Origin of the sequence: Meiothermus hypogaeus (assembly GCF_003574035.1) — a bacterium.
Taxonomy (GTDB): domain Bacteria; phylum Deinococcota; class Deinococci; order Deinococcales; family Thermaceae; genus Meiothermus; species Meiothermus hypogaeus.
In genome coordinates, this window is record NZ_QWKY01000003.1 from 1 (window position 1) to 57,671 (window position 57,671).

Sequence of the window (57,671 nt, forward strand, 5' to 3'; positions counted from 1 at the left end):
CCAAGGGGCGGTATCGCCCTCCGCTACGCGGATAACTTCCAAGGGGCGGTATCGCCCTCCGCTACGCGGATAACTTCGGTCGGGTTAGTTCGTCACCCTTTGGTGACGAACTAACCGAATCTGGTATAACTTGCCCAAACAAAGATGGTATGAACATTTGGGAATCGCTTCCAAACCCGATACACTATCGCCAATGAGCGAGCAGCGGTTGTTCGAACAGCTAAAGCGAGAGGTGGATTTGTTGGGGCGGTCATTGGGAAAGGCCATCCGCACCCTTTCGGGAGAGCGTGTTTTTGAACTAGAGGAACGGGTACGCGAGCTCACCAAGGCTCTACGGCAAAGCCCGTCAGAAACTACCCGGCAACAGTTACTGGCGACCGTGCGGGGACTCTCGCTTGCAGAAGCCGAAAACATGATACGGGCTTTTGCCACCTATTTTCATCTGGTTAATTTGGCGGAAGAACGCCACCGGGTGCGGGTCAATCGGGAACGGGAGAAGAAAAGCACCCCCCAAGCCCCCAGGGGTGAATCGTTTCTGGCCCTAATCGGCCAGCTCAAGAACCAGGGTTTGTCTTATGAGCAGGTCGTGGATGTGCTATCCCGTTTGCGGCTACACCTGACCTTTACCGCACACCCCACCGAGACCCGCCGCCGTACCCAGCGGTATCACATCAGCGAGATTGAGAAGCTCCTGGACGCAGCCGAGCGGGGAAGTTCAGATGAAGAGGCGCTAGGGAAAAACAAAGAGGTTGCTGCTTCACCGCTCATTTCTGATTCCCACCCTCCGCTAAACGCTCGAGTAGCCCTCTTATGGGGCACCTCCGAACTCCGCAAAAGCCGTCCAAGCGTGGAGGACGAGGTCAAAGGTGGACTTTTCTACACCACCTATACCCTCTGGCAAGCCATTCCCCGGCTGGTCGATGGCCTGGAAAGTGCGCTCGAGGCCCACTACGGCCAGCGCCCCGACCTTTCGCCCCCGCTGGTGTTTCGGAGCTGGATTGGGGGCGACCGGGATGGCAACCCCAATGTGGTGCCGGAGGTTACGAGCTGGGCGCAGAACTACGCGCGCGAAACTGCCCTGCGCAAGTTTGTAGAAGATGTGGACGGCCTGATTCGGGACTTGTCGCTCAGCGAGGATCGCATCACGATTAGCCGTGAATTGCGGCTGGTTCTGGAAGAGCATGCCAGGCGTTTGGCACTGCCCGAACGTTTCCAGGGGGAACCCTACCGCCAGTTTGGCATGGGGCTGCGCTACAAGCTGCGGGCTTTGTTGGGCGAGCAAACCGGCCCTGGCTACAGCGGAACCCCGGAGTTTATAGGGGACTTACGCAAGGCCGAGACCAGTCTCAATCAGCTTGGCCTCGAGGAGATTGCCAGGGTCAGCGTACGCCCCCTGCGCCTGAATGCCGAGGCTTTTGGCCTCGAGCTGGTTAGCCTGGATTTGCGCGAGGAGTCCCGCGCCCTGACCGAAGCAGTAGCCGAACTGCTGAAAACCGCCGGGGTCCACGAGCATTACGGAGGGCTGGAACCCCAGCAAAGGGAGGCCCTCTTAACCCAGGAACTGGCCACAGCCCGGCCCCTGGCGCCGGTGGGCTACCGTCCCCAGACCAAAGCGCTGCAAACCGCACTGGAAGCCCTGCGCAACTGGCGGGCGCGGGGGGCCCACGTGGTCTCGATGACCCACTACCCCAGCGACCTGCTCGAGGTGCTGATGCTGGCGCGGGAAGTAGGGCTTTATCGCACTGGTCGGGCACTGCCCTTCGATGTGGTGCCGCTGTTCGAAACCCTGGGCGACCTGCAAAACGCGCCACAGGTGGTGGCCCGCCTCCTGGACAACCCAGTCTTCAAGGCCCACGTACAGGGGCGGGGGGGCCTCGAGGTCATGATTGGCTACTCCGATTCCAACAAAGACGCGGGCTTTCTAGCCGCCAACTGGGCGCTCTACCAGGCCCAGGAAGCCATTACCGCCACGGCCAAGAGCCGGGGTGTGCAGGTCTACTATTTCCACGGGCGCGGTACCTCCACCGCTCGTGGGGGTGGCACCGCCGGGCGGGCCATTGCCAGCCTGCCGCCCGGTACGGTGGGTAGCCGGATGCGCCTGACCGAGCAGGGCGAGGCCCTGGCCGACCGCTACGCCCACCCCGACCTGGCCTACCGGAACCTCGAGCAGATGCTTTATCACATGGCCCTGGCCTCGGCGCGCGACCTGTACGGACAGGCCGAGCCCCTGCGCCCCGAGTGGCGGGAGGCCATGAAACGGGCTGCCGAACGCTCCACCGAGGTCTACCGCGAGCTTTTGTTGCGCCCGGGCTTCTTCGAGTTTTACGAGCAGCTCACCCCCATCCGCGAGATCGGCGCCCTCAACATTGCCAGTCGGCCCGTGTATCGCTCGGGGCGGGTGCGCGAAATCAAGGACCTGAGGGCCATTCCCTGGGTGATGTCCTGGACGCAGGTGCGGCTGTTGATTCCCGGCTGGTACGGGCTGGCCGAAGGACTGGAGGAAATTCCACTCACCCTACGGCGGGAAATGTTTGCGCAGTGGCCCTTTTTTGCTACCACCCTGGATAGCGCGGCCATTGCCCTGGCCAAGGCCGATCTGGGGATTGCCCGGGAGTATCTGCGCCTGGTTGAGCCCTCCCTGGCCGAGTGTTTCTTCCCCAGCATTGCAGGGGCATTCGAAAAAACCAGGGCCATTCTGGAAGAAACTTTCCAGAACACCCTGCTTTTCAACCACCCCGTGCTGGCCCGCCAGACCGAGCTACGCAACCCCTATGTAGACCCCATCTCGCTGGTGCAGGTGGAGTTGCTCGAGCGCTACCGCCGCACCCCCCCCGAGGCTCCTGAACGCCCAGGTTTGGAGCGGGCCCTGATGCTCTCCTTGCTGGGCATCGCCGCGGGCTTGCGAAATGCGGGCTGAAACCTGGATGTTTCTATACACAATTCGCGGCTTTGCGCTTTAGCTTTTTTGCTTCTCGAAACTGCTTTTCGGCAAAGGGAAGCCAAAGAAAGCATGGTGTATTCATGCTGAGCGAATTGGCCGATTTGCACAAACCCTTAAATCCGATAAGATAAGCGGCAATCTGCGTTCAGCAAGGAGGTAGGAATGAACAAAGGTTGGATTGGCTTTTTGGCTGGCCTGGTCCTGGTGGGGAGTGCCTGGGCTCAACGCCCCGACACCATCGTGATTGCACAGGGGGTAGATGTAACGGTGCTCGACCCGAACAACCAGCTCGAGACCCCCACCGCCAATGTGCTTTCGAACATCTTCGACACCCTCTACATGCGGATGCCGGACGGCACCGCCCGGCCCTGGTTGGCCACGGGTGTGCGGGCCATCAACCCCACCACCTGGGAGATGACCATCCGTCAGGGGGTCAAGTTTCACAACGGCGAAGAACTGACCGCCGAAACCGTCAAGTGGAACTTTGATCGGGTGATTGATCCACAAAAGCCCTTGCGCATTTCCAATTCCTGGGCCAACCTGGCCAGCGTGCAGGTGATCAACCCCACCACCCTGCGCTTCACCACCCGTAACCCCTTCCCGGTGTTTGTCACCCGCCTTACGGGCTTTTATATCCTGCCGCAGAAGTACGTTACCGAGGGCGGCAACCGCTACCTGCAAGAGCCGGTGGGCACCGGCCCCTACAAGTTTGTGCGCTGGGTGCGCGACCAGCAGTTTGAACTCGAGGCCAACCCCAACTATTGGGGCGGCGCCCCCAAAATCCGCCGGGTGATCTTCCGGCCCATCCCCGAAGCCAGTAGCCGGGTAGCCGAGCTGGTCTCGGGTGGGGTGGACATCATCACCAACCTGGTACCGGAGGCGGTGAACGCCGTGCGGGCCTCAGGGGCTGCCGAGGTTCGTAGTGTGCCCAGCATTCGGAATATCTTCATCATGCTGAATACCAGCGGCAAAGCCGATAGCCCCCTGGCCAACCCCAAGGTGCGCCTGGCACTCAACTACGCGGTAGACAAGCGCACCATCGTCAAGAACGTACTGGGCGGCTTTGGGCAGCCCACCGGCTGTTCGCTCAACAGTTACATTTTTGGTTACGATGCCAGAAGTTGTCAGCCCTACGAGTACAACCCTGCGCGGGCTAAACAGCTGCTGGCCGAGGCAGGCTACCCCAATGGATTCACCATGACCATGGGTTCGCCCAACGGGCGTTACCTCAACGACCGCCAGGTAGCCGAAGCCCTGGTAGGCCAGCTGGCCCAGGTCGGGGTGCGGGTAGAGCTGCGGGTACAGGAGTGGAGCACCTACGTGGGTCAGATTCTCGAGCGCCGCATCCCCACCGACGCAGTGCTGCTGGGCTGGGGCAACAACGAGTTCGATGCCGATAACTCGCTTTATAGCCTGTTCTACGGCGGTACCGTGCGCGGTGGCCCCCGTCAGGTAGCCTTCAGCTACATCCGTTCGGTGCCGCTGGACAATGCTCTGTTACAAGCCCAGCGCACCACCGACCCCGACCAGCGCAAGAAGCTCTACCTAGATGCACTGCGGGTCTTGCGGGCCGAAGCCCCCTGGATTTTCCTGCACCAGCAAGAAGACCTGTATGGCGTGGCCAAGCGGGTGGACTGGAAACCCCGTCCCGACGAGCGGCTGTTTGTGGCCGACATGGCCTTGAAATAAGGCATGCAGCCATGGTTGGGTATGGTTGGGTATCAAAACGGAGTCACAAAGCAGGATATTGATACTCGACCCTGCTGTATTGCCTTTAGTCGCAGCTAAAGTAGAAATGACAGCGTCTGTTGTTTTGCCAACAGGGTCACATCGAAAAGGTGATTGTCTATCGTCCGTAACCCTTGGTAAAAGGCACAGGTTATATCGAGGTCTTGATCCTCAATACGCTAAACGCCAGGCAATTCTTTTGCCCTAGACCCTCGGCTCTAAACCACCTATGGCTGCCTATCTAATCCGTCGTCTCGCACTGGTTTTGGTAGTGGTCTGGGGAACCGCGACACTGGCCTTCTTTTTACTGTTTTTGTCGGGCGACCCGGTCAACCTGTTGCTGCCGCTGGACGCCACGCCGGAGGTGCGCGAGCAGTTCCGCAAGGCCAACGGCTTTGACCGCCCGGTCTGGCAGCAGTACCTGAGCTACATGGGCCGGGCCGTGCAGGGCGACCTGGGCATCTCGCTGCGTAACCAGACCCCGGCTTTGGGGCTGGTGTTGGAGCGGATGCCCGCCAGCATGGTGCTGGCCGGTGCAGCCTTGTTGTTCGCAGTGGTTTTTGGTGTGCTGGCAGGAGTGATTGCGGCGGTACGAAAGGGCACTACCCTCGAGTTTGTGGTGTTGTTTTTTGCGCTCTTGGGCCAGTCCTTGCCGGTGTTCTGGCTGGCCCTGATGCTCATTCTGGTGTTTGGGCTCGAGCTGCGCTGGCTACCCATCTCGGGCTACGGGGTCGGGCCCCTTCCCGGCCTCCCGGCCCTGGCCAACCTGGTTCTGCCGGCCATTGCGGTGGGCACTTTTTCGATGGCAGCCATCACCCGCCTGACTCGAGGGGGCGTGCTCCGCGAGCTGCGCAGCGACCACGTACGCACCGCACGCGCCAAAGGCTTGAGCGAGCGGGTGGTCATCTACAAACACGCCCTGCGCAACGCAGCCATTCCGGTTGTCACGGTCATTGGGCTGCAACTGGGCAACCTGCTCTCGGGGGCGGTCATCACCGAGACGATTTTTGCCTGGCCGGGCGTGGGGCGATTGGTACTGACCGCCGTAACCCAGCAAGATTTCCCGGTGGTGCAGGCTGCGGTCATTGTGTTTGCAGTGCTGCTGGCGGTTATCAATCTGGTGGTGGACTTGCTCTATGGGGTGCTTGACCCCAGGGTGCGCTATGCATAGGGGTCAGGGGTTAGAGGCCATGGGCTGGGGAAAGACAGCTCCTCTGGTGAATATGGCCGTCGGTCACTTCCAGGGTTCTGGGCAGCCCGCCGGGAAGAGATTTTCGTGGCAGTCACAAGGGGGGTCCCATGCGTAAAATCCTTCGCGCCCCCTCAGCTACCATTGGGATTGGCCTGATGATTCTCTTTGTGCTGATGGCCGTTTTTGCCCCACTGATCAGCCCCCACAACCCCACCCAGCAAGACCTCCAGGCCATCACCAAACCCCCCGGCACCGAGGGCCATCTGCTGGGCACCGACCGTCTGGGGCGCGATATGCTCTCGCGCATCTACCATGGCGCCAGGCTCTCTTTAGTTGTAGCCGTGGCCGGGGTACTGATCGGCGCAGCGATTGGGATTCCACTGGGCCTGCTGTCGGGCTACCTGGGGGGGCGGGTAGATGACTTTTTGATGCGCCTCGGCGACATCCAGCTTTCGCTGCCGTTTATCCTGCTGGTAATCGCCATTATCGCTGCGCTGGGGCCCAGCCTGACCAATACCATTGTGGTGCTGGGCGTTACCAGCTGGGTGTTGTATGCACGGGTGGTACGGGGCGAGATTTTATCGCTCAAGGAGCGGGAGTTTGTCCAGGCCGCCCATGCCCTGGGGGCCTCTGGGCGGCGCATCATGCTCAAGCACCTCCTGCCCAACGCAGCCGGGCCGCTGATTGTGGTGGCTACCCTGGAACTCGCACGCTTGATCGTGACCGAGGCTGCGCTTTCGTTCCTGGGGCTCTCCGGGGTGCCCCCCGAAATTCCCAGCTGGGGACAGATGCTGGCCGATGGACGCGAGGTGCTGTTCTTTGGGGGTTGGTGGGTGGCCACCTTTCCTGGCGTGGCTATTAGCCTGCTGGTGCTGGGCATTAACCTGTTTGGCGACGCACTGGCCGAGGTGCTCGACCCCCGAAGTCGGTAAACCAGGCACGCCTTCGCACCCTTCACAGACGTTGCCGCCCGCGAAAACGAGAATGCGTCTGCGCCCAAACGCATGTTATACCAGATTCGGTTGATTCGTTACCGAACGGTAACGAATCAACCCGACCGAAGGGAGACGCTTTCTTCGCCGACCGACAGGGAGGGGTGTGCTCTAGGATTCAAAAAGACAACCTATGGGTTTTTTGGTTTTGTGAACTGTCTTTTTGAATCCGGTATTACGCACCCAAGCGTGGGCCGGGCCCGGCCCACGGGTGCTTGGTTTCGAGTTTCCGGGCGGCAGCTGTTCTGTCTCGGATAGAGAATTCTTGATTCTCGGGAGGCTCATTCCATGTGAAGAGCGTTCTATTTGAAAGCCTGTCGTGCTATATTCAGCAAACCCATATCGCTACCCCAGGGCCCCACAAGCTGCACGCCAATGGGCTTTTCACCGGGTTGCTCGGCAGGCACCGAGACCACGGGTGCACCCAGCACACTGGCGTAACAGGTCAGGCTGAGCGTGCGCCAGCGGAAGGCCAGGGCTTTTTCGGGGTCGTGCAGGGTGCTTACCTGGGGGGCTGAACTGGGGGTCGCGGGCAACAGTACCAACGTACCGGGCGAAAGTAAAGCGCCCATCTCGGCTCTCAGGCGCACCTGCTCGCTCAGGGCCCGTCCGATCTCGCCTGCGGTGAGCCTCGAGGCCATTTCCAGGAGTTTCCGAACATCCTCGCCTAAGCGGGGTTGCCGCTCCTCGAGCCACCCCTGGTGAAAACCCCAGGCCTGGGCGCCCTGCAAAACCCGCTGGGCCTCTCGAGCTTCTTGCAGCAGACCGAGTGATTTCTCCTCAACGGCGATACCCAGTGCTTCAAGCCTTTGCGCTACCCGCTCCACAGCAGCGTGGGCTTCTGGGTCGCAAAGCTCCAGGGCATCGCGTAGCAGAACTGCGCGCTCAAAGCGCACCACCGGCAGGGCCTCACAGAGCAGCACCCTGGCACAGCGCTCCATAACCTCAGGGCCCGCTGCCAGCAGGCCCACCGTATCGTAGCCAGGGGCCAGGGGCACCACCCCCTGGGTAGGAATGGCCCCATGGGTCGGGCGATAGGCATATACGCCGCACAGCGAGGCCGGAATCCGCACCGAGCCTGCCGTATCGCTGCCCAGGGCCACCGGCACCAGGCCGGCCGCTACCGCTACCGCCGAACCCGAAGACGAACCCCCGGGAATTCCAGCCGGCACCCTGGGGTTTCGGGGTGTGCCAAAGTGGGGGTTGATGCCGGTCATGCCGTAGGCCAGTTCGTGGGTGTGGGTCTTGGCCACCAGCCGGGCGCCTGCTTTCTTGAGGGCCGCCACAGCCCAGGCATCCTGGATTGGCAAGCCCCACCACCCGGCAAAATCGGGGTTACCGGCTGCGGTGGGCAGTCCGGCCACATCGAACAAATCCTTGGCGGCAAAAGTCAGGCCGGCCAGGGCACCACACATCGGCGCTGCCGGGCTTGCGTTCAACCAGGCTACCACCGCACCATAGTTGTCTTGTAAGGGCTCCACCCGAAAATCTTATACCCGGCTAAGATAAAAGCCGGTATGGTCGAGGTACACGCACGCTCTGTTACTTTTCATCCGCCGGCCCAGGCCAAATTCCTGGTCGGCGACTTTACCGATTGGGACAAAAAACCCCTTCCCATCGAGAAGCCGCTGACCCTCGAGTTCCCCACCGGGGCTTATGTGGAGTATGCCTTCCTGGACGAAAACAAAGAGCCCTTCCCCGACCCCGACAACCCCCACAAAGCCCAAAACCCCTGGTGGAGCTACCCCCGGGCCATCGAGCTGCCGGGCTTTCAATACGCCGCACCGCACCAACCCTCTCGCCCGGTAAACGTGCACCGGCACCGGCTGGAGTCCAAGGCCTTTGGCAGTACCCGCCGCTACTACGTGTTCGACCCCCAGGCGGCAGCTCAGGCCACCCTCTACGTGCACGACGGTGTGGCCTACTACCGCACCGCCAGGCTGGCCGAGGTGGCTCAGGGGCTTTGTGAGCTGGAGGAAATCCGGCCAGTGCGAATTGTGTTTATTGAACCCGAAGACCGCCGCAAAGAATACTGGTTCGACCCCAGCTACGAGGAGCACGTTCTGAACGAGATTATCCCAGCGGTGGAGTCGCATTACGGCCCCACGCCGGAAAGGGGCCTGATGGGTGCTAGCCTGGGCGGGCTGGTTTCTGGCTGGCTGGCCCTACGCCACCCTGAGGTGTTTCAGAAGGTCGCCACCCAGTCGGCCTGTCTGACCGCCTCGCCTGAGGGGGGCGATTCCTACAAAGACCCCGAGTGGCTCACCGAACAGTATCTAGACAGCCAAGCCCTGCCGCTGCGATTTTATTGTGAGACCGGTCAGATTGAGTGGCTGCTGGCACCCAACCGACGCTTTGCTGCCATGCTGGCCGACAAGGGCTACCCGCACGCCTACCGTGAGCGCCCCTCCGGCCACAACTGGATGACCTGGCGGCAGGGGCTCACTCCGGCGCTGTTGTACCTGTTCGGAACCTAAAGCCAGATGATAGGCTTTAGGTTATGGAGTTTGGTTCGGCTTTTGTAGCTATTCTAATCATTGTGGCCCTCGAGGCCGTTCTTTCTGTGGACAACGCCATGGTGCTGGCCGTGATGGTGCGGCCTTTGCCGGAGCACTTGCGCTCGAGGGCTTTGCTTTACGGCATCATAGGGGCCTATGTGCTGCGCGGGCTAGCCTTGCTCTTTGCCACCATCATCATCCAGATCTGGTGGATTCAGCTCCTGGGTGGGCTCTACCTGGTGTATCTGGCAGTGAACCACATCTTGCGGCGCAACAGCCAAAGCCAGGCCGACCCAATCAGCGTGCAACAAGCCGCTGCCGCCAGCTTCTGGCGCATCGTGATCATGATCAACGTGGTAGACCTGGCCTTTGCCGTGGACTCGGTGCTGGTGGTGATTGCTTTCAGCCGGGAGTTCTGGGTAATCTTTACCGGCGTGGCCATCGGGATTCTGCTGATACGGCTGGCCGCCGGCGTTATGGTGGGCATCATCGAGCGGTATCCGCGGCTCGAGACCGTGGCCTATGCGGTGGTGGGCTGGGCCGGGCTCAAGCTAATGCTCGAGGGCTGGGGCCACGGCAGCGAGGTCTGGCTGCACCGGCCAGAGCTGGCCTTACACCTGCCGCAGGCCTTCTTCCTCAGCGTGACGCTGGCTATTCTGGTACTGGGAAGCCTATGGGCCTTTCGTCGCACTTCCGAATCCTGACCCATGCCCAAAGACTGGGACGCCCACTATCTGAACCAGCCTCCGCTAAGCCAACCCGCCTTTGTGGTGGCGGCTTATGCCCATGACCTTCCGGCAGGCCTGGTGCTGGACCTGGCCGGAGGCACCGGGCGTAACGCCTTTTTTCTGGCCGGGCGGGGGCATCCGGTGATTTTGCTCGAGAAAAGCCGGATAGCACTCGAGTTTGTGCGCTCCGAAGCAAACCGTCGGGGTCTTGATGTATGGGCGCTCGAGACCGACCTGGAATCCCCCCAACCCCACTTGCCGCCGGGCCCCTTTGCCGGCGTTATCAACTCGTACTTCCTGCACCGCCCCCTTCTGGCACACTTCCGCGAACGGCTCCTGCCAGGGGGACTGGTATTTTTGGAAGGCTTTACCACCCAGGAAGCAGCCCGCCGGGGCAGCCAGGCCGCGCACTACTGGCAACCGGGCGAACTCCTGCGCCCGCCCCCCGGTCTGCGCCTGCGGGCCTGGGCCGAGGGGTGGATGGAGGAGCACCACCGCACCTGGGCCGTCTGGGAAAAACCAGCCTGAGGCTCCGCCTCCCCCTTGCAAATGGTAGTCTTGTGCGCTTTTGATGGGACAAAGCCTGCTAATCTGCAGACTGGTTGGGGAGTAGCCACCCTATCTGGCCTGTTTAGGGTTGATTAATCGTCAGTACGAAGCAGTAGCTTCCGGTTAATCTGGGCGTATCGCCCTGGTGAGACCACCACGACACGAGCAAGCCGTGGTGGTTTTCTTTTGCCTATCCACGGCGCTGGGGGGCCCATGGAACAACTTGGACAAGCGCTGATCGTTATTGGAATCCTGATTATCTTGGAGGCGGTGCTTTCCGCCGACAACGCCATGGTGCTGGGGGTGATGGTCAAGCAACTACCCCCACCCTGGCGGCAAAAGGCTCTTTTTTACGGCATCGTCGGGGCCTACATTCTGCGCGGCCTGGCCCTGGTGTTTGCGGTGTACCTGATTCAGTTCTGGTGGATTCAGGCTTTGGGAGCTGTTTATTTGCTCTACATCGCCATCCGGCACTTCAGCAAACCTAAGCCCAAAGAGGAAGCCCACCCCGATGCCTTGCAAACGCTCAAAACCGTGACCCCGCGCCAGTTCTGGGCCATTGTGGCGCAGATCGAGCTGGCCGACCTGGCCTTTGCCGTGGACTCGGTGCTGGTGGCGGTGGCGCTTTCGGATACCCTCTGGATTATCTTTACCGGTGTATTTATTGGCATCCTGGCCCTGCGCTTTGTGGCGGTGCTGTTTGTGGGCCTCCTGGAAAAATACCCTCGCTTCGAGGCGGTGGCTTTTGCGGTGGTGGGCTTTGCCGGGGTCAAGCTGGCCGTTGGGGGTTGGGACAAGTTCGCCAAGGAAGTGCTGAGCCGCCCCGAGTGGGTCACGGGCATAGACAAGACCCAGTTCTCGCTCTTCATTCTGGTTGTGCTGGTGTTGGGTACCCTCTGGGCCATGAGCCAGAAACCCAAAACCGCCAACCTCGAGGCCAAGTAATCCAGCGGAACCTGAGCCTGGGCTTGTTCCAAAAAGTTCCGTGTATCTCGTCGCCGGGTTTTTCTGGTAAGGTTGTGCCGATGGTTTTTTTGCTGGCAATCCTGGCCTACCTGATCGGCTCGCTACCGCTGGGCTACTGGGTCATCCGCCGCCTGACCGGGCAAGACCCGCGTCTGGCCTCGGCCTATAACCTGGGCCTCGAGAACACCCTCAAGCTCCTGGGTGCAGGCCCGGCCCTGCTGGCCTGGGGCCTGGATTTCCTGAAGGGGCTCCTGGCGGTCTGGATGGGGGGGCAGTTTGGGTTGTCCTGGGCGGTGATTTTTGCGCTGCTGGTCTATTTGGGCCACCTCTACCCTGCCCGGTTTTTGGCCGAGGGAGCGCTTTTGCGCGGGCGGGGCGCCGGGGTGCTGGTGGGGATTGTTTTTGGCCTCTACCTGGGCGGCCTGCCTTACCTGTTAACCCTGGTGGTTTTGCTGGTGGCGACGGGAATTCTTTTGTGGAGTCGCTATGCCTCGCTGGCGGCCATGACCATTCCGGCCACCCTGGCTCTATTGCTTACCCTCGAGCCCATCTCCATCTGGGCTAAGCTGGCAGCCTGGTTTTTGCTGCTGACAACGCTCTGGCGCTACAAGGAAAACATTGGGCGAATGCTGGAAGGCACCGAGCCCCGCCTGGGCCAACCTTTGCCCCTGCCCTCGGACAAACAGGTGGTCTGCGCTTTCATGATTCATCCGCTTACAGTGGACGACCTCTTCCAAAGCCCTCGCTTTCGCTGGGCCAAGCCCCTGGTCGAGCGGGGCCTGATCCCACAAAGCCTGGTGGAAAACCTGGCCGAGGCCATCCGGCCCATGAAGGTGGGTGAGTTGCGCGGGGTAAAAACCGCCGACGGACGGGAGATTCGCTGCCACCTGCTCTCGGCCCCCTTGCTGCCCCACCAGATCACCGGCAAGCCCGAGCTGGCCACCCAGCGGGCCATCCAGGGGGCCCGGCTGGCCAAAGAGCTGGGCTGCACGGTGGTGGGGCTGGGGGCTTTCTGGAGCGTGGTGGGTGAGAAGGGAAAAATCGTGCAAGAAGCCGTGCCGGAAATACAGGTCACCAACGGCGGGGCCTACACCGCCGGCACGGTCAAGGCCGCCATTCCCGGCATCCTGGCCCACTTTGAGCAGAGCGGGCGCAAGCTAAAGGAAGCCACCGCCGCGGTGGTCGGGGCCAACGGGGTGGTGGCCTTTGGGATTGCCCGGCAGATAGCGCCGCTGGTGGGCAGGTTAATTCTGGTGGGGCGCAACCTCGAGCGCCTGGAAAAGAGCGCTGCCACACTCAAGCAAAATTTAGAGCGCAAAGGCCAGCCGGTACCGGAAGTAGTCACCACCCTGGAGATGGCCGCTCTGCGGGAGGCCGACCTGGTCTTTACCGCCACCTCCGACCCCCAGCCGGTCATCTTTCCCGAGCACGTGAAGCCAGGGGCCTGGATCTACGACGAAGGGGTGCCGCCCGACGTAGACGAGTCGGTCAAGCAGGTGCCGGGGGTACGGGTGATCCCGGGGGGGGTGGTGCGGCCTCCGGGGCCCATGCGCGGCAATCTCGACCTGCACTTTGGCGAGGGGGCCGTACCGGCCTGCCTGGCCGAGACTATGATTCTGGCTGCCGAAGGCGCCTACGAGCGCAAGAGCCTGGGCGGAGAGACCAAAAGCGAGAACATTCAGTTCTTCGTTGAAAGGGCTGAGGCGCTGGGGTTTAGGGTGGTGGATTGAATTTTCCAGGTGCACAAAGCGCAAGCAGGGGCCAAGGGTTAGAGTAAAACAAGGGGTGTGCGTATGCCGGTTCGCTATGAGACTGAAGGCCCTCTAGCCATCGTAACCATCGACCGACCCGAGGTGCGCAACGCCGTTGACCGGGCCACCGCTGCCGAACTGGCCGAGGCCTTTCGGCGTTTCGAGGCTGATGATGAGCTGGCTGTGGCCATCCTGACTGGCGCGGGAGGCAACTTTTGCGCCGGGGCCGACCTGAAAGCGGTGGCCCGAGGTGAGGGCAATGTGGTGCGGGAGGACGGAGACGGGCCGATGGGGCCCACTCGGATGCGGCTCTCCAAGCCGGTTATCGCAGCGGTGGAGGGCTATGCAGTGGCCGGTGGGCTCGAGCTGGCCCTTTGGTGCGACCTGCGGGTGGCCGCGCAAGACGCGGTTTTCGGAGTCTTCTGCCGCCGCTGGGGGGTGCCACTGGTGGACGGGGGTACCGTTCGGCTACCCCGGCTCATTGGCGAGAGCCATGCCATGGATTTAATCCTGACCGGGCGCGGGGTAAGTGGGGAGGAAGCGCGGATGATCGGACTGGTGAACCGGTTAGCGGAGCCAGGCCAAGCCCTGGAATCCGCCAAGTCATTAGCCCAGCAGTTCGCGGCTTTCCCCCAGCGCTGCTTGCGGAGCGACCGTCAATCGGTGCGCGAGCAATGGGACCTATCCCTCGAGGAGGCCTTGCTCAACGAAACGCGTCTAGGCCTAGCAGTAATCGCCTCAGGGGAAACCCACCGGGGAGCTACCCGGTTTGCCGAGGGAGCTGGACGGCACGGATCCTTTCAGGAAGGCTGTGAGGGCTAAGCCGTGCTCCTGCTCCTGAGCCCCACCCGGTTCGAAGCCGCCTTTCTGAAAGGCCGGAAGTTCAACTTCCACGGACGTGCCGGGCTGCGCGGGGAGGGCTGGGTCTGGCTGGAATCCGGCATCGGAAAGGTTAATACCGCCGCCACCCTGGCCGCTTTTGCCCAACGCCGTAAGTTAGAGCGGGTGCTGCTATTTGGCATTGCGGGCATGTACCCCGATGCAGGTTTGCAGATTGGGGACGCGGCCCTCGCCGAGAAGGAAATCCAGGCCGACCTGGGCCTCAAGGACGGGGGCATGAAGGGCATGGGCTTCCCTACGCTGGTACTGGCGTCGGGCCCGTATCACAACCGCTTTCCACTGGATCGGGCTTTGACGGCTGAACTGAGCCAAACCCTCAACCTGTCCTCCAAAACCTTCTTGACCCGCGACCTGGTCTCGGAAAACCCCAGCGAGGCCCGGCAGCTATCGCGCAGGTGGGAGGCCGACCTCGAGAACATGGAAGGGGCCGCCTTTGCCCAGACCTGCTTGTGGATGGGCCTGAAGGGAGCGGAGTTGCGCGCGGTTTCCAATATGGCGGGGGTGCGTGATAAGGCCCAGTGGCGCATCAAGCAGGCGGTGGAGAGCCTCGAGCGCCACATCCTGCGTATCATTGAGCCATGATTGGCCTGATTGACATTACTCGTCGTATCTATCCGGGCGTTCCGGTCTGGCCCGGCGACACAGCGTATCGCTACGAACTGACCGCCCAAATAGCCCAAGGGGATAGCGTAAACGTGGGCAAAATCACCACCACCACCCACCTGGGCACCCACCTGGATGCCCCCTGGCATTACGTGGAAGCGGGCGGGCGGCTGGAAAGCGTGCCGCTCTCGGCGCTGGTTGGCCCCTGCCGGGTGGTGGATGCGCGGGGGCAACAAGCGCTTTCGGTGGCCTTTTTGCAAACGGTCGAGCTGACCGAACGTACCCTCTTTTACACCGGGCAGCCCAACGACTGGGCCGCCTTTCCTCAGCAGTTCACCCACGTAGAACCCGAGGCGGCAACCTACCTGGCCTCGAGGGGCGTCCGGCTCTACGGCACCGACTGCCCCAGCGTAGACCCCCTCACCTCCAAAGACCTCCCCGCCCACAAAGCCTTTGCCAGGGCGGGGGTGTTCATCCTGGAAGGACTGGCTCTGGACGGTGTGGCTGTAGGAGCCTACGAGTTGATTGCCCTACCGCTAAGGCTCGAGGGCACCGATGCCGCACCGGTGCGGGCCATTTTGCGCTAAAGGCGACGCTCGAGGAAGTCTGCCAGCAGCTTGAAGGTGCGGATCTTGCCCTGGATATCGCCCCCAGGGCCATGCCCTTCGTCGGCAAACTCGTGGTACTCGAAGTCCTGACCCTCCTGTTTGCCAAGCTGCAAGAGCTTGTCGCGGAAGATGCGCGCTTGAGAAATGGGGCAGCGGGGGTCGTTGACGCCGTGCACAATGAGGATGGGGGCTTTAAGCTGATGGGCGAACTCGATGGCGCTGCGGTCGCGCCAGAGAGCATAATCCTGCACGGGGTCGCCCATCTGGGAGCGGAAATAATACTTGAAGTGTTCCATGTCCTCTTCGTAGAGCTTGTGCAGGTCGGTAATCCCCACCCAGGGCACCCCTACCTTGAAGACCTCCGGCTTCTTGGTGACGGCCATATAAGTCATGAAACCCCCAAACGAGCCGCCAAAAATGCCGATGCGATTAGGGTCCACAAAAGGCAAGGCTCCTAAGTAGCGAGCACCGGCCACCACATCTTCCAGGTCACCCCCGCCCCAGTCCTTGAGGTTGAGGTCGCGCCATTCCACCCCATAGCCGGTGGAGCCGCGAATGTTGGGCTGCAGAACCACATACCCCTGGTCGACCAGAAACTGCGCGAAGGGGTCGAAGGCCCGAAAGAACTGTGCGGTAGGGCCGCCGTGCACAATGATCACCGCCGGCAGCCGCGTACCCGGAGGAATTGTCCTGGGCTGATAGAGCAGGGCGGGCACCTTGCGCCCGTCGTAGCTCTCGTACCAGATATGCTGGTCTTCAACAAAAACCGTGGGGTCAATGGAGCCGTACTCAGCTTCCAGCAGCACCTCGTAGGTATCCTGCTCGAGGTCGTACAAAATAAGCTCGGGGCGCCGGGTGGCCGAGGTCAGCAACACCAGCAGCTTGCGATCCCCCAGCACGAAATCGCTACCCGCCGCCACCCCTTCCGGCAGTTTGAGTTCCCTCGACTGGCCCGATTCCACGTGGTAGAGCACCGGCAGAATGGCCGCGTGGCGGTTGCGGATGACCGCCAGCCACTCGCCATTTTTGGAAAAGCCAGCGGCATACTCCTCGGTATCGCTTCGCTCCGGACTGAGCCAGCGAACCTCGCCGCCGTCCAGGTTGAAAATCCCCACCCGGCTGTTGCCCGAAGCATCGGAAGTGAAGGCCAGCCGCTTGCCATCGGGGTGCCAGTCGGCCACGGCGTCTTTGGAGCCGTCCTGAATGGAGAGGATTTTGCGGATTTGAGAGCCGTCTGCGCGCACGAGGTAGCTATCCTGGTTCTTCAGATTGGGCGACTCGTTGGAAACCACAGCCAGCCACTCTCCATCAGGGCTCCAACCCACCGCATAGGCCGGGGCCTTGAAGTAGGTCAGTTGTTTCCATTCGTGGGTCTCGTGTTTGAGATCCAGGGTGAACACGTTCATCTGTCCGGCCCGATTCGACATCACCGCCATGCGGGTATTGTCGGGGTGCACTTGCGCGGCGTATTCCTGCGTGGTGGGGCTATCGTCCATCTGAACTACCTGGCCTGTGTCCAACACTATCTTGAACAGGTTATTCTGCTCGTCGCCGTCCTTATCCTTGGCGAAGATAACTTCGGCATCGTCCCGCGTCCAGACAAAACCGGCCCGCAGTTGGCGCGGGGCCTGGCCGTCGGTAAGTTTTTTGACCTCCCGGCTCAATAAATCCAGGGTGTAGAGCTCGTAACGCCCGGTTTTATCCCAATAGAAGGCAATTTTCTGACCGTCCCAACTGGGCGTGACCGCCGCAAAGCTGGGCAGTTGGGCAAGTTCCTCGAGGGGAACGCGGTTCTCTTTCATCAGGTCAAGTTTAGCTCAAAATCGCTCGAGGCCTGTGCGCTGGGCTTTGATGCGCTTGAGCTGGGCCACCAGAACAAAACTTACAATGAACAAAAGGGCCCAGGACGTTAGCTTGGAGACGGAAACCATCTGCCAGCCATCGGCCTGGCTGGGGTACTGCCAGGCCCCCAGGTAGGTCCCGATGTTCTCAGCAATCCAGATGAACGTAGCAACCAGCAAAAACGCCAGCTTGAGGGGCAGCCAAAACGCTTGCACGGGAGCCAGAGCGGGGTCGGGGCGCTTGAAGGGCTGGGTAGAGAGGCTGAAGTAAATGCGGGTACGCCAGTAAGCCACAAAAAGCCCCGCAATGATCAGCCAGCGAATATCGTAAAAAACGGCGTTGGTATAGAAATTGCCGTAGATGAGCACCACAAACAACCAGTTAACCCAGCTAGGCGGGAAGTTCTCTATTCGCAGTTGCAAGCGTCGCCAGGCCTGGGTGATGTAGCTGGCCACCGCCGCATACATGAAGCCCGCAAAGAGGGGCACCCCCAGAAGCTTGGTGTAGGCCTCACCCGGATAAGCCCAGGAACCCAGGTTGACCTTGTAGATTTCCATGGCCATAGCAATCGCATGGAAGAGGGTGATGGTTTTGAGTTCATCCACCGTCTCGACCTTGAGGCCCCAGACCATCCAGATCTGGATCAGAATGCAGCACAGCAGCAAAAAATCGTAACGGGGCAACCCCGGAATCTCCATGAAACTGGTGAGCAGCAACAAAAGCAAGATTAGGCCGGGGAAAAAACAACTGGCGGCCTCTTGATAAACGAAATTGAGCAGTAAATTCCAGGCTTTTGGGAACGAAAATGTGGGCTGCACTGGCTCCAGGGTAGCAGATCAGCCCGCTTCGATTGGGTCACGGCACCCCCGCCTCGATGGGTCGAAACCCCAAAACGTGGCTACCAAGGGGCATGGTCAGTGGTCCATCACACAGAAGCATTCAGAGCTAGCAGCGCTCAGGAGCTGATAACCAGGGCCTTGCCAATGTAGCTTGAATCCTCCAGTGCTTTCAGGATGAAGTCGGCCACATCGGCCCTCGAGATTCGCCCCCGCCCGCTACTCCCAATCTTGTAAGCGCCGGTTTTAGCGTCGTTGGTCAGGCCGGTGGGGCGGACAATGGTCCAGTCCAGGCCGCTTTCCATCAGGGTCTTCTCCTGGCGCTCGTGCTCTTCCAGGGCCGCCTTGAGAAAGAGCCAGGCCGCATGGGCGATCAGGCCTTTGCGGCTGTCGCCTACCCCAAACGAACTCACCGCGACCACCCGCCTTACCCCGTACTGCTGCATGGCCCGCACGATGTGGGCCGTTCCCTGGCTGCGGGTTTGGTCGCCGGCCTGGTTGCCCGCACCCAGGGCAATCACCACAGCATCCTGACCCTGAACTGCCCTGGACACGACCTCAGGGTCGAAGATATCGCCCCGCATAACGCTGAGATGGGCATGATTGGGGAACGAGGGGTTTCTTGCAAAAGCAGTCACGCTATGCCCTTGTTCCAGGGCTTGTTGCACCACCTGAAGCCCCACTCCCCTGGATGCACCAAAGACTACGATTTTCATGCCCACAAAATAACTGTAGGGGCGTATTGTGATACGCCCCTACGTCACCAAGTTGCTTACTGCACCTTCAGGGTGATGGTGGCGAGCGGTGGTTCGGTCTCGAGCCTGCCGGTCTCGCGCACCTCGTAGGTAATTTCGCCAGGGCCTGGGTCGGAGAAGTAGCTCCAGCCGCAGGCCGCACTGAGCGGAATATCTTTGCGCCCTATGATTCGATCCCCACGCCGCACCAGCACGGTGTAGCTGCTGGCCGAGCCCACCCCGCCAAAGCGGAAGGGCCTCGAGACCGTACCCCCTGCTTGCAGGTTCGAGAGCGCAAAGCTCTGGCTACAGATGGCCCCGGCCTGGGCCTCGGGCACCACCAGCGAGATTCGAGCCCCCGAGGCAGCGCCTTCGGGCCGCACCTCATACGCCCGCGTTCCGCCCGGAGGCGGCGGAACATTCAGGCTCCACTGCCCGCTGGCGTCGGCCGTGACCCGCCCCAGGCTGGCCCCATCTTCGAAGATTTCGACCACCTGGCCCGGTTGGGCCGTACCCTGCAGGGTAAAGCCGGTAGCGGCCACTGTAGCGCCCGCCAGCGGCGAGGTAAAGGCTGGCTCGGCGGGTAGGGCGACGTTCACATTCGTGCTGGCTCCTGTTGTCTGTCCAACCCGGCGCACCTCGTAGGTATGGGCGCCAGCAGCCAGGGCCGAAGGGAGGGCCGAGGTAGCCACCGGGAAACTCCACCGCCCATCGGGGCCTACCGTTACCACCCCCAGGGGGTTGCCGTTATCAAAGAGCTCGAGGATCTCCCCTGGCTTGCCGATGCCCTGCAAGGCATAGCTTCCAGCAATCAGGGTCGAACCACTGGGGGGTGCAGTAATGCTAACGGCAGCCGCTGCCGGTGACAGGCCCGCGCTGAAGGCCCGCAAACCCAGTCCCGGAAGAACCGAGAGCAGACCCAAGAGACCGATGGCCCCCAGCAGAAGGCCCAGGGCAGGCGCCCCCATGCGTGCCGCCGGCGCCATCAAGCCCTGGGTCAGGCCCATGGGGGCTGCCATGACTGGAATCCCCGGCGCTTCCGAGCTGCCATACTGCGTCAGGGCGGCCTCGGCCTCGCGGTCTTCAGCCTCCTGCACGGGGGTGGGCTTGCTGAAAATCAGGAAGAAGGTCTTGAGGTAATAGTACGCCCCAATGGCCGAGGTCACCAGAGCCAGCACCACCAGCCCGTAGAAGCCCGCCCGCGCCGCCTCCTGAAAGACCAGGTACTTGGCCCAAAACCCGGCCAGCGGCGGCAACCCCAGCACCGAAAGGATGCCCAGACCCATGGCCCCACCCAGCAGGGGCTTGCGATACCACAGGCCGCGCAGGCGCTCCAGGGGCACGTCCTGGTTGGAAAGCATTGCAAGCACCGCAAAGATAAGGCCTGTAGCCAGCCCATAGGTCAGCAAATAAAAAGGGACCGTAGCCTGCCCGGTAGGGCCAAAGAGTCCTAAACCAATGTAGCCCGCATTGGCGATGGAGGAGTAGGCAAAAAGCCGCTTGGCCTCGGTTTGGGAGAGCGCCCCCAGGTTCCCAAACAGGGTCGTCAGGGCAATCAGGGCCGCCATGCCCACCCCCCAGGCTTCCAGGCCCGCTGGGGTGAAGATCCGCAACATGGCCGCAAAAGCCGCCGCCTTCACCGCCGTGGCCATGAACAGCGTGACCACTGTGGGGCTGCCCTGATAGACGTCGGGCGACCACCACTGGAAGGGCACCATGGCGGTCTTGAAAGCAAAAGCCGCCATAATCAGGAATAAGCCCGCAATGTAGAGGGGCCCGGAACCACTCGCCCCCGCCATAAAGCTGCCCGTCGCACCAAAGTAGAGGGCGATGCCGTATAGAAAAATGGCCGCCCCCAAGGCCCCCAGCAAAAAGTACTTGAGGCCCGCCTCGAAGCCTTTCTCGTCACGCTGCCAAGTCGCCAGCACATACAGGGGCAGCGAGAAGACCTCGAGGGCAATCACCAGCACCACCAGGTTGGGGCTGCTGGCCATGATGTGCATGCCTGTAACGGCGTAAAGCACCAGAAGCGGAAACTCGAACTTCTTACCTGGCCCCAGCAATAGCGTCCACAAGCCCCCCAGGATTGCTACCAGGGTCAGACCACGGGCCAGGGTATCGAAGCGGTAGAGGCCCCCGAAGGCCTCCTGGGTTCCTCCCCAGCCCACTATGCAAAACAAACCCGCAAGCACCAGACCTGCCAGGGTCACGATGCGGTTGGCCTCCCGGGAGATTACAAAGGCCAAGAGCGACAGTACCGTGGCGAAGCCGGCCAGCACATATAGGGTTAGCATCGCGCACCTCCGGTAGGGGTCAGGGCCGAGAGCATGAACACAAAAGCCCTATTCACTGCACACTCCACGCCAGAAAGCACGGCGCTCATGAGGCACCTCCAAAAAGCGCAGCCAGGGCCTTGCCCAGAGGCTCGAGGTAAACGGTAAAGAACTTCGGGTACAGGCCCATCAACAGCAGCACGGCCACCGTAACAGCAGCAAAACCCCATTCGCGGGTGTCCAGGTCGGGCACCGCCTGGACCTGGGCGTTCTCCTGGAAGAGCTTCTGGAACGCGGTGAGCGCATAGGCCGCCGCGGCAATCACCGCCAGGAAGGCCACAAAGGTCAGCCAGGGCGAAACCTTGTAGGCCCCGAGCAGGACCATCAGTTCGCCCGGAAAGCCCGAGAGCCCCGGCAGCCCAATCATGGCCATGAGCAAAAACATGCCCAGCACGTAAAGGGCCGGCGCGTGTTTGGCCAGACCGCGCACCGGATTGATATCCAGACTACCGGTGCGTTTGTAGACCAGGCCCACGAACAAGAACATGGCCGAACCGTACACCATCGAAGCCCCCAACAGGTACAAGGCGCCTACCGTGCCCTCGCTGTTGCCACTAAAGAGGCCTAAAGCGGCCACGCCCATATGCGAAACCCCGGCATAGGCCAGCAGCGTTTTCCAGTCAGGGGCGCTAAAGGCCACCCAGGCCGCATATATGGCCCCAAAAGCCGCTAGGAACAGGAGCAAGCCCTGCCACTCGCGGAAGCCATCGGGCATGAGGGGAATGGCCCATTTAAAGAAGGCGAACACACCCACCTTGTACAGCGTGCCCATGGCATCAGCCAGACCCGAGGGGTGGTTTTGCTGGTGGAAGCTAGGCAGCCAGGCATGCAGGGGGAAAAGCGGGGTCTTGACTGCCAGCGCCACCAAGAAGCCCAGGAAGGCCAGCGCGGCGGTCTGCCCGGTTAGCGGGTTGGCCGCCAGGTCGGTATAGAGGAAGCTATTTGCTCCACCCAAAAAGCGCACCGCAAAGATAGCGGCCAGCATCGGCAGCGAGCCCACCAGGGTAAAGAGAGCAAAGGTATAGATGGCCCGCAGGCGGTCCGGCCCCCCATAGAACCACAGCATCAGCAAGGAAGGGATCAGGGTAGCTTCAAAGAAGAAGTAAAAGAAGATCAGGTCTTGCGCGGCAAAAATGCCCAGCAAGCCGGTCTGCATCATCAGGGCATACGCGAGAAAGCGCACCGGTACATCGGCAATCCAGACCCCCAGCAAAACCACCAGGCTCACCGCAATCCATAAGAGCAAGCCCGCCCCGTCCAGCCCCAGCGCATAGTAGACCCCTGCCTCGGGCAGGAAGGGGGTCTGAGTAGCATAGGCCACGCCCTGCCCACCGTAGCCCGCAAATAGCACCAGCGAGATACCCAGGCTAATGGCTGCGGAGGCAACGGCAAACGTACGACCCAGACCGGGCACAATAAGCAACATCAAACCCGCCAGGAGGGGCAACCACAGTCCCACATGAATCATCGCAACACCCCCCAGCCCACCAGCAGCACCAGCGCCAGGAGCAGCCCGGCCAGGTAAAAGCGCAAAGCGCCGGTCTCGAGCCTCGCCAGCAGAGCCCCAAGGCCGCCCATCAGGCTACCCAGGCTCGCAAAGCCGGAGAGCAGACCCCTGTCGCCGCCAAACAGCAGTTCGGCCAGCCCCTTGGCCGGGTTCACCAACAGAGCGTTATAGACGGCATCGGCATAGAAACCCTGCAAGGCCGCTGTCTGGAAGCGCTCGTACCAGGCGGGCATCTTTTGCTGGAAAAACCGGAAGCCCCACCACAGCGCGGCTATTGCCACCACCGCCGAGATGATGATAAGCACCCACTCCGTAACCACCGGCAGTTTCTCGTGGGGAAAGTCGCCGATGGCCTTGGTCAGGAAAGGCTCAATGAAGTTTTTGTAGTCGATCACGTAGGGCAGCCCGATAAAGCCCACCCCCAGGGCCCCCCCCATCAGGATGTGGTTGGGCCAGAGCATCACCGCCGGGCTCTCGTGAGGGTGCGCCTTACCCCGGTAATCGCCCCAAAAAACCAGCACATACCAGCGAATCGAGTAAAGCGCAGCCAGCACCGAGGCCAGCAGCATCAGGGCCCAGAGCCAGGGGCCAAACTCGAAGGAATAGGCCAGAATAGCATCCTTCGACCAGAAACCGGCCAGCGGCACCAGACCACCGGAGGCAAAGGCAGCCACCAGGCCGTGCAGGTGCGTGGCCGGCAGGTACTTTTGCATCCCGCCCATCTGCCGCACGTCCTGCTCCCCCCCCAGGGCATGAATCACCGAGCCGGAGGTCATGAACATCAGGGCCTTGAAGAAGGCATGGGTCACGATGTGGAAGATGGCCACCCAGTAAGCCCCTACCCCCACCGCCACAAACATGAAGCCGAGCTGGGAAAGGGTTGTGTAGGCCACAATGCGCTTGATGTCCCACTGGCCCAGCGAACACAAAGCCCCATAGAAAGCGGTCAGCAGACCAATCGCCACAATCAGGCCCGCCAGGAAGCCGTCGCCGTGCAGGATGAAAGCGTGCCGCACCAGCAAATAGACCCCCGCCGTCACCATGGTGGCAGCGTGAATCAGCGCCGAGACCGGCGTGGGGCCCGCCATGGCATCGGGCAACCAGACCATCAGAGGCACCTGGGCGCTCTTGCCGATGGCCCCGATGAGCAGGAAGAACCCGGCCAGGGTGAGGGTGGTGAAGCTGTAGCCCCCAGCCTCCACCTTCTCGACGAGTTCGGAGATGGAAAGGGTGCCGAACATGCTCCACAAAAGGCCCATAGCCAGCAAAAAGCCCAGGTCGCCAATGCGGTTGACAATGAAGGCCTTACGGGCCGAGTCGGCGTTAACCCGCTCCTGGTACCAAAAACCAATCAGCAGGTAAGAGGCCAGCCCCACCCCCTCCCAGCCGATAAACACCACCGGCAGGCTATCGCCCAGCACCAACACCAGCATGGCCGCGATAAACAGGTTGAAGTAGCTAAAGAAGCGGCTATAGCCTGGGTCGCCGTGCATATAGCCGATAGCCCAGACGTGGATCAGGAAGCCGACCCCGGCCACCACCATCAGCATCACGCCCGAGAGGTTGTCCAGGTTCAGGCTAAAGGGAATACCCGGCAGCCACTCGGCCAGCGTCCATTTGGCACCACCTTGTAGCAGCAAGAACAGACCCAGTAAAAAACTGCCCAGAACCAGCAGCGAGGCCAGCCAACCCGCAGCAGGCTCACCGAAGCGCTTACCAAACAGCCCAAGCAGCACAAACCCCAGCAAGGGCAGTGCAATAATCAGGGGCAGAAGAAAGTTCTCTTGCACGTTTTACCCCCTCAGTTGCCGCAGCTCGTCCACGCTGGTGGTCTCGCGGCGACGGAAGATGGCCACAATAAGGCCCAACCCCACCGCAACCTCCGCAGCAGCGATGGCAATGATGAATAGCACCACCACCTGCGCATCCAGACTGCCCGAGAGCCTGGAAAAACTGATCAGCGAGAGCGCTGCCGCGTTTAGCATCAGTTCGATAGAAAGAAACATCAGGATAGCGGTGCGCCGGGTCAGCGCGCCATAAGCCCCAATCGAAAACAACAAAGCGGAAGCTATTAGCCAGATCATCGCTTCACCACCGCCTTACCGTCTTTTTGCTCAGTCATTGGGGGGGTGGGCTTTTGATCCTGGCGCGGGTGGGCCGGGTGGCTGGTGGCCGAAATAATTCGCTCCGGCTCAATCAGCACCACCGCCGCTACCGTGGCCACCAGCAACAAAAAGCCCACCACCAGAAGGGCATACAGCCATTTCTCAGGGTCGTAGAGCAGGGGCCCCAGGGCCTGGGGCAGGCCACCTCCCAGGGCCGGCGCATTGGCGGGCGGCTGGAAGCGGGTCAGGGCATAGACCAGGACAGCGGCCAGACCCGCCGCGCCCAGCCCGGCCACCCACGGAAGCCGTGGCAGCAGATCCTGGCCCACATTGGCGCTGGCCGCCGAGAGCAGCATGATGACAAACAAAAAAAGCACCACGATGGCCCCGGCATAGACGATAATCTGGATCATGGCCACAAAACGGGCCTCCAGCGCCACATAGACGCCCGCCACCACCAGGAAATTGGCAATTAGCGCCAGGGCTGCGTGAACGGCATTCTGTAGCCGCACCACCGCCAGGCCGGTACCGACCAGCAGCAGCAGCGCAAGAATTTCCCAAAATCCGACACTCATTGTTTCCTCCAGGGAGCTTGGGGGTTTGGGCTCGAGCCCACACGGTCTCGCATAATCCGAGAGATTCTACTCAGAACAAAGCGAATTGGGGAACACCCATCTCTCCTACCCCGCAAGCCCGGCATTCCGGCACCTACTTTCCCGCAAGCCCCGCTTTCCGACACCTACTTTTCGGGTGGCTTCACGCCCTCGAGCTCAGGCCGCACGTAGGGCACGCGGTAACCCCTCTTGACCGGCTTGCCGGTGTAGGCTGCCTCGCGGCGCTGGGGCTTGGTGCCCTCCACCTCAACCAGCATGTCCTCCTTGCCGTAAACAAAGTCGGAGTAGCGGTAATCGGCCATTTCGAAGTCGTAGCCCATGACCACTGCACCGGTCGGACAGGCCTCTTCACACAGGCCGCAGAATATACAGCGCAGCATGTTGATCTCGTAGACCTTGGCATAACGCTCCCCCGCGCTCACCGGGTTGTGGGGGTCGTTTTCGGCCGCCTCGACATAAATGGCGTAAGCCGGACAGGCCGCTGCACACAGCGAGCAGCCGATACATTTCTCCAGACCGTTGGGATGCCGGGTCAGGACATGCCGCCCATGGAAACGGGGCTTCAGGGGCACCGGGGCATCCGGATAGGGTATGGTGACGGGTTTGGAAAACAGCGCCTTTAGCGTGATGCCCATGCTTTGTGCGAGTGCAGCAATGCTCACAGCTTTACTCCTTTCGTTAGTCGCCCGCACCCATACGCGGCAGGCCTCTGGGCTTGGGTTGGGCTGTCAGAACCACATAGGCCGAAAAGACCACCAGGCTGAGCAAGGAGAGCCAGCCTAGCACGGCCATGGGCCACTTAAAGGCCACCACCAGCGCGGCCAGCAAAAACCAGGCCAGGGCCAGCGGGAACAGACGCCCCCAGCTAAAGACCATCAGCTGGTCGTAGCGCAGGCGGAATAGGGTGCCCCGCACCCAGATAAAGAAGAACAAAAACAGCGCGATTTTGATAAACATCCAGAGGTAGGGCAGAGCAAAAAGGCCGCCGATAAGCGGGATTTGCTCCATAAAGCCGGGCATCCGCCAACCACCCAGGAAGATGGTCGGAATCAGGGCCGCCGCCGTGATGAGGTGGATGTATTCGGCCATCTGGAACAAGGCCCACTTGATCGAGCTGTACTCAGTGTTGTAGCCCCCCACCAGCTCCTGTTCGGCCTCGGGCAGGTCGAAGGGGGTTCGGGCCGCCTCAGCCATGCTGGTCAGCAGGAAGATGGCAAAAGCCGGTAGCATGTACAGAATCAGCCAGCCGTTCTGGTGCTGCCATTCGACAATCTCGCGCAGGTTCAGGGAACCCACCAGCAAGACGGGGGCCAGGAGGCTAATGCCCAGGGCCAGCTCGTACGAGATGAGGGAAGCCGAGGAGCGCAGGGAGCCCAACAAGGAATACTTTGAGTTGGAAGCCCAGCCTGCCAAAAAGATACCGTAGATGGCAATCTCCGAGACCGCAAATACGTAAAGCAAACCTACGTCCAGGTTGATCACCCAGGGATCGTAGCCAAAGAAGGCGTCCTTGGGGCCAAAGGGAATCAGGCCAAAGGTGAGCACCGCAAAGGTGACGGAGATCATGGGGGCCAGCACAAAGACCACCTTGTCGGCCCTCGAGACCACCAGGTCTTCTTTGAAAATGGACTTGATGGCGTCGGCCAGGGGTTGCAGCAAGCCGTCCGGCCCCACCCGGTTGGGCCCCTGGCGAATCTGAATGCGGGCCAGCAGGCGCCGCTCGATCAGGGTCATGTAGGCAAAGGCCGTCAACAAGCCGAAAATAACCAGAAAGGCCTTGATGCCCACCATCCAAAGAGGGTCGGTGAGGTCGGGGTTGGCGTTCGGTGTGGCCTCTGCGCTAAGGGCGAATCCCGCAAGCAGCGGGCCATAAGCGGCGAGTTTTTGCAAGGAGGAACGCAGGTTCCATTGCACCCTGTGCTCTACCCCCTGCCCCCTGCTGCGAAGCGGCTTCATGCTTCACCTCCCACCAAAATTTTGGCTTCCACCCGGCGGCCTGCCCAGGCACCCAGGGCCGGCACGTACATTACGCCATCGGGCAGCCCGGCCACGGTCTTGACCTCGAGGCGCTCGACCCCTTCGGGCAGGGCCAGCTCCACCAGATAGCCGTCGGCCAGGCCCTGGGAGCGGGCCGTGGCGGGGCTCATCTCTAGCTTGATCTCTACCACCCTGGCTACCGCCCCCACGCGCTGTTCCCGGCGCCACATGGTGGGGCGCAGGTACAAGGTGCCGGTGGTGGCATCGGCCTCGGTCGCGGTCCAACCTGTGCTCTTGGGCAGCCAGCGCTCCAGCGCAGCCGGCAGTTTGTGTTTTTCGACCAGGAGTCGGGTGGCCTGGCGCACCAGCCGCACCGGGGTCTTGACCCCCAGGGCCTCGGCCAGCAGGCCTAAAGCCGCCACTGCACCGTCGGCCTCCCCGTTGTTGATGCCGGCGGGCTCCAGGGGCAGTACCCGGCCCTCGAGGTTCAGGGTGTGCCCCCGCTTTTCGTAGGCGGTCTGGTTGGGCAGCACCACATCGGCGTACTTCTCGGCCAGGGGGTGCCGGTGGGTCAGGTGCAGGATGCGGAAGGCAGCCGCCTTGAGCTGGGCCTCGGTGGGCAGGTAGGCGTAGTAGACCGCCCTGGGCCCCGCCTCGGTCCAGCCCGCACCCCCTTTGCCCGGGAACAGCCCCAGCGCTTCCAGCCCCCGGGCGTTAGCGGCCGGCGTCATGCACATCACCCGGGCGCCGCTGCGCTCGGCAAGCTGCCTGGCTTTTATGGCTGCCTCGGGCTGGTTGAGCACCCCCGCGCCCAACACCAACACCACCCGCTGGCTGGCCGCCAGGCGCGCCTTGACCCAGGCCAGCGGTTCCCCTAAACCGGCCGGGGCTTCGGCTTCGCCCAGCAGGGCCGCCAGCAAGGCCGCCTCGGCCCCCGGCGCATGCACCGCGCTGGCCCCGGCCCACCGGGCGGTGGGGGTGGGATAGGCGCTAAAGAGGGCCAGTTTGTGGTTCAGGCGGGGCATCCGCTCCTTGATGTTGAGGTCGGCAAAGGGTGTACCGTGGTTAAGTTTGGCGGCAGGCTTGAGGCCCCGGATGTACTCTGAAAGCCGCAGGTGCAGGGTGGGTGCCTCTTCGGTGGGCTCGCCCAGCACCAGCACAAACTCGGCGTCCAGTAGCTCCTCGAAGCTCGCGGGTGCAAACCCCGTGGTGGGATAGGCGGTGCGCCCCTGGAAGTCGCGGTGCGCCGTGCCCAGCGCTGCAGTGAGCTCGAGGGCTGCCAGGCCTTCCTCGAGGGTGCTGTTCCCCGCCAGGTAAACACCCACATCGGCCGGGGCAACACCGTCCAGGCCCTGTCGGATGGCCTTCAGGGCCTCATCCCAGGTGGCCTCTACCAGCTTCCCGTCCCTGCGCACCAGGGGCGTACACACCCGGTTCTCGTTGACCCATTGATGCCCGAAGCGAGCCGCATCCGAGATCCAGACCTCGTTCACCTCGCGGCGCTCGGCGGCCCGAATGCGCTCGAGGAGACCACTACGGGCATCCACCGTGATGGCCGCTCCGCAGGCATCGTCCATCGAGGTGGTCTCGGTGGAGTCGTACTCCCAGTTGCGGGCCCTAAAACGCGCGGTCTGGTCGAGCAAGGCCCCCACCGGGCAGATGTCCACGATATTGCCGGTAAAGTTGGAGGGCAGCCCGTCGTCCTCGCTGTTGATGAAGGTGTGCACCCCCCGCTCGATGAAGTCAAGTACTTCATCGCCCGGAATCTCCTCGAAGTAGCGCACGCAGCGCTTGCAGTGGATGCAGCGCTCGCGGTCGAGCACAATGAAAGGTGAAAGGGTATGGTGCTTGTCCACATGCCGCCGGGTCATCTCGAACCGGGTGTACAGGGGCAGTTCCATGGGGTCGGGCTGGTAGAACTTTTCCACCAGACCGTACTCGTAGCTGCGGTCTTGTAGCTCGCAGGCCCCACCCTTGTCGCAGGTGGGGCAGTCGAGCGGGTGGTTGAAGAGCGTGAGTTCGACCATCCCCGACTGGGCGTGTTTGACCTCGTCGGAAAGGGTATCTATCACCATGCCATCGCTCACCGCGGTGATGCAGGCCGCAGAGAGCTTAGGCATCCAGAAAATCTTGGGCTGACCATTTTCCAAAATGAACTGTCCATCCGGCCCCTTGCGCGGGCTACCGGTCTTGACCAGACACATCCGGCAGGCCCCGATAGGCGAAAGGTGCTTTTCGGCACAAAAAAGGGGCACATCGTAGCCCGCATGGAAGATGGCGTCCATGACCGAGGTGCCGCCGGGCACCTCGACGGTTCTATCGTTGACGGTTACTCTCACCATGCGATCCATCACCCCCAGCGGCTTCCAAAGCGTTCGACGGGCTTGCCGTTTTCAACCGCATCCACAAACTGGTGGCGGAAGTGTTTGAGGCTGCCCCGCACCGGCCAGCAAGCCGCATCGGCCAGCGCACAGAAACTGCGGCCCTCAATCTGATCGAGCAGGCTTTCCAGCAGCTCAACATCGCCCTTCTGACCCTGTCCCGTTCCAATCTTCTCGAAGAGGCCAACCATCCAGCCCGAGACCCCCTCGCGGCAGGGGGTGCACTTACCGCAGGATTCGTGCCCGTAAAAACGGGTCACGTTCCACATGGCGTCCACCATACTCATGCTGGCCGGAATGCCGATCACCCCCCCAGTGCCCAGGAGCGAGCCCTTGGCACTGATGGACTCGTAGTCCATGGGGGTATCCAGGATTTCGTCGGTCCAGGGTAGTGGCGGACAGGACGAACCCCCCGGGATGATGGCCTGGATGGGCTCGGTGGGGCCGCCAGCCCAGTCGAAAAGCAGCTCGCGGAAGGTGGTGCCCAGGGGCAATTCGTACACACCGGGGCGCTTAAAGGGGCCGCTCACCTGAAAGAGCTTATGGCCTTTGGATTTTTCTGTGCCCATGCTGGCAAACCAGTCGGCCCCGCGCAGGGTGATGTGCACCACCGAGCAAAGCGACTCAACGTTGTTGATAGTGGTAGGCATTCCCCACAGGCCCGCCTGGGCCGGGAAGGGGGGCTTCATGCGGGGGTTGGCCCGCAGGCCCTCGAGGGAGTTCATCAGGGCGGTCTCCTCGCCGCAGATGTAGGCCCCGGCCCCCCGGTGCACATAGAGGTCAAAGCTGAAGCCGGTGCCCATAATGTTCTGGCCCAGATAGCCTGCTGCATAGGCTTCCTGAATGGCCGACGTCAGCCGGTCATAGGCCCGGCGGTACTCACCCCTGATGTAGATGTAGCCCTTGCTGGCCTGGATGCCCACGCCCGCAATGAGCATGCCCTCGATGAGCTGGTGGGGGTCGTCCTCCATCAGGTAGCGGTCTTTGAAGGAACCCGGCTCCGACTCATCAGCGTTGCAGACGATGTAATGCTGCTTGCCGGTGTTTTTGGGCATGAAGCTCCACTTGAGCCCGGTGGGGAAACCCGCGCCCCCGCGCCCGCGCAGCCCGGACTTCTTGACCTCCTCGATCACCCAGTCCTGGCCTTGCTGGATGGCCTTGCGGATGGCCTGGTAACCCCCATGGTCCAGGTAATAGCCCAGGGTCCAGGCGTTTGGCTGACCCACATGCTTATACAAGGTCTTTTCGAAGCGGGGATCTTTCCCACTCACGATGGGCCCGCTCATACGCCCACCTCCTCCCCGCGCACATGTACCTCGTGCCCCACCTTACCCGGCAGCACGATTTCCTCCAGGCGCTTGCCTTCTCGCAAACCCTGCAAAAGCGCATGCAGACGGGCTTTGGTCACGCATTCGACATAGGGTTCGTCGTTGACCTGCACCACCGGTGCGGTGTGGCAGGAGCCCAGGCATTCCACCTTCTGGATGCTAAAAAGGCCGTCTGGGGTTACATCTCCCCGCAAGATACCAAGCTCCTGCACCAGCTCATCCCAGAGTTCGTCGGCCCCGCCAATAGCGCAGCTCAGGGTAGCGCATACCTGAAGGTGGTACTTGCCGGTAGGCAAGGCCTGGTAGTAGCTGTAAAAACTCATCACACCCGCTACCTCGGTCGCGGTGGTACCCAGGATCTGGGCTATTTCCTCCTGGCGTTCAGGCGAAATCCAGCCTTCATCCTGCTGAACCCGCCGAAGCATGGGCATTAGCGCTGCCCGTCGTCCCTGGGGCGTGTCGGGGTATTGCGCGAACACACCCCGAAGCCAGTCTTGTTTATCGTCGAAAAATCCCATACGCCTCCGCAAACATTCGGATGCCTGGTTTGGGGGGCAAGACCCTCATCACCAGACCTCCCTTAATCATCGATCTACGTCACCCATCACCGGATCCAAAGAAGCAATCACCGCCACCATATCGGCCATCTGCACGCCCTTGCAGGCGTAGGGCAGACTTTGCAGGTTGACAAAGCTGGGCGAACGCACCTTGACCCGGTAAGGCATCGAACCTCCGTCTGAGACGATGTAATAGCCCAGCTCGCCCCTCGCACTCTCGGTCGGCACATAGACCTCACCCAAAGCCGGGTGGAAGCCCTCGGTCACCAGCTTGAAGTGATAGATGACAGCCTCCATCGAGGTTTCCAGCAGATGGCGGGGTGGCAAGGAAATTTGCGGGTTGGGGTCACGGATGGGGCCGGGGCCCATGGCCTCGAGCCGCTCGACAGCCTGCCGGATGATCTTGACCGACTCGCGCATCTCGAGGATGCGAATTACCATGCGGTCGAAAATATCGCCGCCGGTCAGTACCGGTACGTCAAAGTTGTAGGTTTCGTAGCCCGCGTAGGGATAGGCTTTGCGCACATCGTAGTTCACCCCAGAAGCCCTTAGGCTTCCCCCGGTAAGGGAAAGGTTGATGGCCGCGTCGGTCGGAATAACCGAGACCCCCCGGGCCCGCTCGTAGAAGATGGGGCTTTCCCTGAACAGCGCTTCGTACTCGTCGATACGGGCTGGCATCTGGGCAATAAACTTCTTGACCTCCCCCAAAAACTCCGGCGGCAGGTCTTCCTTGAGGCCCCCTATGCGGATGTAGTTGTGGTGGAAGCGCTGGCCCGAAACCCACTCGAAAAGGTCGAGCACTGCCTCCCGCTCGCGGAATGCATAGAAGAAGGGCGTCAGTGCACCAAAGTCCAGCAGGCCGGTACCCAGGAAAACCAGGTGCGAGGCAATACGAGAGAGTTCGTTGAGGAGAATGCGAATGGCCTGGGCTCGAGGAGGCACCTCCGCTCCGACCAGCTTTTCCACGCTCAGGGCATAGGCCAGGTCGTGGCTAAAGCTGTGCAGGTAGTCCATGCGCGGGGTGTAGGTGATGCACTGGGTGTAGGTGCGGTTCTCCATGTTCTTTTCGAAGCCGGTATGGAGATAGCCGATGTGTGGGGTCAGGCGCAGAATCTGCTCCCCCGAAAGGTCCACCACCACCCTGAGCACCCCGTGGGTAGAGGGGTGCTGGGGCCCCACGTTCAGGGTCATGACCTCGGACTTGAGTTCAGGTGCATCGGCAATATCGTAGGCTTCAACCGAGGGGCTGTGCAGCTTTTGCGGGTCGCGCACCATCAGTTGCCTCCTTTAACCACTTTTTGAACCTCGGCCGCAACCTCCTGGACGCCCTTGCGGGTGCCTCCACGCCAGCCGGTCATACCACCCTTGTCGCCCGACAAGCCGGCTCTAAAGGCGTCGGGGTCGATGAAACGTCCCTCCTTGAACAAGGTTGGGGTCTCGCCCAGGGGGAAGTCCTTGCGCAGGGGGTGGCCTTCTAAGTCTTCGGGGGTCAGAATCTTGCGCAAATCCGGGTGGCCCTCAAAGCGTATGCCCAGCAGGTCGTACACTTCGCGCTCGAGGTAGTCGGCGCCCATCCACAGGTCGGTCAGGCTGGGCAAGCTGGGGTTGGCCTCGGGCACATACACCCGAATAAACACCCGGCTGCCGTCGCCCCCTTGGTAGCCGGGCAACGACACCAGTTCGTACACCACGCAAAAACGCTCGGGCTTAGGGCTCGGGTATGTCAGGTAATCAATCCCCACCACATCGGCCAGGTAGTTCCAGCCCTGGTTCTTAAGAGCCGCCAGCAGCGCTTTGAACTCACCCCGGGGCACCACCACCCAGGTATTGCCGTAGGCTTCCTCAATGTCCCAGCCGTTGGCTCGAGCCTGGTCTAGTAGCTGTGTTAGCTTATGCATATCCACCTCGAGGGACCTAGCGCTTCCAGGCCTCTATCTTGGGCAGTTTGCGGCCTTCATCGTCGCGGGCCTTTCCCTGAATTTTTTTCTGGAGCTGCATCACCGCGTAGATCAGGGCCTCGGGCCGGGGTGGACAACCCGGCACATAGACATCAACCGGCACCACGCTGTCCACGTTTTGCACAATGGCGTAGTTGTTGAACATGCCCCCCGAAGAGGCACAGGCCCCCATCGAAATTACCCACTTGGGGTCGGGCATCTGATCGTAGACCCGGCGCATCACCGGGGCCATCTTCTTGGAGAGCCGCCCGGCCACAATCATCACATCAGCCTGGCGCGGGGAAGCCCGAAACACCTCCGAGCCAAAGCGCGAGAGGTCGTTGCGGGCATCGGTCGAGGCCATCATTTCGATGGCGCAGCAAGCCAGCCCGAAGGTTGCGGGCCAAAGGCTGTTCGAGCGCCCCCAGGCGATAAGCTTCTCGAGGGTGGTAAACAGGATGCCCTCGTTCTCGAGCTCCTGCACATCCTTGGTAAACAGATCCGTTAGGGTTGCCATTCTCAAGACCTCCGTCGCAGGTCACAGGTCGCAGGTCTGGAGTTTTTTTGACCTGAGACTTGCGAAAGCGTAGCTAGTGCCACTTCATCACACCCTTGTACCACTCGTAAAGAAAGCCCACGAACAAGAGCACCGTAAAAACCAGCAGGCCCCAGAAGCCCACCACCCCTACGGTGCCTGCGCTCACCGCATAGGGCCACAAAAAGGCCACCTCCACGTCAAAGATGATGAACAACATGGCCACCGCGTAAAAGTGCACCGGGAAGCGCTTGACCTCCCCTGCCGGGTCGTTGCCCGACTCATAGGGCATTAGCTTGAAACGCCCTCCTTTTTTGGGGCCCAGAATGGCTCCTACCACAGTTGCCAGAATGGCAATGCCAACCGCAACAGCCAGGTACACCAGTAAAGCCTGATATTCACTTATGGGTGACATGCGCCTCCTCTTGGGCAGTTTGGCTTGTGCCGGTCTTCACGAGATTATCCAGACCTTTACAGCCCACCGCACTTCCTATCGCCAACATCTTACACTTCTACCTTCACGACGCAAATATCGCTACAGGTTAATCCTATTTTGGAATGCCTACCAACACTGTAGATGATCCTACCGAGAATGTACTGTAGAGAAAGTTCGAGCAAGATGGCTCTAATAGCCATAAAGCAGTCTAGACCCGCTGAAGCGCTTTTCATTAAACTCGAGCCATCCAGGGCTAATACCGCAATGACACTTTACAAAACCAAAAACCCCGGAGTTTGTCTTTTGAATCCTGGGACACCCCCCCTCTTCGGTCGGGTTGATTCGTCACGGTTCGCTGAGAATTCTGGTACAAGAATCCTTGGTCCTGGATAAAACAGCAGCCGCCCGGATGGGCAGCACCTCAAAAGCGCGACAAGTGCGCAGGAAGCGGGTGTTTGTACTGACGAGTCTAGGCGTAAGGGCGGTTTGTGAATAGCACCTTTGCCATGTTTTGTTGCCTGGCTATGTGGCACGCTATTGGTGGAGGATCATATGCCCCTTCTGATTTGCCCTAACTGCGAAACCGGAATGAACGAGATACAGCGAAATGGCGTGCACATAGATGTTTGCCCTAAGTGCCGTGGGGTTTGGCTTGATGGAGGCGAGCTCGAAAAGCTGCTGGGCCAGGTGCGGCAGTACGAGCAAGAGTACGAGGCCGAACTCGAGAGCTACCGCCGACAGTACGCACCGCCGCAGCCCGAGGCTTACGCGCCGCCAACCCGCCAGCCGCGCAACCCCTACGATACCGACGACGACGAATACCACAAGCGAGGCAAAAAGAAAAGCAAACTGGCCAGGCTCTTCGACCTTTTTGATTGAAGGAAATGGTTCGCTTCACTCTTCCAGGCCTGCCCTTCAAGCAGACAGCCTGGCACGGCGCTCCCTGAACCTGGCGGACCCCATGACCATCAGCAGACCGTATAATCGTCGCGGATGTAACTTTAAAAAAAGGAGCAACTATGGATCGAGCCCAACGCCTTCGCACTGTGATTGCTGCAGCACAAAAGCATCCGGTCTATGCTCACAAGCTTGCTGGGGTGGATATCCAGAGTCTGACCCCCGAAACGATATCCAGCCTGCCCCTGACCACCCGTCAGGAGTGGTTGGCCCACATTCAGGCCCACCCCAAACCACCCCAGGGTGCGGCCCTGATGCACCTGACCCCCAGCCCGGCCATTGGCTGGATGCCTGAGTACCTATCCACCGAAGATGTGGAATACCAGGCCGAAGCCCTGGCTTCTCAGATGCGCCGCTTAGGCGTGAGCGGTAAGAAAGCCCTGGTGGCCTTTGGCTACCACATTTTTGCAGGCGGGTGGCTTTTCCACGAGGCCCTCCAACGGGCTGGCGCAATGGTTCTGCCCCACGGCCCCGGTGAGGCCGAGCGCATTGTCCAGCTGCAACAGCAGTATGGCTTCGAGATCCTGGTCTGCAACCCCAGCTTTGCCATGAAGATTGCCCAGGCCGGAGGCCGCTTCGAACTGCTGATGGCAGGCGGCGAGCCGTTCACCTCGGTTCCGGGTTACCGCGAAAAGCTCGAGCAGGCCATTGGGGGTGTAGCTGTAGATGCCTACGGCACCTCTGAGCTGGGGGTGGTGGCGGGGGAAAGCCTGGACAAAGACGGTCTGTGGGAAATACCCGAGATGGCCATCATTGAAATTCTTGACCCCGAAACCCTGGAACCTACCCCGGAGGGCGAAAAGGGCGAAATGGTGGTCACCTCGCTCTCGCGCACCCTTATGCCCATGATCCGCTTCCGTACCGGCGACCTGGCGGTGGTATCTCGAAAAGGTGGCCGGCTGTGCTTGCCCCGGGGGGTGATTGGCCGCACCGACCTGATGGTCAAAGTCAAGGGGGTCAAGCTCTACCCCACCGAACTCGCCCCCTTGCTCATGGCTTTTGGCATCGACCCCAGAGGCGGTGCTCAACTGGTGGTCGAAACCAAGGAGGGCGGAACCGACAAACTAACCTTGCGCATCAAAGCTGAAGCTGTCCCGCCTCAGCTGGGCCCCGCCCTGCAGCAGGCCACCGGTATCCGCCTGGACGATATCCAGGCCGACCCTGCCCTGGAAGGGCCGCCCCTGGTGGATAAACGTTATTGAATCACTTTCTACATAGGCAACAAGCCTTGAGACCATCGGCCCATTGAGCCGATTTCGGAAATATTGCTGTGCACAAGGTGTCTTGCAGGCAACCGTCCTGTATGGGCGGAATCAGGTGTTTATCGCGCTCTTCCAGGACAAAGTATTCTTGGTCCCGGATGGCTCGATTTATACCAGATTCGGTTGATTCGTTACCGAATGGTAATGAATCAACAGGGCCGAAGTTATCCGCGTAGCGGAGGGCGATACCGCCCCTTGGAAGGGAGGCGCTTTCTTCGCCGACCGACAGGAAGGGGTGTGCTCTAGGACCCAAAAAGACAACCTATGATTTTTTTTGGTTTTGTGAACTGTCTTTTTGAATCCGGTATTAGAACGCTCTATGCCAGTTGCATATCAACCCCTTGACTTATCCTCTGTACGGCTTGGCCGGAATCGCGCAACCGTCTGGCTTGTGATGAGGGGGCTCAGGAACGCCTCCCAAAGACAACTATCCAGATAATGTTGGAATTATCGGGCTATACGAGCGAAGTGCTTATGCAAAGTCTGTTACGCCGCGGTCAAAAACTTGGTTTGATTATCACTGGGCCGGGCGCAAAGAAACCCTATACTCCACTCAATGAGCACCTTTCTTGCTCCCCTACTTATAACCCTGGCCCTTAGTGCAGCGGCTTTTTGGGCTCACCGCAGCATGAACCAGATGCACCGCCGCTTGCTCGAGGCCGAGCTAGATGGCCGCAATTACGACGAGTTGAGCGACCACGACCGCTTTTTCCTTAACGAAGTCGTCAACCTCAAGTTTCAGCAGTCTGGCGGCAGCAAGCTGGCTTCTTTTGTGTTGCTTTATGCCTATCCCACACTCTACTTTGGCGAAAAAGTGCTGGGCCGCAACCACTGGAGCGCGGTGGAGGTTTTCAGCGGCTCGTCGATGTTTTATTTCCTGACCCTGGTGCTAGCTGGGTTGCTCATGCAGACCATAGGGCTGGGCTAACCGCCCTTCACCGCTTAAGCAGCTCTAGCGCAATCCACAAGCCCAAGCGCCTTTCGGGGCTTTCGATATCGCCCAGCATGCCCCGGAGTTGTTCAAGCCGGTAGTAGATGCTCTGCCGCCGCACCCCAAGCTTGCGGGCCGTCTCAGCAATATTGAACTGTGAAGCCAGTAGGGCCTCGAGGGTCGCCAAAAGGGTGCTTTTGGGGCGGCTGGGCAGGCGCAGAAGAGCCCCGAGGTGTCGTTCCACAAAGCGTTTATCCCGTCCAGTTTCAATCAAAGCTTCCAGCAAAGATTTGAGCAGCGGCTCTTCCTCGAAGGCCCCTGGATGCAGAATTCGCTCGTGAGCAGCGCGGGTCAGCTCGGCAAAGCGCACCTCGTGGCGAAAAACCAGGATGGGGAATTGTAGCATGCGGGCGGTCTGGAGCATCTCGGGGGGCAACTCCTGTAGCCACTGCACCAGCTCGAGGCAGAGCCCCCCCACCCCTACCTCGGCCAGGGTGCGCACGTAAGCTACGCGGGCCTCGGGCGTGGTGCGGGCCAGCTCGAGGCCTGTCGAAAGTAAAAGCTCACCCCCCGAAAGCAACCGGGCTACATCGAGCACCTCGGCCACATGTACCCAGGTGATGTAGCCGTCAAGCCTTTCCTGCCCCGAAAGCAGCTCAGCCCCAGCGAAGGCGGGCAGCTCCAGGATCTGACGAAGTGTGGGCAGGCTCACTGCTCCAGTATCCAGCGCATGGTCTTGTCGGCCAGACGGTCGAGGGCCTGCACAGACTGCTCGATATGCTCCTCCCGGGTGTCCTCGATTTTGTTGTGGCTGATGCCATGAAGACTCTGCACGAACATCATCACCGTGGGAATGCCTGCGCGGGCTACCTCGGCAGCGTCGTGGAGCGGCCCTGAGGGCATACGGTGTGAGACGCCAGCCACCTCGCGGATGGCCTCATCGCAAAACTCGATGAGCTGCGGGTGGAAGGGGATGGGCTCGATACTCCAGATGTGGCTCCACTCCACGGTGCAGTTTTCTTCTTGGGCAAAACGCTCGCTGGCCTCGCGGGCCTCGCGGTACATCTGGGCCAGCACGCCCGCGTCGAGGTCGCGCTGGTCGAGGGTGCATTCACAGCGCCCAACCACCGCCGTCACGATACCCGGATAGGTCTTGACGCTGCCCATGGTGCAAACCGCGTCGGGATGCTTCATGGCGATGGGGCGGATTTCCAGGGCCAGCTTGGCGGCTGCCGCCAGGGCATCCTTGCGACGGTTCATCGGGGTAGAGCCAGAATGGGCCTCCTGACCGTAAAAGGTAATGGCGTGCCGCTCCACCCCCTTGGTGCCCAGCACCACACCCAGCGGCAAGCCCTTATCCAGGAGCACAGGGCCTTGCTCGATGTGGAGCTCGAGGTAAGCCGCTGCGTTCTTTTGCTCTTGCTGGGCCTCGGGAAAACGGTCAATCTCGACCCCGCAGCGCCTGAGGGCATCTTCCAGTCGGATGCCATCTTTGTCGGTGCGACCCCGGTCGGCCTCGATGGTGTGGTTTCCCGCGAAGGCCGAGGAACCCAGCAGGCTGCGCCCAAAGCGGGCCCCCTCTTCGTCGGCCCAGTCCACCAACCGTACCGTGACCGGGGGTTTGCCGCCATACTCTCTGGCAATCCGGCGCAAGACCTCGAGGCCCGCCAGCACGTTCAAACACCCATCCAGCCAGCCCCCACCCGGCACCGAGTCCAGGTGGCCCCCAATCAAAAGTGCCTTTTCGCTCTGGCCCTGGAGTGTAATCCAGTTGTTGCCTGCTGCGTCGTAGTGCTGTTCGACAGGCAGATCGGCCAGCTTGTTGTTGAACCATTTGCGCGCCTCCAGCCAGGTGTCGGTCCAGGCCACCCGCCAGGCGCCGTTTTCGTCGGCGGTGAGGTCGCGCAGTTCCTTGAGTTCGGCTACGGTTCGCTTGGGGTTTAGCATGGTAACCTCCGTTGGCAAAATTTTGGAGAATAGGCCTATTGCTCAGGGCGCTTTGCAAGCTCCCAAAAGGTCTGGCAGAAAGGTTTGCTTATATTCGTGTCCAAGACAGAAGCCAGGGGGTATGGCTCACATATCGGAAGCCCTGGCCGAAGAAGGGGGCGACCCCTGGGCCGCCCCCTGAGCACAACGGTCTGTACACTACAGTACAGATTATTTCCAGTCTCGAGCCCGTTTACCAGTGGCGGCTTCCCAGGGACCATAGTCCACCGTGGTGGCGGGCGGGTCTTTGGTCAGAATGCCCTGCTCGCGGAGCAAACGCACCGAGGCCTGGTAGTCAGCGGGCACCAGGAAACCAGCCCAACCCTTGGTGGTGGCACCTGCATTGTAGAGCTTGGCGATCTCGGCCATCTGCCAGGTCTGGTGGCCTTTGGCATCGGCGCGGGTGCCCGAGCCCTTGCAGGTGTTGCCGCATACCGGCAGCACGTACTTCTCCACCGTCTCGGCCTGGTTGGCCACGGCCCAGTTCCAGCCCTGGATAGAAGCACGGATCAGGCGAGCGGCCACCTGGCGACCCGTAAGCCCCGAGCCCTTGAAGTTACGCTCGTTGAGTACCCGTTCGGTGGTAAAAATCAGGTCTTCCAGCAGGTTAATCCCCTCATCTGCCAGCTTGAACACATCCACCTTGGTTTCGTCGTAGCCCAGACCGGCAATCTGGTTGACCTCGTTGTAGGTCATGGCAGCAACCAGTTGCACCTTGTCCGGGAATACCAGCGAGGGATCAAATGGATAGCTCACCGCCGTCACATCGGGATTGGTAGCACGGGGGTCGAGGGAGCTGGTCAGTCCGCATTTACGGAAAAGCGCCACCGCCGGATACTCGTTTCCGGAGGGCCAGACCCCCACGCTCTTGCCCTTCATGTCGGTGCAGAGGTTCTTGATGTTGCTGGATTTTAGCGCTACCAGGGTAAAGCCGGAACGCTGGAAAATCTGGGCCAGGTGCACCACCGGGATGCCCCGCTCACGGGCAGTCAGCAGGTCGGCAATCCAGGTTGTGCCAAAGTCGGCAGCCCCGGATTGCACCACCTGGATGGGGGATTGGTCCCCTGCAGGCAACAGGGTCACGTCCAATCCCTGGGCCCGGAAAAAGCCCCGTTCCTTGGCTACAAAGAAACCGGCAAACTGGGCCTGAGGAAACCACTTGAGCTGCAAATTAACCTTGATCAGATTCTGTTGTGCGCTCGCCAGCGATGCCAACACGAAGACTGCCAGTACCCACAAGACCGACCATTTCTTCATCCTTGCCTCCTTTTGTGCCAGAGCGACTTCAAACGGTAGCCTACTGCAACCCACGACCCTCTTGTCAAGCTTTTTCTGCTCACCTCCCCCTGATTGCTGATAGCCAATAGCGGCAAGCTCTTTGCCAGTGGTTTTAGGCTTTTGGCGATCAGCTCCAGAACGACACGTGCCACCCGGTTAACCTCCGCTCGAGACCGAAGGTGCGAGCCTGGCACAGTCCTCGTTAGCGAAACGACACGTGCCACCCGGTTAACCTCCGCTCGAGCCACGCCACCAGGTTGTACCAGGCGATGCCGATCAGCGAAGCTACGATGATTGCCGACCAAACGATATCAAAGCCAAACCGGCCCGCCTCGATCTGGATCCGAAAACCCAGGCCCTGTCCGTTGGCCCCAAAAAACTCACCCACAATGGCCCCAATCATGGCCAGGGTCGTCCCCAGCTTGAGGGCATTGAAGATAAAGGGCAGCGCATTGGGCAGCCGTAGCCAGCGATACTGCTGCACCTCGCTGGCCGCATACGAACGCATCAAATCTAGCGACAGGGGGCTGACCTCGGTAAGTCCGCGGAAGGTATTTACCACCACCGGAAAAAACACCGTAATGGCCACAATCACCGCTTTGGATTGCCAGTCGATGCCCACCATTTTGACCAGTACCGGGGCCAGCGCCACAATGGGAATACTGCTAAAAACTGTGGCGTAGGGTAACAGGCCACGTTCCAGAAACACATATCGGCTCACCAGTAAAGCCGTAATCACACCCAGGCCACAACCAATCAGATACCCGACGAGCGCCTCTAACACCACAGTCTGGAAGGCATCTTGCAGGAGCACATCTCGCACTGCAAAAAAAGTAGAGAGCACCCGGCTGGGGGTCGGGATAAGCCCGGGTGGAACCTGGTAGGCCCGAAGCAAGGCTTCCGCCGTTACCACCACCACAAGCAAGGTGAGGGCTGCCGGGGTAAAGCCTATGACGGGATTGGTGGTGTTCACAAACTGGTTCGCAACCCTGGCAATGCCCAGCGCCGCCAGCAAGAATCCACCCCAAATCAGGAGTTTTTGAGCATCCGAAGCCGGCTCGCTCTGGTTCCACCAGATCGCAATGAACCAAAGAAGCAGGCCAAATCCAAGCACCAACAGCATCCAGTCAAGCAACACCCTGGACAGGGCAGGTTTACTCGGCTGCACCACCATTAACTAACCTCCTTCTTGCTTGGATACCCTTGCTTGCTTGGGCATAGGCGTAGCCGCTACTTTAGCTCGTTGCCAGGGGGTTACCAGTCGTTCCGTCCAGTTCACCAGGGCCACCAGCAAAATACCCAGCACTGCCGAGGAAAGCATGATGACCCACATCGCCACCACATCCGAAGCGCGGGAGTTTTCGGCCAGCATTTTCCCGATGCCCTGAAAACTAATGGTAGAAATTTCAGCCACAATGGCCCCAATCAAAGCCGCCGTCATGGCTACCTTGAAGGCTGTAAAAAGATAGGGAATCGAAGCCGGGAAGCGCAGCATCAGATAGGTCTGCCAGTTGTTGGCGTTGTAGGTTTTCATCAGGTCGAGGCTGAGGGGGTCGGGGCTCTTGAGGCCCTTGGCCACCCCGATGGCGATGGGGAAAAAAGCTATGTAAGCAGCGATGATGGCTTTTGGAATCCAGCCCTGCACGCCATACTGTCCCAGAAGCACCACCAGCATGGGGGCAATGGCAATCACCGGAATAGTTTGGGAGGCCACAATCCAGGGCAGCAGCGAACGCTCAAAAGCCCTTGAGGCCACAATCCCAATGGCGAAAAAGAAGCCCACCAGGGCCGCCAGTAACAAGCCCACAACGGTCTCGAGGGCCGTCACGGCAGCATTGAGGGGAATGGCATTGGGGGAGTTGAGGGGAAACATCAGGTTGCGAAAACCATTCCAGAGCTGCTGCGGCGAGGGCAGCACCGGGCTTCTAAGCTGGGTAGCGCACTCAAAAGCCGTTTTGCATGGGAGCGCCGCCCCCGTGTCCAGCGCCCGCTGGGCCGCCGGAATGTTGGCCAGATACATCAGCGGCCAGTACAGGGCCAGCACAATGAGGGCCACCACCAGCATGGGCCCCAGTTGGGGTGAGATACGGGTCATTCGGTCACCTCGTATCCGTGCCCCTTGCGCAGGGCCTCGCGCACCTCGGTGGCAATCTGGAAGAACTCGGGCAGTTCGCGGGTCTCAAAGGTACGGGGTTGGGGCAGGTTTACCGGAATGACCGTCTCGATCTTGCCAGGACGGGGGGTCATCACCACAATACGGGTCGAGAGGAAGACCGCCTCGGGGATAGAGTGGGTCACAAAGATGATGGTCTTGCCGGTCTCGCGCCACAAGCGCAAAAGCTCCAGGTTCAGGTTCTCGCGGGTAATCTCGTCCAGAGCCCCAAAGGGCTCGTCCATGAACAGGAGTTGTGGGTCGAAGGCCAAAGCCCGGGCAATGGAGACGCGTTGCTGCATCCCCCCCGAGAGTTGCCAGGGGTAGTGCCTGGTAAACTTTTCCAGCCCCACCAGCGCCAGCATCTTCTCGGCTCTGGCTTTGCGCTCCCCAGCCGGAAAGTTCATCACCTCAAGGGGCAGCATGACGTTAGAAAGCACCGTGCGCCACTCCATCAGGGTGGGTGCCTGAAAAACATAGCCGTAGGCCCGGCTCTTGCGAGCCTCCTCCGGGTTTTTCCCACTGATCAGGATGGTTCCCGAGGTGGGCTTGATGAGGTCGGCCAGCAAGCGCAGCAGGGTGGTCTTGCCACAGCCCGAGGGCCCAATCAGGCTGATGAACTCACCCTGGGCAATCTCGAGGTTAGCGTCTTTGAGGGCAACCGTGCCGGTCTGAAAGACCATCGAGACCTGTCGCACCGAAACGATGGGACGGGCCTCCAGGCTGGAGCTGGGTAGGTGGGTGTTCGGGGTGTTGGACTGCATCATGGTCTTCCCTATTGGTGTCTCTGGCCGGTCAGGGCGGCGGTCACGCCCAATCCAATATAGATACCTCCGGTTACCAGCCGCTGCCCCAGGGCAAAGCGGGGCTCCTTGATTTTGCGCCGGAGCCAGCCTCCCAGCGTGCTGGACAATAGCGCATAGCCCCCATCGCTGAAGGTGGCCAGGGTAATAAAAACCAGGCCCAACAGCAAGAACTGCAGCGAGGCCGCCCCCCTGGCAGGGTCTACAAACTGCGGCAGAAAGGCAAAGAAGAAGAGGGCGGTTTTGGGGTTGAGAGCGTTCACCACGAAGCCCTGCACAAAAATGCGCTGCAGGGGCTGCCGGTCCAGAGCGCCGAGCTCCACAGGCTCCCTCGAGAGCCAGGTACGCAGGCCCAGATACACCAGATAGGCAGCACCTGCATACTTAACCAGGTTGAAGGCCAGGGCACTAGAAAGCAAAATGGCCGAAAGGCCCAGCGTGGCCATCAGCACGTGCAGCATACCGCCGCACTGGATGCCCAGCACGCTAGCCACTCCCGCCGCACGGCCCTGCGATGCGCTACGAGTGACGATATATAGCACCGCAGGCCCAGGAATCAGAAGCAGCGCCAGGCTGGCCAGAGCAAACACCAGCAGTTGATCGGGGGGTATCAGCATCCAGACCTCTTCTTAGCTGGGGATTTTACCGCGCCACGCATAAATATCCAATCTGCTCACCACTTCTTGGAGCTACGCTGTGCGATCACAATTAACAGACCACCAGCAACCACAAACAGCGCCCAGGCGGAGCTACCCCCCAGCGCCAGAAGCACCCCAATCGCTAGACACATACCCCCCAGGAAGTTGAGCACCTGCTTCGGTTTCATCAAAAGTACATGGGCTCGCGCCGCAGGAGCTTGCCCCGCCCCTTCTCCCCTACAAACTGCCCCTCGCGCACCGCGACCTTGCCCCGCACCGTGACCACACTGGGCTTGCCGTCTATCTCGAAGCCTTCAAAGCCGTTGTAATCGTTGTTCACGCTCTGGGTGGCAACCGAAATTTTGCCCCGGTATTGGGGGTCGTAAACAACCAGATCGGCATCGGACCCAACTGCAATGGTGCCCTTGCGCGGGAACAAACCAAAGAGCTTAGCCGCCCTGGTGCTGGCCGCGTCCACAAAGCGGTGGATATCGAGGTGCCCCCGGCTCACCCCATAGGTGTAGAGCAGGTTCACCCGGTCTTCGATAGCCGGGATGCCATTGGGAATCGAAGTAAAGGCATCCTTGCCGAGCAGCTTCTGTGAAGTGTCGAAGGGGCAGTGGTCGGTGCCTACAGTATCGATAAAACCCTGAGCCAGCGCGTCCCACAGAGCTTTTTGGTTGCGCTTTTCGCGCAGGGGGGGCGACATTATGTACTTCATGGCCTCCACCCCGCCCTGCTCGGCGTAGGTCTTGTCCAGCAGAAAGTGAGGGATGACCGACTCAATGTACAGGGGTACGCCGCGGGCCTTGGCGGCCAAAGCCGCATCGAGGGCAGGCTTACAGGAGAGGTGCACCACATAGCCAGTGGCTCCGGTGTTTTCTAGGAAAGTGGCAAACCGGTTCGTCCCCTCGGCCTCGACCGACTCAGGGCGGCTGGGCTCGTGCCACTCGGGGCCGGTCTTGCCTTCAGACAGGAGTTTTTGTTGCAACTGGCCCACCAGCTCGGCATTCTCGCAGTGGGCGGTCACGATCACCCCTAGCTCTTTGGCAAGTCGCATGGTCTGGTACATCTCGCCGTCTTCCACCCCAAAGAAGTTCTTGTAGCTCAGGAAAATCTTGAAGCTGCTGATACCGTCGGCCACGATCTCGCGGAGCTGAGCCTCAGTCTTGGGGTCAAACTTGGTGACCGACATATGGAAGGTGTAGTCGCAGTAGCTATTCCCCTCGGCTTTGCTCTTCCACAGGTTATAGCCTTCCAGAGCGTCGTCGTTGCGGCTTGGGCAGCACATCTCAATGTAGGTGGTGGTGCCCCCCATCAGAGCCGCCTTGGAGCCCGTTTCGTGGGTGTCCTTGGCGAAGGTCGCCATGAAGGGCAGATAGATGTGAACGTGCGGGTCTATGAAGCCCGGAAACACATACTTGCCCCTGGCGTCAATCACCTCCGTACCGGGCGGGGCGTCCAAGTTGTTCCCAATACGCGTAATGGTCTCGCCTTCAGCGTAAATATCAGCTTTGTAGCGGCTGTCTGCGGTGATGATTTCGCCGTTTTTGATGAGCAGTCCCATATCAACCCCCTTTTGTGAGTCGGTACTCTAGTCCTCGTAGTTCGTTTTCTATATAGGCGTACACAACTCTGGTATTCACTCTGATCACTTCTATATGGATCGGCGATTTCCCATACAACGAGCTTGTCTTGCGAGATGCTATTTTTTTTGCCATTTAGCAACGTGCTTATCCAAAGCCACTAAGCAGTCAAAAGATGCCAGGTCCACTGAGTCGAGGCCTCGAGGTTGATGGTCACTGGCATCAACGCCAAATAAGTTCTCCAGAGTGGAAACGGCACAGAACCGTAGGCTCCTGGGTCACCCATCCACCTGTTTCGAGGCATAGAAAGCGCTGTAAAGGTAGAAGGGGACTCGCGTCTGTAGGCATATCTTAGTGAATCTCAATCCCCACCTCTTCCCGGTAACGCTGCATAGCTTCCCAGTCGTTGGTCACCTCGGGGCGCTTCTCGGTGAGTTCACGCCAGGTGACGCTTGCACGGCCCGAGGGCACCTCTACCATCTCGATACAACCCTCCACCGGACAGACGTTGTGGCACAGGCGGCAACCCACACAGTCTTCTTCGCGTACAACCGGCTGGGGGCGGGTACTCACCGCTTCGTGCTTGCCGTTGCTCCGCACGTCATAGTGGTAAGGTGGCACCACCTGGCCACTCGCGTCTACCAGATCAATGCACTGATGGGCGGTGTCGTTGCAGGCCACATAGCAAAGGTTGCACTGGATGCACTTATCGGGGTTGATGCGGGCCACGGCGCGGAAGGAGAGGTCGAAGTCGTTGAAGTCGGAGATGCGGTGCAGGCTCTTGCCCACCACGTCATTAATGGTCTTGAAGCCCTTGGCGTCCATCCAGGCATTCAGGCCGTCCGTAAGGTCTTCGATGATGCGGAAGCCATAGTGCATCACGGCGGTGCAAACCTGCAGGCTGGTCGCACCCAGCAACAAAAACTCGGCGGCGTCCCTCCAGGTCGAGATGCCACCCATGCCCGAGATGGGCACACCCGTCTTTCGCACCACCTCGTCTACCCCCAAAGAGGAAAGCATGTTCAGGGCAATGGGCTTGACCGCCGGGCCAGCATAGCCGCCGTGGCCACCTTTGCCACCAATATTGGGGGTGATTTGGAAGTTATCCAGATCCACCCCCACGATGGAGTTGATGGTATTGATGAGCGAAAGCCCGTTGGCCCCCGCCGCCAAAGCAGCCCGTGCCGGTGGCACCACCGAGGCCACGTTGGGGGTTAACTTGACAATAACCGGGATTTTGGCCACGTCCATTACCCAGCGGGTGATTTGCTGACAGTATTCAGGCACCTGGCCCACCGCGCTGCCCATCCCCCGCTCGCTCATGCCGTGGGGGCAGCCATAGTTGAGTTCGATGCCGTCGGCTCCAGTGTCTTCAATCTTGAGGATAATGTCCCGCCAGGCCTCGGGGGTAGACTCTACCATGGCCGATACAATTACCGCCCGGTCGGGCCAGTGGCGTTTGACATCGCGTATTTCCTTCAGGTTGACCTCGAGCGGCCGGTCGGAAATCAGCTCCACGTTGTTGATGGCCAGCATCTTCTGGCCCCCGTAGTGCCATGCTCCGTAGCGGTTCGAGACATTCAACACCGGCGCCCCAATGGTCTTCCAGACCGCTCCGCCCCAGCCGTGCTCAAAGGCCCGGTGGATCTGTGCACCCGAGTTGGTGGGGGGTGCTGAGGCCAGCCAGAAGGGGTTGGGGGACTTGATGCCGGCAAAGTTGATGCTAAGGTCGGCCATTAACTGCTCCTTTCATTGGGGTTGAAAGCGAAAACTCACCTTACGAAAAGGCCTTTTCGTCCAAATCAATCATCGGCTGCTGCGCCCATCCCAGCCATCAGGTTGCGGTGAATCGCAAACGCCGCAAGTTTGCCGTCCTGCACTGCCATCACGGTAGAGGCTGAGCCCTTGGCCCGGATGCAGTCTCCACCGGCGTAAACGCCGGGCAGGCTGGTCTGGTAATCCTGGTTGACCTTGATGAAGCCCTTGTCGGTCTCGAGGCCCAGCAGCCTAGCCACCGCTGGTTTCTCCTGCCCGATGGCCTTCACCACCTGATCGCAGGGCAACACGAACTCCGACCCAGGCACGGGCTCGGGGGCGGGCCGACCCGAGGCGTCGGGGGCCCCCAGGGCCATCCGCACGCACTTCAGGCCCACCACCTGGCCGTTTTCCACCAGCACCTCCACGGGCTGGGTCAGGAAGCGGAACTCCACCCCTTCGTTTTTCACAAAGCTGTACTCGAAATCATAGGCCGTCATCTCGCGCTCGGTACGGCGGTAGACCATCGTGACCCGCTCGGCCCCCAGGCGCTTGGCAATGGTAGCGCAGTCCACGGCGGTATTACCCGCCCCAATCACCACCACCTGATGCCCTACCTTGAGGCTTCCAGGATTCATCTTGGAGGTCTCGATGTACTGCAGGCCGTCCAGGATGTACTCCTCACCGGGAATTCCCATCCTGGGCACGGCCCCCAGGCCCACGCTGAGGAACACCGCATCAAAGCCCTGCTTTACCTCATCCCAGGAAAGGTTTCGGCCCAGCTCCATCTGAGTCTTGATCTCCACGCCCAGCCGCCGCACCATATCGGCCTCGGCCTGGGCCACCTCTACAGGCTCACGCAGTACGATGATGCCGTAGGTTGAGAGCCCGTTGGGAAGTTCGCGCTTCTCGAAAACCGTGACACTGTGTCCTAGCTTGGCCAGCTCGCCGGCGCAGGTCAGGCCCGCGGGCCCCGCCCCGATCACCGCAACCTTCTTGCCCGTGGGGGGGCCTGGCTTGAACACGTCAATCCCGCGCTCGTACACGTAATCGGTTGCGTAGCGCTGCAAGCGCCCAATGGCGATGGGTTTGTGCTCAGCCCCGAGCACACAGGCCCCCTCACACAACTCCTGCACGGGGCAGACCCGTGCGCAGGTGGCCCCCATAAGGTTGGACTCCAGAATCGTGCGGGCCGAACCCACCACGTTGCCGGTCGCAATTTTTTTGATGAACTTGGGAATGTCAATGTGGGTGGGACAGGCATGGGTGCAGGGCGCGTCGTAGCAGTAGAGGCAGCGGTTGGCTTCGACCAGCGCCTCGTGGTCGGTCAGGGGCGGGTAGTATTCAGATAGCACTTCCTCTGGCTTAATGATCTGCACGCTTCCTCCTTTATTTGGACTGGTGTCTTCTCTCCACACAAAAGAACAAAAACCCTCTCGGTGATTGATCACTAAGACGGTTCGTGCCCTCACGGGAGCCGATTTAACCCAGTTGATTTGTTCTAACAGGAATATACGAGCCAGGTTAGAACGTTGTCAAGCACACCTCTCCTGGTACGTGGCCCGGCTAAATGCAATACCGCGAATGTGTTTCTAAAATAAGCCTTGCTCGATGTTTACAGATTGTGTAAATAGTTAAACAAACCTACCCGATTATGTCTTGACTTAACTAAACTTATGTTATATACATATTCTATGGCACTAAAACGAACCACGCCCAATAAAAAAGCCGCCAGCGACTTGCTGATGGATATTGCCACCGGCGCGATTGCGGCCCTGTTGCTGGTGATTTTTGCCCTACTGGTACCCACCATCTGAGCCCGCATGCAGATGTCATCTCGAAAGCAGATTGACTGTTTGGCCCCGCATCAAAGTTCATCATGCCGTAGAATTTTTATGTGTACGAGACCTTGGAAGGCTCTGTTTTGCAAGCTCAGATCGCCAGCATTCATGGAGCGGTTTTCTACGATGTGGTGTTGCAAGCGGGCGACACTGTCCGTCGGTTACGCTTTCAGGACACGTTTTTGAACCCCGCTCCTGAGCCGGGCGAGTATCTTAAAATTGAACTCATTTTGGGGAACGTGAGCAACGTGCAGCGAATCCCGGCTCCATGACGGTCTGTCGGGATGGTCAAGCGTGGTTTAGTTTCGAGAGTCTGTTAGACAAAATCTTGAGCAAGGTATACTCAAGTAGCCTAAGTGTAAGATTTGACCCTATCCATGTCCCACCACCTTATAAAATCAAGAATATATATCGCTCCCATCCCGCCGAGAGAGCGACGAACCCCAGGCGGAACTCAGGAGATAGATACCTTATGCGCTTAGAACTGCCGGTCATTCCACTGCGAAATACCGTGATTTTGCCGCATACCACCACCCCGGTGGATGTGGGCCGTGCCAAAAGCAAGCGTGCGGTCGAAGAAGCAATGGGTGCCGACCGGCTCATCTTCCTGGTCGCACAGCGTGACCCGGAAGTGGACGATCCCACCCAGGATGACCTGTATGAATGGGGGGTGCAGGCCGTGGTGAAGCAAGCCATGCGTCTGCCCGATGGTACTTTGCAGGTCATGGTCGAGGCCCGCGCCAGAGCCAAAGTCACAGAATACATCGCGGGGCCGTTCCTGCGGGCCCGGGGCGAAGTTTACTCCGAGGTTTTCCCCGCCGACGAGACCGTGACCCGTGTGTTGGTAGAAGAACTCAAGGACGCTTTCGATAAATATGTGACCAACCACAAGTCGCTAAGGCTCGATCGCTATCAACTCGAGGCCGTGAAGGGCACCACCGACCCGGCCATGCTGGCCGATACCATCACCTACCACTCGACCTGGACGGTGGCCGAGAAGCAGGAGATTCTCGAGCTAACCGACATAGAAGCCCGGCTCAAGAAAGTGCTGGAATTCCTTAGTCGGGATCTGGAGCGCTTTGAGCTTGACAAGAAGGTTGCTCAGCGGGTCAAGGAGCAGATGGACACCAACCAGCGCGAGTACTACCTACGCGAGCAGATGAAAGCCATCCAGAAAGAACTGGGTGGTGGCGAAGACGGGCTGAGTGACCTGGACGCGCTGCGTAAAAAAATTGAAGAAGTAGGAATGCCCGAGGCGGTCAAGACCAAAGCCCTCAAAGAGCTTGACCGACTGGAGCGCATGCAGCAGGGCAGCCCCGAGGCCACTGTGGCCCGCACCTACCTGGACTGGCTGACCGACGTACCCTGGACCAAAGCCGACCCCGAGGTGCTGGACATTGCCCACACCCGCCAGATTCTCGACGAGGATCACTTCGGCCTTAAGGATGTCAAGGAGCGCATCCTGGAATACCTGGCAGTGCGGCAAATGACAGCCCACCTGGACGTGCGCAACAAGGCCCCCATCCTGGTACTGGTTGGGCCGCCGGGGGTCGGCAAGACCTCGCTGGGGCGCAGCATCGCCCGGAGCATGAACCGCAAGTTCCATCGCATCTCGCTGGGTGGGGTGCGCGACGAAGCCGAAATCCGGGGGCACCGCCGCACCTACATTGGGGCCATGCCGGGCAAACTCATCCACGCCATGAAGCAGGTGGGGGTGGTCAACCCGGTGATTCTGCTGGACGAAATTGACAAGATGAGCTCCGACTGGCGCGGCGACCCGGCCAGCGCCATGCTGGAAGTGCTCGACCCCGAGCAGAACAACACCTTTACCGACCACTACCTGGACGTGCCCTACGATCTTTCCAAGGTCTTCTTTATCACCACCGCCAACACCCTGCAAACCATCCCTCGGCCCCTGCTGGATCGGATGGAGATTATCGAGATTCCGGGCTACACCAACCTCGAGAAAGCCTCCATCGCCCGCCAATACCTCTGGCCCAAACAGGTCAAGGAAGCCGGTATGGAAGGCAAGATTGAAGTGACCGATGCCGCCATTATGCGGGTGATTAACGAATACACCCGCGAGGCAGGGGTGCGGGGCCTCGAGCGTGAGATGGGCAAGATTGCCCGCAAAGGAGCTAAGTTCTGGCTCGAGGGCAACTGGGAAGGCGTGCGCACGGTGGACGCGCCCGACGTGCCCACTTACCTGGGCATCCCCCGTTTCCGCCTCGACAAGGCCGAGACCGAGCCCCAGGTCGGCACCGCCCAGGGCCTGGCCTGGACGCCGGTGGGCGGCACCCTGCTCACCATTGAGGTGGCTGCGGTTCCCGGCACCGGCAAACTCTCGCTGACCGGCCAACTGGGCGAGGTCATGAAGGAGTCGGCCCAGGCAGCCCTCACCTACCTTCGGGCGCACACCCAGACTTACGGCCTGCCCGAGGACTTTCACAACAAGGTAGATCTGCACGTTCACGTTCCCGATGGCGCTACCCCCAAGGATGGTCCCAGCGCCGGCATCACCATGACCACCGCCATCGCCAGCGCCCTCAGCCGTCGCCCGGCCCGCATGGACATCGCCATGACCGGCGAGGTCAGCCTGCGCGGCAAGGTAATGCCCATTGGTGGGGTGAAGGAAAAACTGCTGGCAGCCCACCAGGCCGGCATCCACAAGATCGTGCTACCCAAGGACAATGAACCCCAGCTCGAGGATCTGCCCAAGGAAGTGCTGGAAGGGCTGGACATCAAGCTGGTAGATGACGTGAGTCAGGTGCTGGAGTATCTGCTGCTGCCCGAGCCTGCCATGCCCCCTGTGGTGCAACCCGGCGACAACCGCCAGCAGCCCGGCGCCGGCGCGTAGCTCCCCGACCTCGAACAAATCAACCCCCCAGGCCCCCACTACGGGGGCTTTCCCATTCAAGCTCCTTATCGCGCCCTTCACAGACGTTACCGCCCGCGAAAACAAGAATGCGTCTGCGCCCAGACGCATGTTACGCACCCAAGCGTGGGCCGGGCTCGGCCCACGAGTGCTTGAGTTTCGATGTTCCGGGCGGCAACTGTTCTGTCTAAGACAAAGAACTTCTAACCCTGGGGGGCTCGATCTTTGTGAAGAGCGCTCTATACCGGATTCAAAAAGACAATCTCTGGGGTGTTCGGTTTTGTAAAGTGTCTATTTGAATCCTGGAGCACACCCCTCCCTATCAGTTGGCGAAGAAAGCGTCTCCCATTCCAAGGGGCGGTATCGCCCTCCACTACGCGGATAACTTCGATCGGGTTGATTCGCTACCGTTCGGCAACAAATCAACCCAATCTGGCATAAAGATTTCTAGCAGTCCCAATCAAGGCTTCGAAGCTTTCCAGAACCGCTCTTGCAGCTTTAAGTCGGTCGCCAAAGCATTCCCCTGTTTGAGCCGCACCCGGGGCCGCCCTTGTAGGCCCCGCTCACCCAACGCATGTGCTACCTCTTCCAAGGCCTTTCCCAAGTCGCGTGTGGGCCGGTAAAAAACCTCGCGCCGCAACTTTCCCAACGCGTCAAAATACTCCACCTGCACCACCGCCCGGCCTTGCTCGAGCCACACCAATACCTGATCCAGTCTGGGTTGCACAGTTCAAAACACTGGCACAGCTTTACCCTTATAAAACCGCTGCCCTGTTTACATTCATCCAGGAATAACTCTATCCACACTTGCTGTAACCACAGCTATAGCACTTGGTACACCCTTCCTCACGCACCAGGTTCTCATCGCCACACTCGGGGCATTTGCCCAAGCCGGTCTTACCCTGGAGGGGCTGTGTGTTCTGGATGGGCGCGGTCATGGCCCGCTGCATGGCCTGGGGCACCATATTGTCGTCCAGGGGCATCTGAGCGGCTTTGCGCTCACCTTCGGCAATCTGGATTTTGCTGGTGGTTTCTAGCGCTACGGCAATCAAGTCGGCCTTGCTGGTGACAAAACGGCCCTGGTAGCTGCCGTACAGGCCACCGTTGATGCCGCGCAAAGTCTTGACCAACTCGGCAACCGGCACTCCGTATTGCAGGGCCTTGGAGATAATACGCCCCAGGGCTTCGCTGTCGGCGTTGGCCTCGTCGCCCGCCTTACCCGAAGTCAGGATAACCTCCACCGGGTGCTCCCCTTGCATGTTGACGGTCACCAGAAAACCCCGCCGGGTGCCGTCGGCAGCGGTGAGTTTGACCATGTCGGTGTAGCCCACCAGGCGACCGGTACGCTCGAAGATGGGGCGGGTTGTCCGCTCTGCTTCGTGGCGACCCAAGTCGCTGCTAGCCGGCACCTCCAGCAACGCGGGCTGCACCGCTACCGTCTCCTTGTCCTGCTCTGCTTTCTTATCTTCCTTGCTCACCGAGAGCACCTGGTATTCGCGGCTGCCATCGCGGTAAACCGTGATGCCCTTGCAACCGGTCATGTATGCCTCGGTGTAGGCTGCCTCCACATCCTCCACGGTGGCCTGGTTGGGCAGGTTGATGGTCTTGGAGAGCGAGTTGGCCGCGTAGCCCTCAGCGTCGAAGGCGGTCTGTACTACCCCTTGCATCCGCACATGATCCAGCGGCGGCACGTCGTGGGCCCCTTCAAACACATTACCAATAGCGCTGGGGATACCTTCCAGGCCCTTCACGCTGCCATGGTGGGCCTGAATGGCCTCGATGATGGCATCCCAATCCCAGGCATCGTTCTTCTCGAAGCGCCCCTCGGCGGGGAACTGCTCCATCATCTCCACAAACAAGGGGTGCAACAAAGCCTTGTACTCCCCGCCGATGCGCCGCCACATGAAGGGTGAGAACATCGGCTCGATGCCGCTGGAAACCCCCATCAACATGCTGGTGGTACCGGTAGGGGCCACCGTCAGCACCGCCACGTTGCGGCGGGGGCGGATACCCAGCGCCTCGAAGGCCGCGCGGTTTTGCTCATAGACCGGAAACACGCCCCGCTCCCGCCCCAGTTGCTCCGACTCGGCAATGGCTTCCTCGCGCATGACGTTCATCACTTGAGCTACCACCCGGCGGCCCGCTTCTGAGGAGTAGGGCAGCCCCATCTTGATGAGCATGTCGGCCAGGCCCATTACCCCTAGGCCCAGCCGGCGCAAGGTCTGGCTGGCGATACGGTTGTCCTCCAGGGCAAACACGTTTACGTCCAGCACGTTGTCCAGGAAGCGGATGGCGGTGTGAACGTCTTTACGGAACTCAGCGAAATTGAATTCGCCGTTCTCTACATAAGCCGCAAGGTTAATGGCACCCAGGTCACAGGGCTCGCCCACCGTGAGGGGGATTTCCCCACATGGATTTGTGGAGCGAATCTGATAGCGGGGCCCCAGATTCTTGAGGGCCGAAAGCTGGTTGATGCGATCCACGAAGATCAGGCCGGGTTCGCCGGTAGCCCAGGCGTGCCAGGCAATTTCGTGCCAGAGCCACTTGGCCGGCACTTTGCCGTCGTAGACCGGAATGGGGCGGGCGCCGTCCTGGGCGCGCTCGGGCAGATCGGGCAACACCCCGTTATAGAAGCCTTGCACCGGGTGTGGATAGTATTTGCCCGGCACCTCGGAGGGTTCAACCGCCCACAGGCCATCGGCCTGCAATGCCTGCCAGAAGGCTTCGGTGACCAGGATCGAGATATTGAAGGTGGAGATATCGCCCTCGCTGGCCTCGCGGTCGAGGTCTTTGGCGGTCAGGAAGTCCAGCAGGTCGGGGTGGTCAATGGCGATGGTGGCCATGCCAGCGCCCCGGCGGGTGCCGCCCTGGCGTACTACCCGCAGCACCGGCGCGTACACGTAGCGCAAGGTAGCGACCGGGCCCGCTTTCTCGGCCCCCAGATTGGCCCATTCTAAGAAGTTATCGAAAATTTCCACTAAAAAGCTCACCGGCCCGCTGCTGGTACCCCCGCTTCCTTTGATGGGCGCACCTTCGGGGCGCAGACTGCTGAAGTCTACATGGGGTTCCTGACCTTTCACAGCCAGGCTCAGGGCGGCCTTGGCAGCCTCGATGATGCCGCGCATATCGTCGGGCACCATCAGTGCGTCGCCGGGTTTCTCCCGCACGGTCATGACCCCGTTGCGCCGGGCCAGCGCGGCCAATTCGGGCTTCAGGAGGCCGTAAACCACCCGCGTCCAGTTGCGCACGGTGATGTTTTCTTTGTCGCCATCGGGGTTGATGGGGGGGCGCATCATGCCCTTGATGAAGTCTTCGACATCGGCATGCTCTGCAGAAATATAGGCAAAACCGCGAATCGTTCCGCGTGGGCCAGCATTCTTGCGCGAGACATAGGGATCGAGGTTGACCCCGTTGCCCCCACCCACCTTGGTTACCAATGCCAGCTTGGTCGCTACTTCCAGCACCCCATCAAAGCTGCTGGGGTCGTGATCGGTAGCGCCCTGCACAAAGCAGTTGAGTACGTTGCCGTGCTGGGTACCCGCTCCGGCCAGCACCCGCCCGCCCGGGCAGAAGCGTTTGGAGGCCATCAGCTGATAGAACTGTTCGCCCCAGTACGCTTTGTCCTGATCGGACTTTTCGGGTGAGGCCACCCAGGTAGCCACCCGGCGAAACATTCCAAATACGTCTCCATCGCCAGGTTGCATGTACTGGCGCTTGGCGATGGCTTGGGCGTGATCGTCAAAAAGTGCGGGCGTGAAGCTATTCATGGTGTCCTCCAATTTGAGCGAGATATCCCCGGCCACCGCAGTGGCACAAGATATGGGGGGTTCCGCGCTAGATACTACTACTTGTTGTATATTTTTGGCAAGTGGTTTGGGAAAAGCCTAGAATTTAGATATAAACAGAATACTGTAGGTGTTATGAGAAAATCAAGCCCTTGAGTTCAAACATATAGGGGCAAAACTTGCAAATGACCACTATAAATAGTAGATAGGTAAGGATTGGTTCTGCCTCAAACAGAAACAGCTCCGGTATTTGGAACGTTGTAATGGAGGGCGAGATGACTTTTATCTAAATAGGGGGCTGGTGGCTTAACATTAAGGCCAGCCTCGGAAATATTAAGGCCCGGTTCTCTCCCCACGCTTTGCCCTAAGCCCTGTGGGTTTTAAGACTGCTCGAGCGCCTGCCAGACGGCCAGGGAAAACGGCTCCAGAATGCCGTCCTCGAGATAACCTCCTGCACACCGGCCTGCCTTGCCCGACAGCAGGTCTACGGCCTGCTCCCCCCTGGGCCAGAGGCCGTGCAGCGGTACGCTGATCCGCCAGGGCTCAGGCGAGGCGTTGACGGTCACCACCACGCTGCTTTGTCCATGGGTACGGGCAAAGGCCAGGTGCGAATCCTGGGCATAGAGATACTGGTACCGGCCCCGGCGCAACACCGGCAGCGACAGCCGCAGGGCTGCCATCTGCTGAATAGTCTGCATCAGGGACCTGTGCCAGCGGGCCTCATCCCAGATCATGCCCCGACGGTTGTCGGGGTCATGGCCCCCGGCCATACCGATCTCGTCGCCATAGTAGACCGTTGGCGCTCCTGGCAGGGTAAAAAGCATGGCGAAGGCCAGTTGAACCCGCTCGAGCTGCCCCCGCAGGAGGCTATAGATACGCGGGGTATCGTGCGAGGTCATGATGTTCATCTGGGCGCTCACGATGTCCCAGTCGTAGCGGCGGAAGAGCTCCTCGAGGCGGTTGTGGCAGGCCATGGCCCCCAGGCTTTCCAGCCGTCCCAGACCACTCTTGGCCGCCAGGTCTTTGTCCAGCACCTCGGCCCCCACAAAGCCCAGAATGGCCCGTCCCAGTGGGTAGTTCATCACCGCATCGAACTGGTCACCCTTTAGCCACCGCGTGGCGTCGTCCCAGATTTCGCCCACAATGTAGGCCTCGGGGTTCTGCGCCTTGACCCGGCGGCGGAACTCGCGCCAGAACTCGTCGTCGTCGATCTCGTTGGGTACATCCAAGCGCCAGCCGTCTAT

The 57,671-nt window shown here is 60.5% G+C and carries 50 protein-coding genes (1 of these 50 running past the window's edge); 18 read left to right on the plus strand and 32 right to left on the minus strand.

Going from position 1 to position 57,671, the window contains the following annotated elements; all coding sequences use genetic code 11:
- The first annotated feature begins 193 nt into the window (after nt 1-193).
- From Mhypo_RS01130 to Mhypo_RS01145, 4 genes are all read left to right on the plus strand, one after another.
- Nucleotides 194-2,917 carry a phosphoenolpyruvate carboxylase gene (locus Mhypo_RS01130; protein WP_119339524.1) on the plus strand — a complete coding sequence of 908 codons (2,724 nt, stop codon included), beginning with the start codon at nt 194-196 and terminating at the stop codon, nt 2,915-2,917.
- Nucleotides 2,918-3,103: 186 nt separating this feature from the next.
- Complete coding sequence (locus Mhypo_RS01135) at nt 3,104-4,630, plus strand: ABC transporter substrate-binding protein (RefSeq protein WP_119339525.1); 1,527 nt, start codon at nt 3,104-3,106, stop codon at nt 4,628-4,630.
- Nucleotides 4,631-4,898: 268 nt separating this feature from the next.
- The gene (locus Mhypo_RS01140; protein WP_119339526.1) at nt 4,899-5,840 is read left to right on the plus strand and encodes an ABC transporter permease; all 942 of its coding nucleotides are present in this window, start codon (nt 4,899-4,901) and stop codon (nt 5,838-5,840) included.
- 128 nt (nt 5,841-5,968) lie between these two features.
- Nucleotides 5,969-6,793: an ABC transporter permease gene (locus Mhypo_RS01145; protein ID WP_119339527.1), complete on the plus strand. Its 825-nt coding sequence runs from the start codon at nt 5,969-5,971 to the stop codon at nt 6,791-6,793.
- A gap of 362 nt (nt 6,794-7,155) precedes the next feature.
- Here the strand turns inward: Mhypo_RS01145 and Mhypo_RS01150 are convergent, their stop codons facing one another.
- Entirely contained in the window at nt 7,156-8,334 is a 1,179-nt protein-coding gene (locus tag Mhypo_RS01150) for an amidase family protein (protein WP_147075294.1), read from the minus strand.
- 36 nt (nt 8,335-8,370) lie between these two features.
- Between Mhypo_RS01150 and Mhypo_RS01155 the strand changes: the two genes are divergently transcribed.
- From Mhypo_RS01155 to Mhypo_RS01190, 8 genes are all read left to right on the plus strand, one after another.
- Entirely contained in the window at nt 8,371-9,330 is a 960-nt protein-coding gene (locus tag Mhypo_RS01155; RefSeq protein WP_119339529.1) for an alpha/beta hydrolase-fold protein, read from the plus strand.
- 23 nt (nt 9,331-9,353) lie between these two features.
- Nucleotides 9,354-10,055: a TerC family protein gene (locus Mhypo_RS01160; RefSeq protein WP_119339530.1), complete on the plus strand. Its 702-nt coding sequence runs from the start codon at nt 9,354-9,356 to the stop codon at nt 10,053-10,055.
- A gap of 3 nt (nt 10,056-10,058) precedes the next feature.
- Complete coding sequence (locus Mhypo_RS01165) at nt 10,059-10,607, plus strand: class I SAM-dependent methyltransferase (protein ID WP_119339531.1); 549 nt, start codon at nt 10,059-10,061, stop codon at nt 10,605-10,607.
- 234 nt (nt 10,608-10,841) lie between these two features.
- Entirely contained in the window at nt 10,842-11,573 is a 732-nt protein-coding gene (locus Mhypo_RS01170; protein ID WP_119339532.1) for a TerC family protein, read from the plus strand.
- 80 nt (nt 11,574-11,653) lie between these two features.
- The gene (locus Mhypo_RS01175) at nt 11,654-13,324 is read left to right on the plus strand and encodes a glycerol-3-phosphate acyltransferase (RefSeq protein WP_119339533.1); all 1,671 of its coding nucleotides are present in this window, start codon (nt 11,654-11,656) and stop codon (nt 13,322-13,324) included.
- Nucleotides 13,325-13,387: 63 nt separating this feature from the next.
- On the plus strand, nt 13,388-14,167 hold the full coding sequence (locus tag Mhypo_RS01180; RefSeq protein WP_119339534.1) for a crotonase/enoyl-CoA hydratase family protein: 780 nt from the start codon (nt 13,388-13,390) through the stop codon (nt 14,165-14,167).
- Between the two features lie 3 nt (nt 14,168-14,170).
- Nucleotides 14,171-14,827 carry a futalosine hydrolase gene (mqnB, locus tag Mhypo_RS01185; protein ID WP_119339535.1) on the plus strand — a complete coding sequence of 219 codons (657 nt, stop codon included), beginning with the start codon at nt 14,171-14,173 and terminating at the stop codon, nt 14,825-14,827.
- Nucleotides 14,824-15,435 (plus strand): cyclase family protein, encoded by a 612-nt coding sequence (locus tag Mhypo_RS01190; protein WP_240637063.1) that lies wholly within the window; start codon nt 14,824-14,826, stop codon nt 15,433-15,435. The genes mqnB and Mhypo_RS01190 overlap by 4 nt, the downstream gene beginning before the upstream one ends.
- On the opposite strand, the gene Mhypo_RS01195 is transcribed toward Mhypo_RS01190, so the two are convergent.
- From Mhypo_RS01195 to Mhypo_RS01275, 17 genes are all read right to left on the minus strand, one after another.
- Nucleotides 15,432-17,258 (minus strand): S9 family peptidase, encoded by a 1,827-nt coding sequence (locus Mhypo_RS01195; protein WP_119339536.1) that lies wholly within the window; start codon nt 17,256-17,258, stop codon nt 15,432-15,434. The genes Mhypo_RS01190 and Mhypo_RS01195 overlap by 4 nt on opposite strands.
- Before the next feature lie 15 nt (nt 17,259-17,273).
- On the minus strand, nt 17,274-18,116 hold the full coding sequence (locus Mhypo_RS01200) for a DUF817 domain-containing protein (RefSeq protein WP_119339537.1): 843 nt from the start codon (nt 18,114-18,116) through the stop codon (nt 17,274-17,276).
- Nucleotides 18,117-18,253: 137 nt separating this feature from the next.
- Entirely contained in the window at nt 18,254-18,850 is a 597-nt protein-coding gene (locus Mhypo_RS01205) for an NAD(P)-dependent oxidoreductase (protein ID WP_119339538.1), read from the minus strand.
- Between the two features lie 56 nt (nt 18,851-18,906).
- Entirely contained in the window at nt 18,907-21,162 is a 2,256-nt protein-coding gene (locus tag Mhypo_RS01210) for a proton-conducting transporter transmembrane domain-containing protein (RefSeq protein WP_119339539.1), read from the minus strand.
- An 85-nt stretch (nt 21,163-21,247) separates the two neighbouring features.
- Nucleotides 21,248-22,669 carry a complex I subunit 4 family protein gene (locus tag Mhypo_RS01215; RefSeq protein WP_119339540.1) on the minus strand — a complete coding sequence of 474 codons (1,422 nt, stop codon included), beginning with the start codon at nt 22,667-22,669 and terminating at the stop codon, nt 21,248-21,250.
- Complete coding sequence (gene nuoL / locus Mhypo_RS01220; RefSeq protein WP_119339541.1) at nt 22,666-24,498, minus strand: NADH-quinone oxidoreductase subunit L; 1,833 nt, start codon at nt 24,496-24,498, stop codon at nt 22,666-22,668. The genes Mhypo_RS01215 and nuoL overlap by 4 nt, the downstream gene beginning before the upstream one ends.
- Nucleotides 24,499-24,501: 3 nt before the next feature.
- Nucleotides 24,502-24,792, minus strand: a complete 291-nt coding sequence (gene nuoK / locus Mhypo_RS01225) for an NADH-quinone oxidoreductase subunit NuoK (protein ID WP_119339542.1) — start codon at nt 24,790-24,792, stop codon at nt 24,502-24,504.
- Complete coding sequence (locus Mhypo_RS01230) at nt 24,789-25,388, minus strand: NADH-quinone oxidoreductase subunit J family protein (RefSeq protein ID WP_119339543.1); 600 nt, start codon at nt 25,386-25,388, stop codon at nt 24,789-24,791. The genes nuoK and Mhypo_RS01230 overlap by 4 nt, the downstream gene beginning before the upstream one ends.
- A 164-nt stretch (nt 25,389-25,552) precedes the next feature.
- Nucleotides 25,553-26,089 (minus strand): NADH-quinone oxidoreductase subunit NuoI, encoded by a 537-nt coding sequence (gene nuoI / locus Mhypo_RS01235; RefSeq protein ID WP_240637064.1) that lies wholly within the window; start codon nt 26,087-26,089, stop codon nt 25,553-25,555.
- 16 nt (nt 26,090-26,105) lie between these two features.
- Nucleotides 26,106-27,218, minus strand: a complete 1,113-nt coding sequence (gene nuoH, locus Mhypo_RS01240; RefSeq protein ID WP_119339597.1) for an NADH-quinone oxidoreductase subunit NuoH — start codon at nt 27,216-27,218, stop codon at nt 26,106-26,108.
- A gap of 161 nt (nt 27,219-27,379) precedes the next feature.
- Nucleotides 27,380-29,746 carry a molybdopterin-dependent oxidoreductase gene (locus tag Mhypo_RS01245; protein WP_119339598.1) on the minus strand — a complete coding sequence of 789 codons (2,367 nt, stop codon included), beginning with the start codon at nt 29,744-29,746 and terminating at the stop codon, nt 27,380-27,382.
- 8 nt (nt 29,747-29,754) lie between these two features.
- On the minus strand, nt 29,755-31,071 hold the full coding sequence (nuoF, locus tag Mhypo_RS01250) for an NADH-quinone oxidoreductase subunit NuoF (protein ID WP_119339545.1): 1,317 nt from the start codon (nt 31,069-31,071) through the stop codon (nt 29,755-29,757).
- Nucleotides 31,068-31,631 carry an NADH-quinone oxidoreductase subunit NuoE gene (gene nuoE, locus Mhypo_RS01255; protein WP_119339546.1) on the minus strand — a complete coding sequence of 188 codons (564 nt, stop codon included), beginning with the start codon at nt 31,629-31,631 and terminating at the stop codon, nt 31,068-31,070. Before nuoE ends, nuoF begins: the two co-directional genes overlap by 4 nt.
- A 66-nt stretch (nt 31,632-31,697) precedes the next feature.
- A complete protein-coding gene (nuoD, locus tag Mhypo_RS01260; RefSeq protein WP_371862129.1) occupies nt 31,698-32,945 on the minus strand; it encodes an NADH dehydrogenase (quinone) subunit D in 1,248 nt (415 codons plus the stop codon).
- On the minus strand, nt 32,945-33,568 hold the full coding sequence (locus tag Mhypo_RS01265) for an NADH-quinone oxidoreductase subunit C (RefSeq protein WP_119339547.1): 624 nt from the start codon (nt 33,566-33,568) through the stop codon (nt 32,945-32,947). The genes nuoD and Mhypo_RS01265 overlap by 1 nt, the downstream gene beginning before the upstream one ends.
- A 16-nt stretch (nt 33,569-33,584) precedes the next feature.
- The gene (locus Mhypo_RS01270; RefSeq protein ID WP_119339548.1) at nt 33,585-34,124 is read right to left on the minus strand and encodes a NuoB/complex I 20 kDa subunit family protein; all 540 of its coding nucleotides are present in this window, start codon (nt 34,122-34,124) and stop codon (nt 33,585-33,587) included.
- 73 nt (nt 34,125-34,197) lie between these two features.
- Nucleotides 34,198-34,557: an NADH-quinone oxidoreductase subunit A gene (locus Mhypo_RS01275; RefSeq protein ID WP_119339549.1), complete on the minus strand. Its 360-nt coding sequence runs from the start codon at nt 34,555-34,557 to the stop codon at nt 34,198-34,200.
- A 573-nt stretch (nt 34,558-35,130) separates the two neighbouring features.
- Here Mhypo_RS01275 and Mhypo_RS01280 point away from each other — a divergent pair.
- The 3 genes from Mhypo_RS01280 to Mhypo_RS01290 all read left to right on the plus strand — a co-directional run bounded on the left by Mhypo_RS01280 (nt 35,131) and on the right by Mhypo_RS01290 (nt 37,725).
- Nucleotides 35,131-35,457, plus strand: coding sequence for a TFIIB-type zinc ribbon-containing protein (locus tag Mhypo_RS01280; protein WP_119339550.1), 327 nt, complete (start codon nt 35,131-35,133; stop codon nt 35,455-35,457).
- A 140-nt stretch (nt 35,458-35,597) separates the two neighbouring features.
- Nucleotides 35,598-36,737, plus strand: coding sequence for a phenylacetate--CoA ligase family protein (locus tag Mhypo_RS01285; RefSeq protein ID WP_119339551.1), 1,140 nt, complete (start codon nt 35,598-35,600; stop codon nt 36,735-36,737).
- Between the two features lie 616 nt (nt 36,738-37,353).
- Nucleotides 37,354-37,725 (plus strand): hypothetical protein, encoded by a 372-nt coding sequence (locus tag Mhypo_RS01290; protein WP_119339552.1) that lies wholly within the window; start codon nt 37,354-37,356, stop codon nt 37,723-37,725.
- A gap of 7 nt (nt 37,726-37,732) precedes the next feature.
- Here the strand turns inward: Mhypo_RS01290 and Mhypo_RS01295 are convergent, their stop codons facing one another.
- The 11 genes from Mhypo_RS01295 to Mhypo_RS01340 all read right to left on the minus strand — a co-directional run bounded on the left by Mhypo_RS01295 (nt 37,733) and on the right by Mhypo_RS01340 (nt 49,305).
- Nucleotides 37,733-38,440: a PucR family transcriptional regulator gene (locus tag Mhypo_RS01295; RefSeq protein WP_119339553.1), complete on the minus strand. Its 708-nt coding sequence runs from the start codon at nt 38,438-38,440 to the stop codon at nt 37,733-37,735.
- Nucleotides 38,437-39,675, minus strand: a complete 1,239-nt coding sequence (locus tag Mhypo_RS01300; protein ID WP_119339554.1) for a Zn-dependent hydrolase — start codon at nt 39,673-39,675, stop codon at nt 38,437-38,439. Before Mhypo_RS01300 ends, Mhypo_RS01295 begins: the two co-directional genes overlap by 4 nt.
- Before the next feature lie 210 nt (nt 39,676-39,885).
- A complete protein-coding gene (locus Mhypo_RS01305; protein WP_119339555.1) occupies nt 39,886-40,971 on the minus strand; it encodes an ABC transporter substrate-binding protein in 1,086 nt (361 codons plus the stop codon).
- Between the two features lie 223 nt (nt 40,972-41,194).
- The gene (locus tag Mhypo_RS01310; protein WP_119339556.1) at nt 41,195-42,166 is read right to left on the minus strand and encodes an ABC transporter permease; all 972 of its coding nucleotides are present in this window, start codon (nt 42,164-42,166) and stop codon (nt 41,195-41,197) included.
- A 3-nt stretch (nt 42,167-42,169) separates the two neighbouring features.
- Nucleotides 42,170-43,087 carry an ABC transporter permease gene (locus Mhypo_RS01315; RefSeq protein WP_240637065.1) on the minus strand — a complete coding sequence of 306 codons (918 nt, stop codon included), beginning with the start codon at nt 43,085-43,087 and terminating at the stop codon, nt 42,170-42,172.
- Nucleotides 43,084-43,911 (minus strand): ABC transporter ATP-binding protein, encoded by an 828-nt coding sequence (locus tag Mhypo_RS01320; RefSeq protein WP_119339557.1) that lies wholly within the window; start codon nt 43,909-43,911, stop codon nt 43,084-43,086. Before Mhypo_RS01320 ends, Mhypo_RS01315 begins: the two co-directional genes overlap by 4 nt.
- A gap of 8 nt (nt 43,912-43,919) precedes the next feature.
- Nucleotides 43,920-44,564, minus strand: a complete 645-nt coding sequence (locus tag Mhypo_RS01325; RefSeq protein ID WP_119339558.1) for a LysE family translocator — start codon at nt 44,562-44,564, stop codon at nt 43,920-43,922.
- A 56-nt stretch (nt 44,565-44,620) separates the two neighbouring features.
- A complete protein-coding gene (locus Mhypo_RS18000) occupies nt 44,621-44,773 on the minus strand; it encodes a hypothetical protein (protein ID WP_170148176.1) in 153 nt (50 codons plus the stop codon).
- Nucleotides 44,773-46,152 carry a dihydropyrimidinase gene (gene hydA / locus Mhypo_RS01330; protein WP_119339559.1) on the minus strand — a complete coding sequence of 460 codons (1,380 nt, stop codon included), beginning with the start codon at nt 46,150-46,152 and terminating at the stop codon, nt 44,773-44,775. The genes Mhypo_RS18000 and hydA overlap by 1 nt, the downstream gene beginning before the upstream one ends.
- Before the next feature lie 370 nt (nt 46,153-46,522).
- Entirely contained in the window at nt 46,523-47,908 is a 1,386-nt protein-coding gene (preA, locus tag Mhypo_RS01335) for an NAD-dependent dihydropyrimidine dehydrogenase subunit PreA (RefSeq protein WP_119339560.1), read from the minus strand.
- A gap of 65 nt (nt 47,909-47,973) precedes the next feature.
- Nucleotides 47,974-49,305, minus strand: a complete 1,332-nt coding sequence (locus tag Mhypo_RS01340) for an NAD(P)-dependent oxidoreductase (protein ID WP_240637066.1) — start codon at nt 49,303-49,305, stop codon at nt 47,974-47,976.
- Between the two features lie 315 nt (nt 49,306-49,620).
- Here Mhypo_RS01340 and Mhypo_RS18705 point away from each other — a divergent pair, with 315 nt between their 5' ends.
- The 3 genes from Mhypo_RS18705 to lon all read left to right on the plus strand — a co-directional run bounded on the left by Mhypo_RS18705 (nt 49,621) and on the right by lon (nt 52,624).
- Nucleotides 49,621-49,743 (plus strand): hypothetical protein, encoded by a 123-nt coding sequence (locus tag Mhypo_RS18705; RefSeq protein ID WP_276309733.1) that lies wholly within the window; start codon nt 49,621-49,623, stop codon nt 49,741-49,743.
- Nucleotides 49,744-49,823: 80 nt separating this feature from the next.
- On the plus strand, nt 49,824-50,039 hold the full coding sequence (locus Mhypo_RS01345; protein WP_119339561.1) for a hypothetical protein: 216 nt from the start codon (nt 49,824-49,826) through the stop codon (nt 50,037-50,039).
- A 200-nt stretch (nt 50,040-50,239) separates the two neighbouring features.
- Nucleotides 50,240-52,624 carry an endopeptidase La gene (lon, locus tag Mhypo_RS01350; protein WP_119339562.1) on the plus strand — a complete coding sequence of 795 codons (2,385 nt, stop codon included), beginning with the start codon at nt 50,240-50,242 and terminating at the stop codon, nt 52,622-52,624.
- 478 nt (nt 52,625-53,102) lie between these two features.
- On the opposite strand, the gene Mhypo_RS01355 is transcribed toward lon, so the two are convergent.
- The 3 genes from Mhypo_RS01355 to Mhypo_RS01365 all read right to left on the minus strand — a co-directional run.
- A complete protein-coding gene (locus Mhypo_RS01355; RefSeq protein WP_119339563.1) occupies nt 53,103-53,369 on the minus strand; it encodes a hypothetical protein in 267 nt (88 codons plus the stop codon).
- Between the two features lie 70 nt (nt 53,370-53,439).
- Nucleotides 53,440-56,409, minus strand: coding sequence for an adenosylcobalamin-dependent ribonucleoside-diphosphate reductase (locus Mhypo_RS01360; RefSeq protein ID WP_119339602.1), 2,970 nt, complete (start codon nt 56,407-56,409; stop codon nt 53,440-53,442).
- A gap of 398 nt (nt 56,410-56,807) precedes the next feature.
- Nucleotides 56,808-57,671 carry the 3' portion of a glycoside hydrolase family 13 protein gene (locus Mhypo_RS01365; RefSeq protein ID WP_119339564.1) on the minus strand. It continues 597 nt past the right edge of the window, so only the last 864 of its 1,461 coding nucleotides appear in the window; its start codon lies beyond the right edge, outside the window; the stop codon is at nt 56,808-56,810.

Excerpts from the sequence above, each read along its gene's own strand:
- Mhypo_RS01315 (WP_240637065.1), bottom strand. The coding sequence starts at position 43,087 with ATGACCCGTATCTCACCCCAACTGGGGCCCATGCTGGTGGTGGCCCTC.
- preA (WP_119339560.1), bottom strand. The coding sequence starts at position 47,908 with ATGGCCGACCTTAGCATCAACTTTGCCGGCATCAAGTCCCCCAACCCC.
- Mhypo_RS01190 (WP_240637063.1), top strand. The coding sequence starts at position 14,824 with ATGATTGGCCTGATTGACATTACTCGTCGTATCTATCCGGGCGTTCCG.
- nuoH (WP_119339597.1), bottom strand. The coding sequence starts at position 27,218 with ATGGTGGGCATCAAGGCCTTTCTGGTTATTTTCGGCTTGTTGACGGCC.
- Mhypo_RS01215 (WP_119339540.1), bottom strand. The coding sequence starts at position 22,669 with ATGATTCATGTGGGACTGTGGTTGCCCCTCCTGGCGGGTTTGATGTTG.
- nuoF (WP_119339545.1), bottom strand. The coding sequence starts at position 31,071 with ATGAGCGGGCCCATCGTGAGTGGGAAAGATCCCCGCTTCGAAAAGACC.
- Mhypo_RS01270 (WP_119339548.1), bottom strand. The coding sequence starts at position 34,124 with ATGGCAACCCTAACGGATCTGTTTACCAAGGATGTGCAGGAGCTCGAG.
- Mhypo_RS01310 (WP_119339556.1), bottom strand. The coding sequence starts at position 42,166 with ATGGTGGTGCAGCCGAGTAAACCTGCCCTGTCCAGGGTGTTGCTTGAC.
- Mhypo_RS01305 (WP_119339555.1), bottom strand. The coding sequence starts at position 40,971 with ATGAAGAAATGGTCGGTCTTGTGGGTACTGGCAGTCTTCGTGTTGGCA.
- lon (WP_119339562.1), top strand. The coding sequence starts at position 50,240 with ATGCGCTTAGAACTGCCGGTCATTCCACTGCGAAATACCGTGATTTTG.
- Mhypo_RS01165 (WP_119339531.1), top strand. The coding sequence starts at position 10,059 with ATGCCCAAAGACTGGGACGCCCACTATCTGAACCAGCCTCCGCTAAGC.
- Mhypo_RS18000 (WP_170148176.1), bottom strand. The coding sequence starts at position 44,773 with ATGAAACCGAAGCAGGTGCTCAACTTCCTGGGGGGTATGTGTCTAGCG.
- Mhypo_RS01135 (WP_119339525.1), top strand. The coding sequence starts at position 3,104 with ATGAACAAAGGTTGGATTGGCTTTTTGGCTGGCCTGGTCCTGGTGGGG.
- Mhypo_RS01320 (WP_119339557.1), bottom strand. The coding sequence starts at position 43,911 with ATGATGCAGTCCAACACCCCGAACACCCACCTACCCAGCTCCAGCCTG.
- Mhypo_RS01210 (WP_119339539.1), bottom strand. The coding sequence starts at position 21,162 with ATGCTAACCCTATATGTGCTGGCCGGCTTCGCCACGGTACTGTCGCTC.
- Mhypo_RS01140 (WP_119339526.1), top strand. The coding sequence starts at position 4,899 with ATGGCTGCCTATCTAATCCGTCGTCTCGCACTGGTTTTGGTAGTGGTC.
- Mhypo_RS01360 (WP_119339602.1), bottom strand. The coding sequence starts at position 56,409 with ATGAATAGCTTCACGCCCGCACTTTTTGACGATCACGCCCAAGCCATC.
- hydA (WP_119339559.1), bottom strand. The coding sequence starts at position 46,152 with ATGGGACTGCTCATCAAAAACGGCGAAATCATCACCGCAGACAGCCGC.
- Mhypo_RS01205 (WP_119339538.1), bottom strand. The coding sequence starts at position 18,850 with ATGAAAATCGTAGTCTTTGGTGCATCCAGGGGAGTGGGGCTTCAGGTG.
- nuoD (WP_371862129.1), bottom strand. The coding sequence starts at position 32,945 with ATGGTGCGCGACCCGCAAAAGCTGCACAGCCCCTCGGTTGAAGCCTAC.
- Mhypo_RS01155 (WP_119339529.1), top strand. The coding sequence starts at position 8,371 with ATGGTCGAGGTACACGCACGCTCTGTTACTTTTCATCCGCCGGCCCAG.
- Mhypo_RS01290 (WP_119339552.1), top strand. The coding sequence starts at position 37,354 with ATGAGCACCTTTCTTGCTCCCCTACTTATAACCCTGGCCCTTAGTGCA.
- nuoK (WP_119339542.1), bottom strand. The coding sequence starts at position 24,792 with ATGATCTGGCTAATAGCTTCCGCTTTGTTGTTTTCGATTGGGGCTTAT.
- Mhypo_RS01245 (WP_119339598.1), bottom strand. The coding sequence starts at position 29,746 with ATGGTGAGAGTAACCGTCAACGATAGAACCGTCGAGGTGCCCGGCGGC.
- Mhypo_RS01180 (WP_119339534.1), top strand. The coding sequence starts at position 13,388 with ATGCCGGTTCGCTATGAGACTGAAGGCCCTCTAGCCATCGTAACCATC.
- Mhypo_RS01170 (WP_119339532.1), top strand. The coding sequence starts at position 10,842 with ATGGAACAACTTGGACAAGCGCTGATCGTTATTGGAATCCTGATTATC.
- Mhypo_RS18705 (WP_276309733.1), top strand. The coding sequence starts at position 49,621 with ATGGCACTAAAACGAACCACGCCCAATAAAAAAGCCGCCAGCGACTTG.
- Mhypo_RS01145 (WP_119339527.1), top strand. The coding sequence starts at position 5,969 with ATGCGTAAAATCCTTCGCGCCCCCTCAGCTACCATTGGGATTGGCCTG.
- Mhypo_RS01175 (WP_119339533.1), top strand. The coding sequence starts at position 11,654 with ATGGTTTTTTTGCTGGCAATCCTGGCCTACCTGATCGGCTCGCTACCG.
- Mhypo_RS01195 (WP_119339536.1), bottom strand. The coding sequence starts at position 17,258 with ATGAAAGAGAACCGCGTTCCCCTCGAGGAACTTGCCCAACTGCCCAGC.
- nuoE (WP_119339546.1), bottom strand. The coding sequence starts at position 31,631 with ATGGGATTTTTCGACGATAAACAAGACTGGCTTCGGGGTGTGTTCGCG.
- Mhypo_RS01280 (WP_119339550.1), top strand. The coding sequence starts at position 35,131 with ATGCCCCTTCTGATTTGCCCTAACTGCGAAACCGGAATGAACGAGATA.
- Mhypo_RS01275 (WP_119339549.1), bottom strand. The coding sequence starts at position 34,557 with ATGTCACCCATAAGTGAATATCAGGCTTTACTGGTGTACCTGGCTGTT.
- Mhypo_RS01265 (WP_119339547.1), bottom strand. The coding sequence starts at position 33,568 with ATGCATAAGCTAACACAGCTACTAGACCAGGCTCGAGCCAACGGCTGG.
- Mhypo_RS01300 (WP_119339554.1), bottom strand. The coding sequence starts at position 39,675 with ATGCTAAACCCCAAGCGAACCGTAGCCGAACTCAAGGAACTGCGCGAC.
- Mhypo_RS01160 (WP_119339530.1), top strand. The coding sequence starts at position 9,354 with ATGGAGTTTGGTTCGGCTTTTGTAGCTATTCTAATCATTGTGGCCCTC.
- Mhypo_RS01285 (WP_119339551.1), top strand. The coding sequence starts at position 35,598 with ATGGATCGAGCCCAACGCCTTCGCACTGTGATTGCTGCAGCACAAAAG.
- Mhypo_RS01230 (WP_119339543.1), bottom strand. The coding sequence starts at position 25,388 with ATGAGTGTCGGATTTTGGGAAATTCTTGCGCTGCTGCTGCTGGTCGGT.
- Mhypo_RS01130 (WP_119339524.1), top strand. The coding sequence starts at position 194 with ATGAGCGAGCAGCGGTTGTTCGAACAGCTAAAGCGAGAGGTGGATTTG.
- Mhypo_RS01325 (WP_119339558.1), bottom strand. The coding sequence starts at position 44,564 with ATGCTGATACCCCCCGATCAACTGCTGGTGTTTGCTCTGGCCAGCCTG.